The 48,649-nt window shown below is 69.2% G+C and carries 39 protein-coding genes and 1 pseudogene (1 of these 40 only partly in view); 18 read left to right on the plus strand and 22 right to left on the minus strand.

Translation table 11 applies throughout. The features are described from left to right. Positions 1 to 29, plus strand: the end of a protein-coding gene (gene msrA, locus AB0I29_RS05245; protein ID WP_285106442.1) for a peptide-methionine (S)-S-oxide reductase MsrA. The gene continues 487 nt to the left of window position 1, outside the view; only the last 29 of its 516 coding nucleotides appear in the window; its start codon lies off the left edge, out of view; it ends in the stop codon at positions 27 to 29. A 78-nt stretch (positions 30 to 107) separates the two neighbouring features. On the opposite strand, the pseudogene smpB reads toward msrA, so the two are convergent. Further along, positions 108 to 583 (minus strand): annotated as a pseudogene (gene smpB, locus AB0I29_RS05250) (SsrA-binding protein SmpB). 143 nt (positions 584 to 726) lie between these two features. Here smpB and AB0I29_RS05255 point away from each other — a divergent pair. Next, a complete protein-coding gene (locus tag AB0I29_RS05255) occupies positions 727 to 1,668 on the plus strand; it encodes an EamA family transporter (protein WP_357478859.1) in 942 nt (313 codons plus the stop codon). Here AB0I29_RS05255 and AB0I29_RS05260 read toward each other — a convergent pair. Further along, positions 1,628 to 2,191 (minus strand): helix-turn-helix domain-containing protein, encoded by a 564-nt coding sequence (locus AB0I29_RS05260; protein WP_357478862.1) that lies wholly within the window; start codon positions 2,189 to 2,191, stop codon positions 1,628 to 1,630. The two genes, AB0I29_RS05255 and AB0I29_RS05260, sit on opposite strands and share 41 nt — an antisense overlap. An 81-nt stretch (positions 2,192 to 2,272) precedes the next feature. On the opposite strand from AB0I29_RS05260, the gene AB0I29_RS05265 reads away from it, so the two are divergent. Next, the gene (locus tag AB0I29_RS05265) at positions 2,273 to 3,259 is read left to right on the plus strand and encodes an SDR family NAD(P)-dependent oxidoreductase (RefSeq protein WP_357478865.1); all 987 of its coding nucleotides are present in this window, start codon (positions 2,273 to 2,275) and stop codon (positions 3,257 to 3,259) included. A gap of 306 nt (positions 3,260 to 3,565) precedes the next feature. On the opposite strand, the gene AB0I29_RS05270 is transcribed toward AB0I29_RS05265, so the two are convergent. Both AB0I29_RS05270 and AB0I29_RS05275 read right to left on the minus strand, forming a co-directional pair. Continuing rightward, positions 3,566 to 4,558 carry an NAD(P)H-quinone oxidoreductase gene (locus tag AB0I29_RS05270; protein WP_357478868.1) on the minus strand — a complete coding sequence of 331 codons (993 nt, stop codon included), beginning with the start codon at positions 4,556 to 4,558 and terminating at the stop codon, positions 3,566 to 3,568. A gap of 101 nt (positions 4,559 to 4,659) precedes the next feature. Further along, complete coding sequence (locus tag AB0I29_RS05275) at positions 4,660 to 5,226, minus strand: hypothetical protein (protein WP_357478871.1); 567 nt, start codon at positions 5,224 to 5,226, stop codon at positions 4,660 to 4,662. A 214-nt stretch (positions 5,227 to 5,440) separates the two neighbouring features. Here AB0I29_RS05275 and AB0I29_RS05280 point away from each other — a divergent pair, with 214 nt between their 5' ends. Then, positions 5,441 to 8,314 (plus strand): AAA family ATPase, encoded by a 2,874-nt coding sequence (locus AB0I29_RS05280; protein WP_357478874.1) that lies wholly within the window; start codon positions 5,441 to 5,443, stop codon positions 8,312 to 8,314. Positions 8,315 to 8,790: 476 nt separating this feature from the next. On the opposite strand, the gene AB0I29_RS05285 is transcribed toward AB0I29_RS05280, so the two are convergent. Next, on the minus strand, positions 8,791 to 10,119 hold the full coding sequence (locus AB0I29_RS05285) for a hypothetical protein (RefSeq protein WP_357478876.1): 1,329 nt from the start codon (positions 10,117 to 10,119) through the stop codon (positions 8,791 to 8,793). A 227-nt stretch (positions 10,120 to 10,346) separates the two neighbouring features. Here AB0I29_RS05285 and AB0I29_RS05290 point away from each other — a divergent pair, with 227 nt between their 5' ends. Both AB0I29_RS05290 and AB0I29_RS05295 read left to right on the plus strand, forming a co-directional pair. Then, positions 10,347 to 10,850 (plus strand): recombinase family protein, encoded by a 504-nt coding sequence (locus AB0I29_RS05290; RefSeq protein ID WP_357478879.1) that lies wholly within the window; start codon positions 10,347 to 10,349, stop codon positions 10,848 to 10,850. Positions 10,851 to 11,202: 352 nt separating this feature from the next. Further along, positions 11,203 to 11,832: a TetR/AcrR family transcriptional regulator gene (locus AB0I29_RS05295; protein WP_357478882.1), complete on the plus strand. Its 630-nt coding sequence runs from the start codon at positions 11,203 to 11,205 to the stop codon at positions 11,830 to 11,832. Between the two features lie 65 nt (positions 11,833 to 11,897). On the opposite strand, the gene AB0I29_RS05300 is transcribed toward AB0I29_RS05295, so the two are convergent. Continuing rightward, positions 11,898 to 13,520 carry a DUF5597 domain-containing protein gene (locus AB0I29_RS05300; protein ID WP_357478885.1) on the minus strand — a complete coding sequence of 541 codons (1,623 nt, stop codon included), beginning with the start codon at positions 13,518 to 13,520 and terminating at the stop codon, positions 11,898 to 11,900. A gap of 103 nt (positions 13,521 to 13,623) precedes the next feature. Here AB0I29_RS05300 and AB0I29_RS05305 point away from each other — a divergent pair, with 103 nt between their 5' ends. Continuing rightward, the gene (locus AB0I29_RS05305; RefSeq protein WP_357478888.1) at positions 13,624 to 14,883 is read left to right on the plus strand and encodes an MFS transporter; all 1,260 of its coding nucleotides are present in this window, start codon (positions 13,624 to 13,626) and stop codon (positions 14,881 to 14,883) included. A 386-nt stretch (positions 14,884 to 15,269) separates the two neighbouring features. On the opposite strand, the gene AB0I29_RS05310 is transcribed toward AB0I29_RS05305, so the two are convergent. From AB0I29_RS05310 to AB0I29_RS05330, 5 genes are all read right to left on the minus strand, one after another. Continuing rightward, the gene (locus tag AB0I29_RS05310; protein WP_357478891.1) at positions 15,270 to 16,088 is read right to left on the minus strand and encodes an NAD(P)H-binding protein; all 819 of its coding nucleotides are present in this window, start codon (positions 16,086 to 16,088) and stop codon (positions 15,270 to 15,272) included. 443 nt (positions 16,089 to 16,531) lie between these two features. Beyond that, positions 16,532 to 17,002, minus strand: a complete 471-nt coding sequence (locus AB0I29_RS05315) for a nuclear transport factor 2 family protein (protein ID WP_285106425.1) — start codon at positions 17,000 to 17,002, stop codon at positions 16,532 to 16,534. 78 nt (positions 17,003 to 17,080) lie between these two features. Then, a complete protein-coding gene (locus tag AB0I29_RS05320) occupies positions 17,081 to 17,446 on the minus strand; it encodes a nuclear transport factor 2 family protein (protein ID WP_285106424.1) in 366 nt (121 codons plus the stop codon). Between the two features lie 232 nt (positions 17,447 to 17,678). Continuing rightward, positions 17,679 to 19,274, minus strand: coding sequence for a RecQ family ATP-dependent DNA helicase (locus AB0I29_RS05325; RefSeq protein WP_357478895.1), 1,596 nt, complete (start codon positions 19,272 to 19,274; stop codon positions 17,679 to 17,681). Between the two features lie 4 nt (positions 19,275 to 19,278). Next, positions 19,279 to 20,394, minus strand: coding sequence for a nucleotide pyrophosphatase/phosphodiesterase family protein (locus AB0I29_RS05330; RefSeq protein ID WP_357478898.1), 1,116 nt, complete (start codon positions 20,392 to 20,394; stop codon positions 19,279 to 19,281). A 505-nt stretch (positions 20,395 to 20,899) separates the two neighbouring features. On the opposite strand from AB0I29_RS05330, the gene AB0I29_RS05335 reads away from it, so the two are divergent. Beyond that, positions 20,900 to 21,685 (plus strand): oxidoreductase, encoded by a 786-nt coding sequence (locus tag AB0I29_RS05335; RefSeq protein ID WP_357478901.1) that lies wholly within the window; start codon positions 20,900 to 20,902, stop codon positions 21,683 to 21,685. 123 nt (positions 21,686 to 21,808) lie between these two features. On the opposite strand, the gene AB0I29_RS05340 is transcribed toward AB0I29_RS05335, so the two are convergent. Beyond that, positions 21,809 to 22,411 (minus strand): hypothetical protein, encoded by a 603-nt coding sequence (locus AB0I29_RS05340; protein ID WP_357478904.1) that lies wholly within the window; start codon positions 22,409 to 22,411, stop codon positions 21,809 to 21,811. Between the two features lie 463 nt (positions 22,412 to 22,874). On the opposite strand from AB0I29_RS05340, the gene AB0I29_RS05345 reads away from it, so the two are divergent. Beyond that, on the plus strand, positions 22,875 to 23,600 hold the full coding sequence (locus tag AB0I29_RS05345; RefSeq protein ID WP_357478907.1) for an ABC transporter ATP-binding protein: 726 nt from the start codon (positions 22,875 to 22,877) through the stop codon (positions 23,598 to 23,600). Then, positions 23,597 to 24,922, plus strand: coding sequence for an FtsX-like permease family protein (locus tag AB0I29_RS05350; protein WP_357478910.1), 1,326 nt, complete (start codon positions 23,597 to 23,599; stop codon positions 24,920 to 24,922). Before AB0I29_RS05345 ends, AB0I29_RS05350 begins: the two co-directional genes overlap by 4 nt. A gap of 177 nt (positions 24,923 to 25,099) precedes the next feature. Here AB0I29_RS05350 and AB0I29_RS05355 read toward each other — a convergent pair whose 3' ends face one another. Both AB0I29_RS05355 and AB0I29_RS05360 read right to left on the minus strand, forming a co-directional pair. After that, on the minus strand, positions 25,100 to 25,783 hold the full coding sequence (locus AB0I29_RS05355; RefSeq protein WP_357478913.1) for a GntR family transcriptional regulator: 684 nt from the start codon (positions 25,781 to 25,783) through the stop codon (positions 25,100 to 25,102). A 34-nt stretch (positions 25,784 to 25,817) separates the two neighbouring features. Continuing rightward, positions 25,818 to 28,571: a LuxR family transcriptional regulator gene (locus tag AB0I29_RS05360; RefSeq protein ID WP_285106414.1), complete on the minus strand. Its 2,754-nt coding sequence runs from the start codon at positions 28,569 to 28,571 to the stop codon at positions 25,818 to 25,820. A 154-nt stretch (positions 28,572 to 28,725) separates the two neighbouring features. Between AB0I29_RS05360 and AB0I29_RS05365 the strand changes: the two genes are divergently transcribed. Beyond that, positions 28,726 to 29,685 (plus strand): alpha/beta hydrolase, encoded by a 960-nt coding sequence (locus tag AB0I29_RS05365; protein WP_357478917.1) that lies wholly within the window; start codon positions 28,726 to 28,728, stop codon positions 29,683 to 29,685. Between the two features lie 161 nt (positions 29,686 to 29,846). On the opposite strand, the gene AB0I29_RS05370 is transcribed toward AB0I29_RS05365, so the two are convergent. The 3 genes from AB0I29_RS05370 to AB0I29_RS05380 form a co-directional block, all read right to left on the minus strand. Further along, positions 29,847 to 30,797 carry an SDR family NAD(P)-dependent oxidoreductase gene (locus tag AB0I29_RS05370; RefSeq protein ID WP_357478920.1) on the minus strand — a complete coding sequence of 317 codons (951 nt, stop codon included), beginning with the start codon at positions 30,795 to 30,797 and terminating at the stop codon, positions 29,847 to 29,849. Then, entirely contained in the window at positions 30,790 to 31,392 is a 603-nt protein-coding gene (locus AB0I29_RS05375; protein WP_357478923.1) for a type 1 glutamine amidotransferase domain-containing protein, read from the minus strand. Before AB0I29_RS05375 ends, AB0I29_RS05370 begins: the two co-directional genes overlap by 8 nt. Before the next feature lie 108 nt (positions 31,393 to 31,500). Next, a complete protein-coding gene (locus tag AB0I29_RS05380; RefSeq protein WP_357478926.1) occupies positions 31,501 to 32,568 on the minus strand; it encodes a DNA topoisomerase IB in 1,068 nt (355 codons plus the stop codon). A 380-nt stretch (positions 32,569 to 32,948) separates the two neighbouring features. Here AB0I29_RS05380 and AB0I29_RS05385 point away from each other — a divergent pair, with 380 nt between their 5' ends. Then, complete coding sequence (locus tag AB0I29_RS05385; protein ID WP_357478929.1) at positions 32,949 to 33,533, plus strand: helix-turn-helix domain-containing protein; 585 nt, start codon at positions 32,949 to 32,951, stop codon at positions 33,531 to 33,533. After that, complete coding sequence (locus tag AB0I29_RS05390) at positions 33,530 to 34,762, plus strand: MFS transporter (protein ID WP_357478932.1); 1,233 nt, start codon at positions 33,530 to 33,532, stop codon at positions 34,760 to 34,762. Before AB0I29_RS05385 ends, AB0I29_RS05390 begins: the two co-directional genes overlap by 4 nt. 507 nt (positions 34,763 to 35,269) lie before the next feature. Here AB0I29_RS05390 and AB0I29_RS05395 read toward each other — a convergent pair. Continuing rightward, complete coding sequence (locus tag AB0I29_RS05395; RefSeq protein WP_357478935.1) at positions 35,270 to 36,451, minus strand: mandelate racemase/muconate lactonizing enzyme family protein; 1,182 nt, start codon at positions 36,449 to 36,451, stop codon at positions 35,270 to 35,272. Positions 36,452 to 36,462: 11 nt separating this feature from the next. Beyond that, complete coding sequence (locus AB0I29_RS05400; protein WP_357478938.1) at positions 36,463 to 37,263, minus strand: IclR family transcriptional regulator; 801 nt, start codon at positions 37,261 to 37,263, stop codon at positions 36,463 to 36,465. Positions 37,264 to 37,565: 302 nt separating this feature from the next. On the opposite strand from AB0I29_RS05400, the gene AB0I29_RS05405 reads away from it, so the two are divergent. The 4 genes from AB0I29_RS05405 (at position 37,566) to AB0I29_RS05420 (ending at position 43,374) form a co-directional block, all read left to right on the plus strand. Continuing rightward, entirely contained in the window at positions 37,566 to 38,399 is an 834-nt protein-coding gene (locus tag AB0I29_RS05405; protein ID WP_285106386.1) for a sugar ABC transporter permease, read from the plus strand. Next, positions 38,396 to 39,253, plus strand: a complete 858-nt coding sequence (locus AB0I29_RS05410; protein ID WP_357478942.1) for a carbohydrate ABC transporter permease — start codon at positions 38,396 to 38,398, stop codon at positions 39,251 to 39,253. The genes AB0I29_RS05405 and AB0I29_RS05410 overlap by 4 nt, the downstream gene beginning before the upstream one ends. Before the next feature lie 49 nt (positions 39,254 to 39,302). Continuing rightward, on the plus strand, positions 39,303 to 40,607 hold the full coding sequence (locus tag AB0I29_RS05415) for an extracellular solute-binding protein (protein WP_357478945.1): 1,305 nt from the start codon (positions 39,303 to 39,305) through the stop codon (positions 40,605 to 40,607). A gap of 85 nt (positions 40,608 to 40,692) precedes the next feature. After that, complete coding sequence (locus tag AB0I29_RS05420; protein ID WP_357478947.1) at positions 40,693 to 43,374, plus strand: family 16 glycosylhydrolase; 2,682 nt, start codon at positions 40,693 to 40,695, stop codon at positions 43,372 to 43,374. A 97-nt stretch (positions 43,375 to 43,471) separates the two neighbouring features. On the opposite strand, the gene AB0I29_RS05425 is transcribed toward AB0I29_RS05420, so the two are convergent. Together AB0I29_RS05425 and AB0I29_RS05430 are read right to left on the minus strand one after the other, a co-directional pair. Beyond that, positions 43,472 to 44,200 carry an SDR family oxidoreductase gene (locus AB0I29_RS05425; RefSeq protein WP_285106379.1) on the minus strand — a complete coding sequence of 243 codons (729 nt, stop codon included), beginning with the start codon at positions 44,198 to 44,200 and terminating at the stop codon, positions 43,472 to 43,474. Further along, positions 44,197 to 45,165, minus strand: a complete 969-nt coding sequence (locus AB0I29_RS05430; RefSeq protein WP_285106377.1) for a dihydrodipicolinate synthase family protein — start codon at positions 45,163 to 45,165, stop codon at positions 44,197 to 44,199. Before AB0I29_RS05430 ends, AB0I29_RS05425 begins: the two co-directional genes overlap by 4 nt. 141 nt (positions 45,166 to 45,306) lie before the next feature. Here AB0I29_RS05430 and AB0I29_RS05435 point away from each other — a divergent pair, with 141 nt between their 5' ends. After that, positions 45,307 to 46,212: an SMP-30/gluconolactonase/LRE family protein gene (locus AB0I29_RS05435; protein ID WP_357478951.1), complete on the plus strand. Its 906-nt coding sequence runs from the start codon at positions 45,307 to 45,309 to the stop codon at positions 46,210 to 46,212. An 865-nt stretch (positions 46,213 to 47,077) separates the two neighbouring features. Here the strand turns inward: AB0I29_RS05435 and AB0I29_RS05440 are convergent. Then, a complete protein-coding gene (locus AB0I29_RS05440; protein ID WP_357478954.1) occupies positions 47,078 to 48,214 on the minus strand; it encodes a site-specific integrase in 1,137 nt (378 codons plus the stop codon). Positions 48,215 to 48,649 lie beyond the last annotated feature (435 nt).

The raw sequence follows: 48,649 nt of genomic DNA on the forward strand, positions 1-48,649 counted from the left end.
CGGAGAGGCCGGACGCTGCGGCCGCCTGACCGCAGAACGAGGAAGCCTGCCAGCGGCTACGGTCACTGGCAGGCTTCCTGTGTCAACGCTCGGAATCACGGCGTGGATCAGCGTGCGGCGCGGCGGTGAGCCGTCAGAGCCCGTTGCGCTTCACGGGCGTCTTCGCGCTCCCGATCGGCCTGCCGCTGTCGAACTCTCGCCGGCCCTTCGCGACGGCGAGCTCCACCTTCGCCCGCCCGTCACTGAAGTAGACCGAGAGCGGGATCAGGGCGTACCCGCGCCGGCTGATCTGAGCATCGATCTTCAGGATCTGCTTCTTGTGCAGGAGCAGCTTCCGCGGTCGGCGTGGGGAGTGGTTGCTCCATGCGCCCTCGGTGTACTCGGGAATGTGCACCGCATCCAGCCAGGCCTCTGCTGCGCTGATGAATCCGTGCGCGTTCGACAGCGAGATCCGGCCCTGCCGCAGCGACTTCACCTCCGTGCCGGTCAGCACCAGCCCTGCCTCATAGGTGGACTCGATCAGGTAGTCGTGCCGTGCGCGCCGGTTGGTCGCCACGACCTTCCGCCCTCGTTCTCCCGGCACAACCAACTCCTATCTGTTGTCGCAGTTCCCACGCAACATTAGTAGCGTCGATGCCGCCAGTACATGCACATTGTTAAGTCTGAGTGCTCTTGCACTTGTCATAGTGTGTTCACGACGGGGGGTGGCGTCGTTATCGTCGCAGCATGGTCCTGAACACTCGCAGCCTTGCCCGCTCCGACCGGCGATCGAAGCCCCCCGGCTGGCTGCTCTTCGTCGTGGTGTCGGTGCTGTGGGGGATTCCCTACCTGTTCAACGACATCGCGCTGCGGGAGATCGGCCCGCTCTGGATCGCGGCGGGCCGCACGATCATCGCCGGCCTCGTCCTGGGGCCCGTGCTGCTTCGAGGCGGACGCTGGCGCCTCCTCATCACACGGTGGAGGGCATTGCTTCTCGTCGCGATCGTCGAGGTCGTGCTGCCGGTCAGCCTGATCACATTCGGCCAGGAAGACGTGCCATCCGGGACGGCCGGGGTCCTGATCGCCCTCGAGCCGATCTTCGTCGCCGTGATCACTCTGATCCTCGTGCGCGACCACGGCCTGCCTCTCACGGGCTGGTTGGGACTGGTGATCGGAATCACGGGCGTGGGCGTCCTCCTCGGCATTGAACTCACAGGCCCGTCTGCGCTGCTGATCGTCGGCGCCGCCCTCAGCTACGCCGTCGGCGCCGTCCTGATCTCCCGCCTCTTCGCCGATGCCGACTCGCTCACGACTACCGCGGCGATGATCCTCATCGCTGCACCGATCCTGGTGGCTCTCGCCCTCGTCGCGGAGCCCGTTACCGTGCCCACGCCGACGACCTGGGTCGCCCTGCTGGTGCTCGGATCGGCGTGCAGTGCGGCCGGGTTCACCACGTTCTTCGCGCTCATCAGGCGTTCCGGTCCGACCATCGCGTCGTTGACCACCTACGCATCCCCGATCATCGCGCTGCTGGCCGGCTTCCTCGTCCTCGGCGAGAGCATCACCCTGCTGCAGGCTCTCAGCAGCGCCCTGATCCTTCTCGGCGCCGCCCTCGTCCTGCGCAAGAAGAGGCCGACTGCGGCGCCCGCTAGAGACGGGTCGCGACGAGCCCATCGATCAGAAGGGTGATGAGCCGGGAGGCGAGCTCGCGCTGGTGCTCATGTCCGCTGATCAATGTGATCCCTCCCAAACCCATGAGCGTGTCGCTGGCGTCTGCATCAGCCCGAATCGCGCCGGCGCTGACCCCCGCGTTCAGGAGCTCGGCGACGGCGCGGACGAGGGCGTCGCGGCTGTGCGCACGCAGCCCCTCCTGCGACGCGAGGATCGCCGGCAGCGCGTCGGCCATGCCCTGCTTGGTGAGCATGTAATCCACGAACTGCTCCATCCACGCCCGCAGCGCCGGCACCGGCTGAAGCTGTGCGAGAAGAGCGCCCGCGGAGGTGTGCAAGCGGTCGGTCTCCTGCCGGTACGTGGCCTCGATCAGATCGTCACGAGTGGGGAAACGGCGGTACAGGGTGCCGATGCCGACGCCGGCCTCGGCGGCGATCGCCTTGAGCGACGTGTCCGCCCCGTCACGCGCAAAGCTGCGGGCGGCGACCTCCAGAATGCGCTCGTAGTTGGCCTGGGCATCGGCGCGAAGTGTGCGAGCCATCGGTTCCTCCCTTGCATCCGGACGCGGCTCCGCTTACGATCGATGCATAAGCGGACGCGGCTCCGCTTCAGCATATCGCGAGTGCCACACGGTTCGGCACACTCTCCGCCGCAGGAAGAACAGAACACCATGTCAGAGCGCATCACGACGCCATACGGCGCCACGTCCACCGCCGCCGAGGTCATCGCCGGCGTCGACCTGACCGGCAAGCGTGCCCTCGTCACCGGTGCGGCCGGGGGCCTCGGGTACGAGACCGCCCGGGCCCTCTCCTCGGCAGGCGCCGAGGTCACCATCGCCGCGCGCAACCTCGATGCGGCCACCCGTGCTGCGCAGGAGATCCAGACCGGCACCGGAACGCCGGTGCACGCTGCACGACTCGATCTCGCCGACCTCGACTCGGTACGCGAGTTCGTCGCCGGTTGGAGCGGACCTCTGCACATCCTTGTGAACAACGCCGGCGTGATGGCCACCCCCGAGCAGCGCACGGTCGACGGCCACGAGCTTCAGTTCGCCACCAACCACCTCGGCCACTTCGCACTCGCCGTCGGACTGCACGGGGCGCTGGCCGCCGCCGGCGGCGCCCGTGTGGTCGTCCTCAGCTCGGTCGGGCACGTCAACGGCCCGGTCCGCTTCGACGACTACGACTTCACCACCGGCCCGTACGATCCGTGGCTCGCCTATGCGCAGTCCAAGACCGCGAACATCCTCTTCGCCATCGAGGCCGCCAAGCGGTGGGCCGAGGACGGGATCACCGTGAACGCGTTGAACCCTGGCCGGATCTGGGGCACCAACCTCGGCCGCCACATCGACACGCCCCCGCAGAGCTTTGATCCGAAGGGCTCGACCGGTGTGTCCGAGAAGAACGTCGAGCAAGGCGCCGCAACCTCTGTCCTGCTGGCTGCCTCGCCGGTCGTCGAAGGGGTCACCGGTAGGTACTTCGAGGACTGCCAAGAGGCGGAACCATTCACGCCAGGGGTCCGTCGTGGCGTCGCCGAGTACGCGCTCGACGCCCACAACGCCCGTCGCCTCTGGGACCTGTCCATCGAGCTGACCAGAGCGGGCGATTGACCGCCTGACCGGAGGGCGCGCGCGTTCATCGCCGGTGGTGAGTCCGGCTCGGGCCGGTCCGCCGCCCCTCGCCGGTCGTCAGGTCGTTCCCGGCGCCGTCGGACGCGGGCGCGCCGGCCATGGTCTCGCGTTTCAGCGTGGGGGAGGGCGAAGGCTGCAGCTCGCCAGTACCCTGGATCCGCGCCGGGTGCCCACCTCGTGCAGTGGCGAACACACTTCCATCCGGAGACTCGCCGCTCCCGCTGGCTCGGCCGGTGGCCAGGACAAGCCGACGGCGGACGCGGCACCCTTCCCGGCACGGGCTCCTCATCGCGGCCGATGGCCGCTGGGCTCGAGGATGACCTTGCCGACCGTCCGTCCGGACTCGAGCAGCTCGTGGGCGCGGTTGGCCTGTTCCATCGGGAAGACGGTGTCGACGACGGCGCGGATGGCACCGGCTTCGACGAGCGGGATGACATCGCGGGTCACACCGGCGACGATGGCGGCCTTCTGGTGCGCGGGGCGGCCTCGCAGGAGCGTCGCTGAGATGCTGGCGCGTCGCGCCATGAGCTCCCACAGGTCGAAGGCGACCGGTCCGGACCCGGAGATGACGACCAGGTGCCCGTCCGGCGCGAGGCACTCCACGTTGCGCCGCAGGTAGGTCGCGCCGACGATGTCGAGGATGGCGTCGACTCCTTCGCCTCCCGTCGCGTCGAGCGCCGCGGTGACGAAGTCGTCGGTGCGGTAGTTGACCGCCTCGACGGCCCCGAGCGCGATCGCAGCCCGGGTCTTTTCTGTGCTCCCTGCTGTGGTGATGACGCGAGCGCCGATCGCCGTCGCCCATTGGATCGCGAACGAGCCGACACCGCCGCTGGCTCCGTGGATCAGGACCGTCTGACCGGCGGTGAGGCCGACGGTCATGGCGAGGTTGGAGTAGACGGTGCAGGCGGCCTCGGGCAGTGCTGCTGCTTCGATCAGGGTGAGGCCTCGGGGGACCGGCATCACCTGCGCGGCGGGTGCGATCACCTCTTCCGCGTAGGCGCCTCCCGCGACCAGTGCGCAGACCTGATCACCCGGCTGCCAGGTGGTCACGTCGCGCCCGACGGCCGTGATGGTCCCCGCGCACTCGAGGCCGAGTCCGGGAGGAGCACCAGGGGGTACCTGGAACTGGCCTCGGCGTTCGAGGAGGTCGGCGTTGTTCACGCCCGCTGCCGCGACCTCGATCCGTACCTCGGCCGGCCCGGGTTCTGGTTGTTCCACCTGCACCATGCGCAGAACGTCCGGGCCTCCGGGGCGATCGAACCGTATGGCTGAAGACATCTATGCGCTTCCTTCCACAGGCGTCGGTGACCGGAGGGGCTTGTGGCTCCCCTCCGGTCACCTGGCTACCTGGTGCTCGTCAGGGGGTCTTGCGGCGTGGCTCAGGCCTCGCTCGGGGCTTCGGCAGCGCGCGCCTTCGCGAAGTTCGCGATGCTCTGCGCATAGTGCGGGGTCTCGAGCAGGCAGTGCTCACCGGAAGCGTGCTGACGAGCAGCGGCAGCGTCCTCGAACGTCTGACCGTTCTGGATGATGAACTTCAGGAAGTCCTCGGTCGGGTGCGACGTGACGGTGTTCACGTACCGGAGCTGGTCGCCCTCGAGCTGCTCGATCCTGAGCTCCCAGATGACCTGCGTCGTGGTCCAGCCAGCCGCCGAGTACACGTCGGACAGCGACACCATCTTGCAGTAGTGCGGTCCCGCCACCTCGTAGCGGTACTGCTGGATGACCAGCCCGGTGCCGATCATCTCGACGTTGATCGACATCGGGGTGCCGTCGTCGTCCACCGTGTAGCCGGCGGCCTTGTGGTCGCCGGGCGCACAACGCTGGTACTCGTGGGTCGGCAGGGTCTTCAGCCACTGCTCGATGTCGACGTGCTCGAACGGGGCGGTCACATCAGCGGTGACCACGGCGTGGGACAGCACGAGGTCTTCGCGGACAACAACACTCATCGGACTCTTCCTTCCAGTTGTGCCGGATCTCCGGCGCGGATGCGTGACCGAGGCCACGTCATCGGGTGTGAGACCCGCATGAGGAAAGTAGTTTCGCGACGACGGCTCCCACATCCCCCGTCCTGAGAGCTCACCTCGCATGCCCGGCGCGGATGGTGCGAGCGATGTCACCGGCGGGGCACTCGCACGCGTGCCGTGCCGTATCTTTGACAGGGTGCTGGCTGACGGCGGACGGGCGCGCCGAATCGGCCACGACGCGTTATCTGGGAACTGGGCCGGCCGGTACCGTGTGCCCATCCGCGGCCGACGGCACGAGGCCGACGGGATCGAGCACGGGTTCGAGGCAGCCGTTTCGGGCAAGCGCGCTGTCACCGTGCTCTCCGGGGACCCAGGCATCGGCAAGACCCGCCTGCTCCAGCATGCCCTCGAGCTCGCGGACGGCCGCGGCTGGCCGACTGTGGTCGTCGCACCGGACATCGACTCCGCCATGACGCCGCTCGGCGCCCTCATCGAGGCCGTGTCCCGCACCGATCCGCCACTCGTGGCGACGAGCGACCTGGCATCCGTCATGCAGGGCGTCGCCCCCCAGTACTGGCTGACACGAATGATCGCCGAGAAACTGGAAGTGGCCGCCAGTCGGTCGGGAGTGCTCGTCGTCGTCGACGATCTGCAGTGGCTCGACGCGGGCTCGCTCGGAGCTCTCGCGGCCCTCATCCGTGACCTCCAGGGCGTTCCGATCTGCTGGCTGCTGGCTACCCGTACCGGGGTCTACAGCACCGCCCATCAACGCTTCATGTCCCAGATCGCCGACGTGGGCTCGATCGTCGAGCTGCAACCCCTCGACCCGGCGGCCGTGGACGCGATGGCGCGCGATGCCCTCGGCCGGGCACCGGGGCCTGGGGTGGAGAACGCGATGAAGCGAGCGGCAGGATTCCCGCTGCTTGTCCTCGAGCTCCTGCAGGGGCTGCAGGAGGAAGGGCTGCTGCGGTCAGGGCGCGGCATGGTCGATGTTGACGACGAGACGATCCCTGCTCGCTTCGGAACCTCGATCCGCGACCGCCTGCGCCACCTGAGCCACGACGCTCTGCGGGTAGCCCAGGTGGGGTCTCTCTACGGGCGAGACTTCCCGCTCAGCGGCGTACTGGAGATCCTCGGCCGGACCGCGACCGAGGCGGCACCTGCTGTTCAAGAACTTCTTGACCTCGGCTTCATCGTCGACCGCGGCAGCTCGTTCGCGTTCCGCCACGACACCGTGCAGTCGGCAGCCAGGGACAGCCTTTCCCCCACACTGCGCCGCGCGATGGCACGGGAGGTGCTGCACAGTCGCCTCCGTGCGGGAGAGGGTGTCGCCACCCTCGCGACAACGATCGTGTCAGTGGTCGAGGCCGGCGACGACGATTCCATCGACCTGCTCTTCGCCGCGGCGAGACAGCTCTCCAGCACCGACATGCGCGGCGCGGCCGACCTCGTCATTCTCGGTGCGCGGCTGACCAGCGGGAACCGGAGCCACGCCGAGCAGGTCGCAAACCTGCTGCCACTCGTCCTTGCCGGCGGTCTCGTCGAGGACGCCATGGAGATCATCCGCACGCTGCGGCCGCTCCTGAGCGCGGACGCACGTGCTCGCGTCGGCCTGGCTCTGGCACGCCAGCTCACCGAGTCGAGCTTCGAACAGGCGATCGTTGAGACCTCGGCCGCCTTGGAGATCCCGGGCCTCTCCGATGAGACAAAGGTCCAGCTGCTCGCTGTCCGTGCCCTCAACTTCGCCAACAAGGCCGACTGCGGCGGGACCCGCACCAGTCTGGAACAGGGGCGAGCGGTCGCCGACGACGACCGGGACGGGCTCGCGCTGGCCACGATCGACGCGACCGAGTCAGTCCTGGTCTTCTACGAGAACCACTTCGACCGGGCCGAGAAGCTGCAGCGGCACGCTCTCGCACGGATAGCGCGAACAGGTACTCTCGCAGGTCTATGGCTGCCGGAGGGTCTGTGGCTCCCGTTCATGCGGAACAGCACCGGTCACTGCGAGGAGGCTCTTCGCCTGACCGAGGACGGCCTGGCCGAGACGCGGACGGCGAAGAACGTGATCGCCGAGGCGTACTGGATGATGCTTCGCACACGCATCCTCCACGATCTTGGCCGGCTCGAAGAGGCTCGCACACAAGCAGAGACAGTTGTGGACCTCGCAGCGAGACTCGGGCTCGGCGACTTCACCAACGCGACCGCCGGCGTCGTGCTCCACCGAATCTCCCTGCGGACCGGCGACGTCGAGCTCCGGGACACCATCCGTCCACTCATCCAGCAGCTCGCTGACGGGGCGGGGCTCACCAAGACCGGCCGATGGAGCCTGGCTCTGGAAGCCATGGACCGGGGGCGGCCACACGACGCCTACCAACACGCTGGCCTGGCGCTGGCGTCGCTACGCGAGGCAAGCCCGTCGATGACGACCCCGGCAGACTTCGCGGACGACATCATGCTGGCCCTCATCTGTCATCGGGTGGATGAGCGTCCCTCGCTGGATCTCGTGGCAGCCGTGGCCCAGGAACGAGCCGATCTCAACCCCGAGAGCTCTCTGGTTCGCGCCGTGGCTACCGCGACGCGTGGCATCCGGGACCGTTCGTCTGCCGACCTCAGGGCCGCAGCTGACTTGCTCGGCACCGTGCGCCGCCCACTCGTGACAGCTCAGGTGCTGGAGGCCGCCGGGATGTTCTCCCTCGACCGAGAGGCCGCCACGAACGCGCTCACAGAAGCCATGCGACTTTTCGACGACCACGGCGCGACCCGCGACGCAAGCAGGATCCTGCACTCCCTGCGCAGTCGAGGAGTCCACAGGCGGCTGAGATCCACGAGCAGGGACGCTTCGGGGTTGTCATCTCGTGAACACCAGGTCGCGCAGCGTATCTACGCCGGGCTCACGACCCAGCAGATAGCCGACGATCTGTTGTTGTCGCCACACACAGTCGTCACGTACATCCGCCATATCTACGCCAAATGGGGCGTGAACTCTCGACGCGAGGTCGCCGAGCACTTTCTCCGGCTCTCGGATCGTTCCGTCCCCGGCCGAGATCCGGGTAGTCAGTCCTTGGGCTGACGCCGCCGCGAGGATCGACTCGCCCCCGACGACGTGTGCGAAGCATTCGGTGCGTCCAGCCGTGCAGACAGGCGCGCGTGAGGCTCTCACGGTTCACCTTGTAGAACTTCGCCGCCAGAACCTTGAGTCCCCAGTGCGCGACAAGAAACCTGCGCAGTACGTGCGGGGTATCGAAGGTGCGGGAGGCGAGGCTCCGGCGGGGTGACTGTTGGCTCAGGCCAGCGCTTCGGGGGTCGGTCCCAGTCGCGGGTGTGATGTCGGGCCGGCGGTCCTCGTAGTCGCTCGACAGCAGCGAAGACGAGCTGATCATGTCGGCGGTAGCCACGTTGCAGACCATGGGCACGTTCCACACGGCACTGTGACATCCCGCCGTGGTTCGATTGCATCCTCTCGGCGGGGGAGCGGTACGCCGCCCTGATTCCCCCGCAGCGCTCGGCCGAAGGGCGAACTAGCAGGTCAGGGCAACAATGCGCAGTTCAACGTCTGAAGTCGAGTACGTCATCGGCGACCGCAAGGACCGGCCAGACGTTGCCGTCGGCGTCCCGGAGCTCGTAGGCCGGGAGCAGCAGCACCGCGCCGTCCGGCATGGACTGCTGCGCCACACCGAGACGGCCCGACGTGATCGTCACGTCAGTCACCGGCCAGGCGATCTGGGCGCCCGGGGTCGGGGTGGGGGGCACCGTCGGGTTCGGGGCGGGCATCATGTCGCTGCTGGCCGTGTCACCCTCCTGTGCGGTGCGGGCGTCCGCCGCCTGCGCGATCATGCCGCCCGAGGCGCCGAACCGCGGGTCACCCAGGCGCTCCACGGCCTCGGTCTCGCTCACCACCGGGTACTGGCCGAGCGAGATCGTCTCGGCGAGGAAGCCGTACAGGTTCGCGATGCCGGACGCCGACACCGACGCGCTCCATGACAGCCCCGTGCGCTGCCCCTCGACCACCTGCCACGCCGTGACGTAGCGCCACGGGTCGCCTTCATTCGACTCGCCCGCCTCCAGCTCGAAGCCCGCAGGGTCGACGCCGAGGCGGTCCATCACGTCCCGCAGCGCGGCGACGGCGTCGCCCATCGCCGGGGCCGCGTCGGGCGTCACGGTCGGGCAGTCCGGGGCCGGGAGGATCTCCGGGCTGTCGGTGTCTGCCTCGCCGGTCGTACCCGGCTCGGCCGTGCCCAGGGAGACCGGGCAGGACCACGGGTCGCGCGCCGGGTCGTAGAAGTCGAAGCTCCCCGAGCCGTCCGCGTAGACGTGGACCGTCGGGCCGTTGCCGTCGGCCGGGCCGACCACCCAGGAACCACCCTCCTGGCGCGGCTCCCCGGAGGCACCGAGCGTGTCGCCCACACGGCGCGCCGTCTCGGCCGACAGGACTCCGGCGGGGTCGAGGCCGAACGCCTCGGCCTCCGAGCCCGACGTCGACAGGCCGTCACCCGCGTGGAACACGGTGCGGCCCCAGAAGCCGTACGGGTACGACGACTTCTGGTCGGCACTCTCGGCCGCCATACCCGTGTCCGTTGCTGCCATCGGTCCGGGCGCTGGCTCGGCGCCGCGCGAGTCCGCCGCACCGACCGGGGCGTTCAGCATGATCGGCGCCTCGGCCGTGCTCTCGCTCACGCCGTCGGGGCCACCGGCCCCCACGGCGCCCGCCAGGTACCCGCCGCCCCCGACGGCGACGAGGGCCACCGCGGCGGCCGCACCGAGCCATCCGGTCCGACGCCGGGCGCGCCACGCGGCGGCAGGCAGCTCGAACGCCTCGTCCTGGCCTGGTACGTCCTTGCCCTGTACGCCGGGGTCGCCGTTCTCGTTGGTGTTCATCGTGGTCCTCCGTGCTGAACGTGTGGGCCGGGGCGGTCCCACACCCGTCATGTGTGCCGTGCGGGCCTGCTCTTGCGGGTTCCCGCGGTTGCGGGCGGCCCGTCCTCCGGCCGCGCGAGACGCCCAGCACCTGCGCGAGCTCGCGGTGGAGGAATGCGGCCCTGGCGGTTGCGCGCTGGGTGTGGTCCTGGCCTGAGCCGCATCCCGGGGAGGAAGTGGCTCAGTTGGTGTCGGCGGCGGCGTATGTGCGGATCTCGCAGGACCGTTCGGGTCTGCAGGCAGGGGTGCTGCGGCGGCAAGAGGACTGCCTGGACCTGGCGGCGCAGCTCAGCCTTCATGACCCCGCAATACTGGTCGATAACGACATCTCGGCCTGCGACGGTGGCAGGCGTCCCGGGTACGAGCTGCTGGTGGAGCAGATCCGTGCCGGGGTGAGGACCGTGGTCGAGCGGCATCCGGTCCGGATCGAGGTGGTCCGTGGTGGGGGCCTGGACCTGAACACGGTCGAAGGGCGGTTGATGGCGCGGCAATTGGTCGCTGTGGCGGCGTACGAGCCGGGCCACAAGTCCGACAGGATCAAGCGCGCAGCCCGCCGCGAGGCCGAGCAGGGCGCCTGGCACGGGCCGGCCCGGTACGGGTACTACGGGCCAGGTGGTGTCCTGATCCCCGAGGAGGCGGCCGTGGTCCGGCAGCACTCGCCTGTGCGGGCCGGATACTTCTGTCCCTTCTGACATGTTCTAAACCCTGCAGTTCCGGCACATTGATCCGCGAGCGGGCAGTCGAGGGTTGTTGAACGCGCGGTATCGAAGCTCCGGGAGGCGAGGCTCCGGCGGGGTGGGAGTCGGCTCAGACCAGCGCTTCGGGGATCAGGTCCCAGTCGCGGGGTGTGAGGTCGGGCCGGCGGTTCTCGTAGTCGCGGGACAGGAACCGGTGCACGGGAAGGCCGAGCTCGTACTCGAGCATCGTCCCGGTGGTTGGGGGGTATGGCGGTGTTGCTCACCAGCTTGGCGATTCAATGACGTCCTGTTCCGTCTCCTGCCACCGCTCCCGTCGCCGTGCTCGTGGTGCCGATAGGTTGTGGGGATGGTCAGCGAAGTACGCCCGTCCCGAGCCGCCGGGCCCCGGGGTGTGTACGCGAAGACTCCTCAGCGGCGGCGCGAGATCGTCGAGGCCGCCGCGGCGGTGTTCGCCGAGCGCGGCTACTCGGGCGGGTCACTTCGTCAGATCGCCAAGGACATCGGTGTGAGCGTCACCAGCGTGATGCACCACTTCCCGTCCAAGGAGCTGCTGCTGGAAGCGGTCCTGGACCATGCGGACGCCGAGGGGATCCGGGAGATCGACCTCGACCCGGCGCGCGACGGGGTACGGACGACGATCGTGCGGCTCGCGGAGAACGGACAGGGGCACCCCCACCTGCTGCGGCTGCTCGCGGTGCTGAGCTCCGAGGCGTCCGCGGCCGAGCACCCGGCCCACGAGTGGTTCGTCGCGCGGTACCAGCGCGTTGTGGATGGCATGACCGACTGGATCGCGGTGGACGAGAGTCTCGACTTGGCCCCGGGCACCGCCCGGGTGCTGGCGCGGCGGATCGTCGCCCTGTGGGACGGCCTGCAGCTGCAGTGGTTGTTGCGGCCGGACTTCGACCTGGTCGCCGAGCTGGACGGCGGGGTTGCGGCGCTGGCCGATCAGGCGCGCCGGTCCGAGCCGCCGCACTGAGCGTGCGGCGACCCGGTCGTGTCGTGGCCCGGTCGCCGCTGTCGCCCGGTTGCGCTGCAGGCCGGTCAGTCGAGCCAGTAAACCTCGCAGGTCGACACTCCACTGTGCTGTAGGGACATCGGGATCGGGAAGACCTCGGACTGCTGCTGCGCGAGCGCCGGGTGGAACCACGCGGTCCCGCCTGCCGTCTCGTCCCCGTTGAGACGGCGCAGCACCGGCCGCTCGCCGTCGTCGTGTGAAGGTGAGCGCGGGTGCTCGAGCACCGACAGCAGCCCGATCTGACGCACGCCGGCCGGGTCGTGGAACGTGAGAGTGAATCCGCGACCGGCGGCCAGGAACCGTGTCGCGCTCAGGCGGATCACGACGCCGAACGCGCCCTGGGCGGGAGCTGCGACCTCGCCGAAGGGGACGAGTCGTGTCGCCCGCAGCCGGACGCCACCGAAGTGGAGGTCGACGTGCGCGTCGGAGTCGGTTGACGGCGGGATGTGGAACCCACGGCGCTCGTGCCCTGGGTGGAGGTCGGGGTCGACGGCGGCGAGCAGTTCGAATCCGTCGCGCAGGTGGGTGGCCTCCGGTTCCGTGATCGAGTCGATGCCGAACGGCGAGACGCCGATCGCCCCGTGCTGCCCGACCGCGACGAACGCGTCGCCCACACCCTGGCCGTCCCGGCGCATCTCGGGGATGAACAGCCCGTCGGACGCGGCACCGTAGGTCACGCAGATCTCCGAGAAGTCCCCGAAGTAGATGTCCGGCACGATCAGGTCCAGGTGCGGAGCCAGCGCCCGCCAGAGCGGCAGCATGCCCGCGACCGGTCCGCCGCTGGGGTAGGTGCCGGGGCGCTGCCCACCGGCGAGCGCGGAACCGGGCAGGTCGATCTCGCTGTCGAGCCAGGTGTTCGTGAAGAACGGCAGGGTGGTGTGGGCGCGGCCGGCCCGCGCGACCGCGTCGATGTAGGTGGCGAAGCCCCACGTCATGAAGTGCTCGTCCGCGTCGAGCCCGTCGCCGAACGCAGAGGTCCAGTCGGGCTGCGGTCCGGTGATCCCGGCCGCCTCCAGCACGTCCGCCGGAGGCGCCGCGGTGAACAGTTCCTCGGCGTGCGGGTCGTGGTCACGCGAGTGGCCCAGCAGCCCGGGCTCGTTCTCCACCTGGACCATCAGCACCGTCCTGTGCTGCGCGTCGATCTCCTCGACGCGCAGGACCATCGCGGCGAAGGCGTGGGCGTCCGCCTCCCGCGTGGCCGCGCTGAACGGTGAGAGGGTGCCGGTTTGCGCTCCCTTCTTGTCGAGGCACCGTGGGAATCGATCGGGGTCGGTCTTGACCCACGCGGGCGCATACGACGACGCGCCGTTCTTGTATGCCCCGAACCACAGCAGGATCAGCCGCAACCCGGCCTCGCGGGCCGCGGCCACGAGCACGTCCACGACCGCCGGCTCGAATTGCCCCTCGACCGGTTCGAAGGCGTCCCACGGCACGGGCGCGAGAACCGTGTTCACGCCGACCGCTGCTGCCGCCGCGAAGGACGACCTGGCCGCCTCGGGTGTCGAGGCGGCGGAGTTGTGCACCTCTCCTCCACGGACCAGATAGGGCTGCCCGTCCACGACGAGCTGGGCGACGCCGGCGTCGTACCTCAGGGACGGGCCGGTGGCTGTGCGGCTCGTGGCCTCGACTGCGACGGGCACTGCGGGCATCTTTGCGCCTTCCTCTCGCGAATGTTCTCGAAAATGTAGCAGGTGTACGGGTTTGTGTTCTACGCTGCGACGGCAAGCCCCGGTCAATGCAAAGGAGCACCCTGTGACCACCCAACCCGACACCGTGCTGTCCGCGACGACGCCTTCCGCCGGACCGACACTGCCCCGCAAGCTCGGGCGCCTGGGCCCCCTGCTCTTCCTGGCCCACGCCGGCTGGATGCTTCCGTTCGCAGCGGCCGGCACCCTCGTCCAGGCCCTGATGACCGACCTGGACCCCGTGCGCAAGGTCGCGCTCTACGCGACGCTCGCCGCGGCCGGATCGCTGACGAGCATGATTGCCACGATCGTGTTCGGCACGCTCTCCGACCGCAGCCGGTCTCGGTTCGGCAGACGCAACCCCTGGATCGCCACGGGGGCTTTCCTGCTCGCGATCGCCTCGACGCTCATGTCGCTGACCAGCAGCTTCCCGGTCCTCGTCATCCTGTGGATGGTCGTGCAGATCGGCCTGGCGGTCGTCCTGGCGCCGCTCTTCGCGGTACTGCCCGACCGGGTGGCACAGCACAACCTCGGCAAGGCCTCGGCCCTGATCGGTGCCGGTCAGCTCGTCGCTCAGAGCCTCGGCGGCGTCGTCGCGGGCGCACTCGTGACCGCCCCGCGCGAGGGCCTGCGCTGGCTGCCCTGGCTGGTCGTCGTGGTCATGATCGTATTCGTCGTACTGTCTCCCGAGCGCGACAACCGCGACGAGCCGCGCGCCCCGCTGTCCGTGCGGGCCCTGCTGCGCTCGTTCGTCCCGCCGAGGGACCGCGACTTCCTGCTGGCCCTGGCGGGTCGCTTCCTCCTGCTGCTGTCGTTCATGATGATCCTGCTGTACCAGCTCTACCTGCTCACCGACTACATCGGCCTGAGCGTGGAACGTGCCGGCACCGTGATCGCCACCGGTGGCGTGATCATGGCTATCGCGTCCGGCGCGGCGACCCTGCTGTCCGGCCCGTTGTCCGACCGCCTCGGCCGGCGCAAGGCCATCGTCATGACCGCCTCCGTCATCTTCGCCCTCGCCGCACTCCCGCTCGCCCTGTCGGCTCAGCTCAGCTCGTTCTACGCCTTCCTGGCCATCGGCGGCTTCGCCTACGGCATCTACATCGCCGTCGACCAGGCGCTGCTCGCCGAGGTACTGCCCAGCGCGGAGGAGCACGCCAAGGACCTCGGCATCCTCAATATCGCGAACACGCTGCCCCAGGTGCTCGCACCCGTCATCGCGGGCGTCCTCGTCTCCAGCCTCGGCTACCAGCCCGTCTTCATCATCGCGATCATCCTCGCGCTCGTCTCCGCCGTCGTCCTCAAGCCGATCCAGCGCGCACGCTGAACACCCGGCGAGGTAGAACCTGCGTGCGTGCGGCGACCTCACCCACAAATGGCAGCCGACCCAGGCCGCCAGTCCCGAACGGGACTGGCGCGCCCTGGTTCGACGTGACAGCTGTCCCGGAGACCCGGCGGGACACGACCGCCCTGTTCGCTCCGTCAGCGCGCCCGACCGGTCGCCGTCGCGAGCCCGTTGCCGTCGGTGTCCGGGCTCGCGCCTCAGCGCGGTGGTGACGGGGTGTGCGTGCTCAGCGGTGGGTGCCTGACCAGGACGATGACCACGACCACAGGATCGCGGCGGTCAGGCTGACCGGGATGGGGATCACCGGGTCGCACAGGACCAGGACCGCGGCCACCGGGACGACGGTGTCGACGAGCCGGTCCGCGTGGTCACGCTGGGTCGAGCGCGTACGCGACGGCCTGCTCCAGGCTCGTCGGCGGGCGGCCGAGCACATGGCGCAGATCATCGGTCTGCCGTTCCAGAGCGCCGCCTCGCGCCAACGCCATCAGGAAACCCATCGGGCCTGAGGTGTCATCCGCGTCGTGATGCGCCACCGGTCTGCCTGTGGCGGCCGTGAGTGCTTCGGCGAGCTGTGGGTAGGTCCACAACGGCCCGGCCAGGTCGTAGGCGCGGCCGACGTGGGCGTCGTCGGTCAGAGCTATGGCCGCGGCGGCGGCCAGATCCGCCCGGGAGGCGGTGTTCAGTCCCCGCCCTCCCGACGCACTCACGAGCGTTCCGGATGCCACGGCCGTGCGCAGCCCGGCGTTGATGAAGGCGTCGGAGTAGAACGGGTGACGCAGGATCGTGTAGTCGAGCCCGCTCTCCACGACCGCTTGCTCGGTGCTGTGGTGGGCGGCGTTCATGCCGTCGCCACTGCGGTCCGCCCCGAGGAAGCTGGTGTACGCGATCGTGCGGACCCCCGCGGCGGTGGCTGCGTCGATCGCGGCCAGGTGCTGCGCCGTCCGCCGGTCGGTGTCCAGCGCGGGGGAGGAGATCAGCAGGAGCCGGTCCGCGCCGCGGAAGGCGGTGCGCAGGCTTTCGGGTTGGTCGTAGTCACCACGACGTACCTCGATGCCACGTGCGGCGAGGTCCGCGACCGTGCCCGGGTCGCGGACGGCGGCCACCAGCTGCCCGGCGGGGACACGGGTGAGCAGTTCGGACAGGACCAGCCGTCCGAAGGCGCCGGACGCTGCGGAGACAACGATCATTTCGATTACCCCATGATCAGGACGACGCGGCTCGTCAGTGGTCGGTGACGCCAGACAACACCGTGACGAGCACACCAGGCCACGGAATTTCGAAGTACCGGGACCTGCCCTGGGTCCTCCCACTCCCGGCGCCAGGCTCCGCGCCAGTCGTAGAGCGGTGCGGTGGTCTGGTACTCGCGCGGGTTGGGGATCCGGTCGTCCTTGCTGCCGGTAACAGTGGCACCGCCGAAGGTGCTCCGTGTGCCGTCCCACTGCTGGAGGGATGTTCACCGTGCCCGCGGCGGTAGCGGTGCGGTCCTTCCGGATGGGAGCACCTGGAGGTTAGATCTCTGACGCACCCCGATCCAGAGATGAGGGAGGGCCCGTCGTGCGCCAGGTTTGCGATGAGCCGGACATGGCGGGTGGTGTCATGTTTGAGCCCTCGCGGCGAGTGCTTCACGATGTCAGGTGATCGATGGCTTCGAAGGCCTCGTGTCGGTCCAGTCGAAGATGAGTCGCCGTGTCGCGATTCTCCACCCGTCGCTCGTTCGCACGAAGCGGTCGAGATAGCGGATCGACATGGTCACCAGGAACGTTTCGCCCTGATCATTGAGGATGTGGAACGCGATGCAGTACGTCTCGCCGTCAGCTTCGTCGTCGCCGACGAAGCTGACGGTTGATTGGCCGTTGAGGTACGTCGTCGCCTCATACTGCCTGATGAGGCTGGCGAACGTCTCCGCCAGACGATCGCGCCCTTCAATCTCGTCCAGCGGGTCGTTGTGGGCTGGGTCGCCGTTAAAGAGGATGACACGGCCGTCGTCCACGAACACGGACGCTTCCAAGCGGGCGTCACGGCGGTCGGCCCCACGAGCATACGTGTCGACGAGCTCGCGGATGGCGATGCGGTCCTGAAGCCGCTGGACGGTGTCGATCACAGACTTCCCTTCTCGTGGGGCGCGCCGCGCACGACGCGGTTCGTTCACGGCCGCTGCTGCATCGGTGGCGGAGTGCCGTTACGGCTGCTCGCCCTCGCCGAAGAACGTCGCAACGGTCTGGATGACGCCGTCCCGCACCGTGATCACGTCGACCCCGTGGATGACCGGGGCGCCCTCTGGCCCGAAGGCCCATGGCAACGCCCCGATCCCGTCGCCTACGTACTTGCGGCCGTCGGCCGCGAAAACGAACGCTTCCGGAGCCTGCTGCAGGATTTCCGCCGCCTTGGCCTCCAGCGCATCCCAGCCATGGACGACTTCCTCCGGGTCGGTGAAGCTGACCTCCGTGGCGTAAGTGCGCTCGATCGCAGCTCGCCGGCTGGCCGCATCGCGATTGCCGAACACCTGGAAGAGGTTCGCCTCGAGAAGTTCAGACACAGTTGCCATGGTGGTGACCTGCTTTCGACTGGAACGGATTCACGGGAAGAGTCGCACCCACGCCGCACGGGGGCAATGCAGCGGCTCGAAGATCAGTCAACTGACGTATGCCCACAGTTCTGTGTCAGTCCTGCCGCGGCGCGCTGACTGGTCCTGCAGGCGACGAACGCCGGTAGACGGGCCTCGTGCGATCAGGCGTGTCGGACTCTGTGCGTGACATGGCACGGCACCTTCTCGGCGATCATCCTTCGGGTTCGAGCAGATGGTTGTGCGTCATGAGCGCGGTCCGCAGCTCCTTGTAGCCGACCCGGTCGAACAGGACCGTCACGGTCGTCCCGTCGTACCGCTCGACCACGCCGGGGCCGAAGGTACGGTGCTTGACGCGGCTGCCGACTGGGAACGGCTGATCGGCGACCGGCACGGCCGTCCGGCCGGACAGGTCGTTGTCGCAGTTGCCGCACGGACCCTCGTACCGTTCACCGAAGTAGCTGAGCAGGAACTCGCGCCGGCAGCCGCCGTGCTCGGCATACGCCGCGACCATCTCCACCCGGGAGCGGGCGACTTCTCGCCGGTCGTGCTCGACCGCCGACGCCGCCGCGACCGCCTTGTCGACATCGGTACGCGCGGTGAGCTGGAAGCGGTGCGTGGCGGTGACTGCCCGTGCGTCGGTCAGCCGGCCCAGCGCGCGTTCGACGGTGGCCGGGCTGAGCAGGCTGACCGCGGCGAGCTCGGCGACGTCCGCGGGGTGGTGCTCGTCGATCGCGCTGGCGACCGCGTGGAGGTCCTCGTCGCGGACCCCGCCCGAGGCGAAGAACCGGTTGATCCCGAGATTGGCGTGACGGTAGAACAGCTCGATGTGGGCCGGTTCGCCGTCGCGTCCTGCGCGGCCGATCTCCTGGTAGTAGGCGTCGACGGAGCCCGGCGCTTCGGCGTGACTGACCCAGCGGATGCCGGGCTTGTCGATCCCCATGCCGAAGGCAACGGTCGCCACGACGACGCGGTGCCGGTCGGCGAGGAAGCCGTCCTGGACCTCGCGGCGCTCCTTTGCTGAAAGGCCCGCGTGGTAGGCCTGTGCAGATACCTCGGCGAGCCGGAGCTCTGCGGCCAGTTCCTCCGCGTGACGGTGGGTCGCCACGTAGACGACACCCGGTCCGCGCGATGACCGGACGTGGCTCAGCAGGCGCCGGTTCTTGGTCTCCTCGTCGGCGAAGGTGTGCACCGCGAGATTGAGGTTGGGCCGGTCGAACCCACCGACCACGACGGCGGGTGATCGCATCTGCAGGCGGTGGACGATTTCGTCGCGGACCGGCGGCGCAGCTGTAGCGGTCAGCGCGAGGAGCGGCGGCCGGCCCATCGCCTGGATCGCGGCTGGCAGCCGCAGGTAGTCGGGCCGGAAGTCTTGTCCCCATTCGCTGACCAGGTGAGCCTCGCCGACCGCCACGAGGTGCGGCCGGGAGTCGGCGAGCAGTTCGAGTACGTCCGCATGGGTGAGCTGCTCCGGTGACATCAGGACAAATCCTGGACGGCGTTCCACCAGCATCTCGCGCGCCTGGTGCTGTCCGGCGCGGTCGCCAGAGTTCAGCTCCGTGGCCTCAAGGCCACCCGTGGACAGCACCCGCACCTGATCCCGCTGTAGGGCGACCAGGGGACTGACCACAACGGTCAGGCCGCCCAAGGCCAGCCCGGCAAGCTGGTAGATCGCGGTCTTGCCCGTCCCTGTGGCCAGCACCGCCAGCGTGTCCTGCCCGTCGAGCACCGCCCCGACCGCTTCAGCCTGCCCGGGCCGCAACGCGTCGTACCCCAATCGCTCGCGCGCGAGCGCCGCGATGTCCTGCATCGTGTCAGCTCCCGTTCGCCGCGACCAGCAGAGGGACGAGCCGTTCCGCGTCACTCAGCGAACCGTGATGACCGACGAACCGGCTCAGCCGCGCCTCGGCCTTCGACCGGACCACGACCGACGATCCCTGCGCCGCCACCACGACGTCGCCGATGCGGGGCAACACCCGGTCGGCGACGCGCGGCCCGAACCAGCCCTGGTCGATCGCCTGCTGCCGCCGCAGCACCTGGGCCCGGTCGCCGAGCACTCCACGCCAGTTGTCGACGACCTCGTCCACCGCTCCGGCCTCGACGTACAGGTAGCGCACGCGGCCCTCGCCGCCGAGCATCCGCACGCCGTCCCGGAGGTCGGGCTCGGTGTCGAAGTCGATCCGATCCTGCTCGCCCGCGGTGACCATCCCGTGATCGGCGGTGATGACCAGCATCGCGTCGCGCGGAAGCCCGTTCGCGATCGTCGCCGCGACGTGGTCGATCACGCTCAGCTGGTAACACCACGCGTCGCTGCCCGGGCCGTAGCCGTGACCGAGGCCGTCGAGATCCGCGTGGTAGGCGTAGCAAAGGATCCGGTCGTGCTCCCGCAGCGCATGCAGCACCTGGCTGATCAGGTTACCCAGTGCGTGCACCCCTCGCACCTCACCACCTCGCAGTACGGCGCGGGTCAGGCCGCTCGCCTCGATCTCCCGTGGCGCTACCAGCTGCACCGGCACCCCGGCCTCGACGGCCTGCTCGAACACGGTCCGCTCCGGCTGCACCTTCTCAGGTACGAGGCGGTCCCGAAGGTCCAGCCCTTCTCCCTGCCTGTGCCATCCCAACGCGTTGAGCAGTTCGCCGTCGACAGCGAACGTGTACCCGACCACGCCGTGCTCTCCCGACAGCCGCCCGGTCCCGAGCGACGCGAGACTCGTCGCAGTCGTCGAGGGAAACCCCGAGGCGATCGGCGCCTGCATCAAGGACGCCAGGAACGGCGCGTCCCGAGTATGTGCCCGCAGCAGTTCCCACCCCAGCCCGTCCACCACCAGCAGGCACACCTTCCGTGCTCCCGGCAGCCCGAGCCCGTTGGCGCCCCCAGGAACCCCCATCCCCGCCAGCACAGCCGGTCCCACCTCAGCCAGTGTGTGCACGCGACGTCCCTTCTCCTCACCACCAGTCTGAAGCAAACTGATCCCAAGGCGCCTGACCAGTGCGTCGTCCCAGCATCAGCCATCCAGTACTCGTCGACGGTGTGCGGGTGATTCTCGCCGTCCTGCCGCCAGACCTTGCGGGCGGCGGCCCCACGCCGGTCCGCTGTCCAGAGAATGCTCGTGGTTCTTGGATCGCTCCCCAGCGATGCGGCCCGGCTCCTGATGAATCGAGCCTGAAGGACTACAAGCCCCGGGCTGCGGGTCGGCCTATGCTCAGCACGAGCAGGAGGCGCAGGCACAAACGATGGCCCGGACACGGGGTAGGTGCCCGGCACTGGGCAATGGGGTTTCCCGGACACGAGCACGAGCCGGCGCCTGGTCTGGTTGACGGAATCAGAGAAGTTCCTGTTACCAAACCCCACACCGGACGCGTCCGTGAACTCCCAGGTCGTCAGGTCCCGGTTCTTTCGGGGCAAGTGCGTGCACGAACGAGAGGAATGACGCCATGGACCTCGGGTTGAACGACAAGGTTGCCATCGTCACGGGTGCCAGCCGGGGAATCGGGCTGGCCATCGTGGACGGTCTCGCGCGGGAGGGCGCGAAGATCGTTGCGGTCGCCCGGACCCTGACCCCCGAGCTGGAAGCGCTGGCTGCGACGGGCGTGACGCCCTTCCTGGTCGATGTCACGGCAGAGGACGGTCCGACGGCGATGGTGGAGGCGGCCGTAGAACGGTTCGGTCAGCTCGACATCCTGGTCAACAACGTCGGCGGGGTGCGGCCTCGAACCAGTGGTTTCCTGGAGGTCAGCGACGCCGACTGGAACTGGGCGCTGAGCCTCAACCTGATGTCCGCAGTCCGTGGTACCCGTGCGGCCCTGCCTGAGCTCATGAAGCGTCCGGCATCGAGCATCGTGACGATCAGCTCGGTCAACGCGGTCCTGCCAGACCCTTCGGTGATCGACTACAGCGCGGCCAAGGCGGCACTGTCGAACTTCTCCAAGTCGATCTCCAAGGAGTTCGGACCCCGCGGTGTGCGCGCGAACACCATCAGCCCAGGGCCGGTGGAAACCGGTCTGTGGCTGGGGCACGACGGCGTGGCCGAGACCGTCGCGCAGGCGACCGGCAAGGACCCCGCCGCAGTCGCGGCCGACGCTGTTGCCGGGATCCCGACCGGAAGGTTCACCACCCCACGCGAGGTGGCGGACTTAGCGGTGCTGCTGGCCAGTCCCCGGACCGCCAACGTCACGGGCAGCAACTACGCGGTCGACGGCGGCCTGCCCGAGACGCTCTGACCCAGCCAGGAACCAGACGTGAGTTCGTGACCTAACTGGACAGGTGCGGAGGTCGCGCCCGGCGCGTGAGCCGGGGTACGGGTGCCAGACCGCTGGGGGAGAGCCGAGGTTCGGGAGCGCGCCTCACAAGCGAGGGGCTTGTTCCGCCAGCTGCCAGAGGTATAAGCACGCGAGCGTCCGGTATGGCCGCCACGCCTCGGCGATGCGTGTGAGCTCGGCGGGGGTAGGCGCTTTCGGCAGGCCGTAGACCTTGGCGACGACCCGGCGTAGTTCCAGGTCACCCACGGGCAGCACGTCCGGGCGGCGGAGATGGAAGACCAGGAACATGTCGGCGGTCCAGATGCCGATGCCCTTGACCACGTCGAGCTTCGCGATGACCTCGTCGTCGGGCAGCTCCTGCAGCCGGTCGAGGTCGAGAGCACCGGAGAGCATGCACTCGGCGAGCGAGCGCAGCGACGTCATCTTCCCGTGGGACAGGCCAGCTCCCGTGCGCAGTTCCTCGGGATCCTCCGTGAGCAGCTCCTGCGGCGTCGGCAGGCGATCACCGTGCCGCTCCTTCAGCTTGCGGAAGATCGACCGCGACGCGTAGCCCGAGATGTTCTGGCTCACGATCGCGCGGACAAGTACGCCATAGCCGTCCTTGGGGATGTCCGGATCGCGCAAGGACTCCGGATCAGGCGGCAGCCCGGGCGGCGCGCCGGCGCCACCGCGGGCGATCTCGTCCATGACCTGTCCGAGAATCGGGTCGACCTGCCGCAAGTGTTCCTCCGGAGTCATACCCGAGACGGCACGCGGGGTCGGGACGAGTCAGCGAGATGATCGGCGGTGCCTGAGGTGCTCCTCTGGGGTCCGGCGGCATCTGATGTCCGGAGATCGCCGGCGTCAGACGGTGAGGAAGAGATCGCGGTCGATCACGATGTCCAAACTTCCTCCTGAGGATGCAAAGCAGGAGACTCCGGTGAGCGCCACAGCAGAACGAATCCGGGGGAAATCGCGCAACCGAAGGTCGTTACTGCCCGCCATCAGCCGGCGCCGGGCAGACGTGACGTCCTGCAACGCGGTGCTCCCTCGTCAACGAGGGTGCTCGATACCCACACTGACCGCGTCAGATACGTCATCGGACGGATGGCTGCCCGTCGCAGATCCGGAATCCTCGTGGACCATGGCGAAAGAACGACTGGATTCCGACATGCACGCCGTCCTGACAGCGAGCGACGTCCGAAAGACGTTCCCCGCGGCGTCCCAGGGTGGGGAAGTCGAGATTCTCCACGGCGTGTCGGTCAGTGTCCATGCCGGCGAGATGGTGAGCATCGTCGGGCCCAGCGGATCAGGCAAGTCAACGCTGCTCTACTGTCTCGCCGGACTCGAACGACCCTCTTCCGGCGTGGTCACGATCGATGGCGTCGACATTGGTGCTCTGTCTCCGCGCCGGCTGGCCGTTCTGCGGCGCAGGCGCGTCGGCTTCATCTTCCAGTCGTACAACCTCATCCCGTCGCTGACTGCCGCGCAGAACGTGGCACTGCCGGCGCGGCTCGCGGGCCGTCACCCGGCCAGGCAGGAGATCACCGGGGCGCTGCGGTCAGTCGAGCTCGAGGCACTCGCCGACTCCCGGCCGGGCTCAATGTCCGGCGGTCAGCAGCAGCGCGTGGCGATCGCCCGGACGTTGCTGGTCAAGCCAGCTATCGTCTTCGCCGACGAACCAACCGGGGCGTTGGACGCCGCCTCGGGGCGCCGAGTCCTGGACCTGTTGCGTTCGGTCAGCGATGCGGGCAGCGCCGTGCTGATGGTGACCCATGACCTGGAGTCGGCCGCCCGATCGGACCGAGGCATCGTGCTCCGCGACGGCACGGTCCACCAAGAGCTGGCCGAACCGACTCCGGAGCAACTCCTCGACGCCGTCGCGGCGGCGGCATGATGGTCGCACTCCTTTGGTCGGACCTTGTCGAGGACCGCCGCGTATGGACCGGCACTTTCGGCGTCCTTGTCGCGGCAGGACTGGCAGCGGGCATCCCCGCGACCCTGATTGAGACGGCATGGCGCTTGCAGGCCACCGAAAGGCTCGCGCTGCTGGCAATCACCGGCACCGTCATCGTCCTGACACTCGTCAGCGTGCTGGCTGTTCTGGCGTCGGCGGTACGCACCGTGATCGAGCTGCGCCGGCAGAGGTTTGCGCTCTGGGCGCTCGTGGGGATGGTGCCTGCCCAGACGGCCCGTCTGCTCCTCGTCGAGGTTGCCATCGTGGCGGTGCTGGCCACCGCGGTCGGGACGGCCGCAGCCGTAGCAGTGTGTCCTGCTGTCGTGCGGTTTCTGCTGCACGGTTCGAGCGGCCTCGACACCACTCGGCCCACCTTGTCCTGGGTATCGGCTGCCCTCGCTGCGGCGTGCGCGGTACTTGTCGCCGTCGTCGCAGCGGTCCCGCTGGTCCGGCGGGCGTCGCAGACCGCGCCGCTCGCGCTGCTGCGACGCTCGCGCCGAAACGATGTCCGCACCTGGAGCCGCGTCGCGGTCGGGGTATCTCTGACCGCGGTTGCCGTTTCGATGATGCTCGCTATTCCGCGGTCCCTCGCAACCGGTGCCGCGCAGGCCGTGCTGATCGGTCCGGTGCTGGTCGCCGCCACGAGCGTGACCTCTGCTCTCTTCGCGCCGGGCTTCGTCCGGTCGTGGACCCGGCTGGTACCGGACCGGCTCTCGCTCTCGTGGGCGCTCGCTCGTGCGGCAGTCGTCGACGACCCCTACCGCAGCAGCGCCGCGATCACCGCCTTCCTCGTCGCGATCGGACTGCCTTGGACCTTCCTGGCCGCGCAGCAGACGGTCGCAGCCGCGACCGGCGGCGGGTCCGGGGACCCTCGACCGCTCGCGCTCCTGCTCGGCGGCCCCACCGTGCTGGCGGTCACGGGCGCCGCTGCCGGGCTCCTGATGGCGAGCCGCGTGCGTGAACGGGACCGTGCGCTGCTCACCGTCGCGGGAGCGGGACGGGCCTTTTCCACCCGCGTCGCGCTGTTCGAGACACTGATCCTGGTCGTCTCCGCCGCGCTGCTCGCCACGGTGATCGCGACCGTCGTCAGCGGCGGCACGAGCCTGCTGCTCGCGGGCGCAGGTGTGCGTGTGGCGCCCGAGTTGGCCTGGGGCGTTGCGGGGCTCCTCGTCGGGGTTTGCCTCGTGCTGGCTTTGGCCACGACAGTGGCGACCATCACGCGGCGGTCGGACCGGACCCTGGCGGTGATCCTGGCAGGCTGACCAGACGGCCAGGCCCGCCAGGCGCCGTACTGGTTCGCTGCGCGGCGTGCGCTGAACCACCGTTTCAGCCCACCAGGTGTTGCTCAGTGACTACCCGCAAGCAGTTCCGCACGTTGCAGGAGCGGCGGCGGAGCTGTTCGCCTGGTCCAGGCCAGTGATCTTCCTTGAGCGCGTGGGTCATCTTGCCGTGGCCCGAAGGCTGGCAAGCTGTTCGCGGCGATCACCGAGGATATGCGCTTCCCAGGCAGTGATCGCTGGCCGGGGGTCTCGGGTGCGTTGAGCTTCGAGGAGGAGCTCGGTGAGCTCGACGTGCCGTTGCAACTGGGTGGAGACGATGAGCTCGGGAGGGTCGGTGCTGTTGAGCCACGTGCGCACCTGGTCGAAGATGTCATCGATCCGACTGATGAGGCGCGGAAGGCCAGTGAGCGCGACCACCTCCCGGTGAAACGCAAGGTCGGCCTGCGCGATCTGCGCCCACCGTCCCGACTCCGACGCATGATCGATGGCCTCGAGTCTGTCCTGCAGCGGCGAGAGATCACTGTGGTTCGCCACGAGAAAGTAGATGGCCGCGGACTCGTCGGCGAACCGCAGGAGCTGCAGCTCGGACAGCGACTCACGGTCGATGCTCACGACTCGACAGGGCTTGTTCGGCAGCTTGATGACCAGTCCGCTCAGCGCCAGCCGATCGAGTGCTTGACGAACCGGCGCACGACTTACACCGAGCTCCGTGGCGAGAACCGAGTCCTTCACCGGCGCCCCGCCCGCCAGCTGCCCGGACAGGATGCGCTCGCGGATGATCGTGTGCACCTGATCGGCGATCGGTCTGCTGTCGATGACCCCATCGTTGGCGCTGCCTGCCATGACTTGGGCTTCTCCTGTTCTGGTGTGCGATGTCCTAGATCGTATGGCCGGCGTTGGTCAATGCGTCACGGAGCTGCGCACGGCTGGCGATTCCGAGCTTGGGAAAGGCCTTGTAGAGGTGAGTGCTGACGGTGCGGTGCGAGAGGTAGATCCGGTCGGCGATCTCCTTGTTGGTCATCCCGCGCGCTGCCAACAGTGCGACCTGTAGCTCTTGCGGTGTCAGGACGGTAACCGCCGGCCACGAACCCTGGTCGGGTCGGGGGAGCACTTCGCCAGCAGCTCGCGCCTCTGACGCCGCGCGGTCGGCGAGCATCTTGGCCCCGACCGCGTCGAACACGGTCAGTGCGTTCTTCAGGTGAGGGCGTGCGTCGACCGGGCGTCGCTCTCGCCGAAGCCACTCCCCGAAGAGCAGGTGGGTGCGCGCCAGCTCGAACGGCGACTCGCTGAGCTCGCCGGCGCGGACTGCGCCGCGGAAGTGCTCCTCGACGGCCACCGCGTCGCCGTCGGCCTCGGCGATCAGTGCTTTGCTCCGCCCGACGAGCGAGGTGAGGAAGGCAGAGCGGTAGGCGCGCGAGGCCTGGTCGGCGGCGGTCACGTTCTCCCGTATGGTGTCGACCCGGTCTGCTCGAACCGCGGCCTCTGTGCGGTCGGCGATGGCCCACAGGGCTCGGGTGGGGTGCACGCTCATGTGGGTGAACTCGATGAGTGCGTCGCGGTAGTGGTTGTGGGCGAGCGCTACGATTCCGGTCGCCCACCGGGATTCCGCGTTGGCCATGGCGAGTGGGTTGGCGGTTGCGATCTCGCGCAGGCGTGCCAGCGCGTCGTTCATGGCGGCGGGCTCGCCCAGGATGGCATAGGCACGCGCCACGGTTGCCACGCACATGGTCTCGATGAGCGGCTGGGTCGTGTCGCGTGCCATGCGGCCAGCGAACTCGGCGTCGGCCAGACCCTCGCGGATCCGGCCGCGGAGCAGGAGGAGCGACGCCCGGCCGCGCAGCGCCTGCGCCTCGTCTGCCGGGGCTCCTCGTTCGTGGAACAGCTCACGGCTCAGGCCCCAGCACGTCAGGGCCGTCTCGAGGTCCTGCAACGACTCGGCGGCGATCGCGAGCGAGACCATACCGAGCGGGAAGTGCCGCAGTTCGGAGACCAACCGGGGCAGCTGAGCCCGGATGTCCTCTTCGACCTGACCGAGGGGCGCCAGGAGGGCGAGCGCGACCGGCTTGAGCGGGCTGTCGGTGTCGACTGCCCGGATCTGCGCTTCCAGCCGGCGCCAGTCCTCCGGGGGGAGGTTGCGTCCTCGAGCGTTCAGAGCTGCGCCCCACAGGATCTGGACTCGCCGGGCAGCGTTTTCCGCGCCCGGTAGTCGAGAAGTGATCGCCGTCCAATCGGCACGAGGATGACCGCCCAGTCCCGTGGTCAGGCTGAGCGCGATGCGTGTGGTGGCGAGTTCGGCGAGCGTCTGCGGCTCCGTGGCGATCTGGTCCGCCTCGTTCAGGATCTCCAGAGCTTCCTCACCCATACCTGCCGCCCGGGCCGCATCAGCGGCGCAAGACAGGCGTCTTGCACGATCTGCCACCTGCCCCGAGAGGGCCGCAGCCCGCTGATAGCCGGCAGCAGACTCGCTCAGCGCACCCTTCGAACGAGCACGGCGAGCGGCGTCCTCCATCGCCTCGGCCACTGTGTCGTCTCGTTCGAAGGTGGCAGCTGCCTGGTGCCAGACCGCCCGGGCCGGGTCACGGATCGAATGGGCGAGTGCGGCGTGCATGCCCTGCAGGCTCGCCGTCGATGCGGACCCCAGGACCGAAGCCCGCAGCAGCGGATGCCGGAACTGCGGCCGGCCGTCAACAACGCGGAGCAGCCCACGGTCTTCCAACGGGGCGAGGTCGTCGAGCCCCAGGCCGACGGCCTTCGCCGCCTCAAGGATGTCCACCATGGGTGCGTCGTCCGCCGCCGCGGCGAGCAGCAGCAGACGGCGACTGCTCGGGTTGAGTCCGGCGGCCTGGGCAAGAAACGCGCGCTCCAGCGCGCTGGTGGTCGGCAGCGCCGAACCCAGCTCTGCCTGATTTGTTTGCGCGAGCAGAGCAGCGGACAGCTCGCTCAGCGCGAGGGGATTACCGGCTGCTTCTCGCAGTATGCGTCTGCGCGCAGCGGCAGGGAGGCCGGCTGCGTTCCGAGCCAGGAGTTCTGCCGCTGGACCTTCATCCAGTGGCGCCACCCACATCGTCTCGACCGGCATCACGAGTTCGGGCGCAGCTCCCCACGACGGGCGGCTCGTCGCGACCATCAACACCGGGGCTCCCTCCAGCCGCAGGCTGACGAAGGCGAGGGTGTGCGCGGTGGCGTCATCGATCCAGTGCAGATCTTCCACGGCGAGGAACAGGGGCTGCCGCACGGCGGCCTCCTCGAGCAGCCCCAGCGTGGCTACTCCCACAAGGAGCCGGTCTGGCGCCGGGCCGTCGGCCAGCGAGAACACGGTGGCGATCGCCTCTCGCTGGCGGGCCGGCAGTGCGGGCAGGTGATCGGTGAGCAGCGGGTGCAACAGCTCGTGGAGCGCGCCAAACCCAACCGGGGACGCGTCCTGCAGCCCGGTGCAACGCAGCACCCGATAACCAGATCGCCCTGCTTCTGCAACCGCGGCTCGCAGAAGCGCGGACTTGCCGATCCCGGCGTCCCCCTGGATGAGCAGGGACGTCCCGGCTTCATCTGACCTATCGACCAAACTGCTCAGCCGACTCAGTTCGTTCGTTCGCCCGACCATGTCGTGGGCGAGTGTGGGCCGTTCTGACACGCCGCCAGACTAAGCGCCCCGCAGGCAAAGTGTCGACACTAGACACTTCGCCCCCCGATCTACGTCACGCCACGGATGCCCTGCGCCCAGCGTCTCGATCACAGTGTGAGGACTGGCAAGGAGCCAGGGAAGTCACGAGTTTGGAGACTTGAACATGCCTGGAAACCCCAAGGGCGTCGCTCTCGAGCCGGCCGCTCAGGCCTTCGTCGACGCTACGTCGGCCCCGCCGTTCCTGTACGAGCTCCCGCCGGAGGAGGGCCGCAAGGTCGTCGACTCGGTGCAGGACACCCCGATCGAGAAGCCGGACGTCGACGAAGAGTGGGTCGAGATCACCGGCGGGCCGACCGGCAGCGTGCGACTTCGCATCGTCAAGCCCATCGGCGCCGACGGCGACCTGCCGGTGATCCTGTACGTCCACGGCGCCGGCTGGGTGTTCGGCAACGCTCACACGCACGACCGCCTCGTGCGTGACCTCGCGATCGGGTCCCACGCTGCGGTCGTGTTTCCGGAGTACGACCGGTCGCCGGAGGCGGCGTACCCCATCGCGATCGAGCAGTCGTACGCGGCTGCCCAGTGGGTGACGAGCGCTGGCGGCGACAAGGGCCTGGACACCACCAGGATCGCGGTGTCAGGTGACTCCGTGGGCGGCAACATGGCGATCGCGCTGGGCCTTCTTGCGAAGTCGCGCGGCGATGTCCGGTTCCTGAAGCAGGTGCTGTTCTACCCGGTGACGAACGCGGCGTTCGACACCGAGTCCTACGAGGAGTTCGAGGTCGGCTACTTCCTCAGCCGCGAGGGTATGAAGTGGTTCTGGGACCAGTACACGACCGACGAGTCGCAGCGCGCCGAGAGCACCGCATCACCGCTGCGGGCGAGCCTTGAGGAACTGGCCGGACTTCCCGACACGCTGATCATCACCGCGGGCGCCGACGTCCTGCGCGACGAGGGCGAGGCGTTCGCTGCGCGACTGCGGGAAGCCGGCGTCAAGGCCGCGAACGCGCGTTTCGGCGGGATCGTGCACGACTTCGCGATGGTGAACTCGTTGCACGACACCGAGTCGGCCAAGCACGCCATCTGGCTGGCCACCGCATCCCTGCGCGACGCCTTCCAGTAGTCGCAGGAACGCCCATCGTGCGTCGGTCCCTAGCGCGCAGGGGGCGTGAGCGGAGCCGCACCTTGCGCGATCAGGACTGTCGACGATGGTGCCAGTCGGCGGTCAGCGTGAAGAACGGAACGGCGTGGTGCGCCACCCGGCGCCCCGCGCCGTTCTCCATGTCATCGAGCAAGTGCGCTGGCGCCGAGCTCCCAGAGTCGGTCCGCATTCGCCGGGTCGATCGCATGGCGAGCAACACCAGTAGCGTGCCCCTCGCCCGTCTCGACGACAGGTGCCTCCTGGTTGTCCTCGAAGTACTTTCCGGTGACATCGGCTGTGAGCGGCGATGCAGCCAAGAGCACCGACGTAGCAGCGCCTTGGGCTGTGGACTTGAAGTAGGACTGGTCAATGCGGTTGCCCTCGTCGTCCATCGCTCCCATCGCCCGAAGCGTGTCATCGTCAAGGTGCCGCTGCAGCCGGGTGGTGATCCAACCTGGCATCAGAGCGTTGGCGGTGATGCCGTCACCGTCCCATCGGCGTGAGATGCCGACCGCCAGGAGCACGTCCGCGGACTTGGACTGGGAGTAGGCGTTCCATCGGTCGTAGTCACGCCGTTCGTACTGGGGGTCGGTGAAGTCGACGCCGGCGCGCAGGTGCGCCGCGGAACTCACCAGCACCACGCGACCGCCCGCTCGCGCCAGCGGGACGTGCAGGCCCAGCGCGGTCTTGAAGTGACCGAGATAGTTCGTGGCCAGCTGCATCTCCCAGCCTGCGCCACTGACCTGTCGCCGCGGAAGCGCCATGATGCCGGCGTTGCCGATCAACCCGTCCAGTGCACCGCTCCACCCGGCCGTGAACTGCTCGACACTGTTCAGATCGGCAAGGTCCAGGTAAGCGACGTCGATCTGACCAGCTACAGGTCCCACCGATGCCAGCCACGTCCGCGCCGCCCCAGGATCCCGCACGCCGATCGTGACCTCCCCTCCCCGGCGTGCCAGAGCGAGCGTGGTCTGCGCGCCGATTCCTGACGCGCCACCGGTGACGACGAAGCGCTTGCCAGCCAGGTCGACGTCGGTGAGTACGTCATCGGCAGTCGCGCTGGCACCGAATGGAGTCTGCAATAGCTCACTCATGGTGTGCTCCCGTGTCCTTCGCGTCCGCGAGACGCTCCAGGAACCTGGCCAGCTCGCGGGGCATGTCGCCAGGCTTGCGCGAGGTGATGTACTGGCCATCCTCGACGACGGGCTCGTCGAAATACTCCGCGCCCGCCTCCCGAACCTCAGGGGCCACGTCACGCCACGACGTCATGCGTCGACCGGTCGCCAGGCCTGCCGAGATCAGGATCTGCGGACCATGGCAGACGGCTCCGATCAGACGGCCCGTGTCAGCGAAGTCGTTGACGAATTTCAGCGCCTCCGGGATCTCTCGCACCTCGGACGGAGCGAGGCCACCCGGGATGAACAGTGCGTCGTAGTCGGAGGCGGTGGCGTCGTCGATCCGTGTGACGCCAGTCTTCAGGGCCAGGCCCTTGTACCCGTTCACCTCGTCACCAGCGGGCGTGAGCACGTCGACGTCGTACCCCTCCTCGGTGAAGCGGTAGTACGGGTAGAAGAACTCGATGTCTTCGACCCGGTCCGCGGTCAGGATCGCGATGCGCCCCTTGGGCTCGACCTCCGCACGGATCGCCGCGCGGTTGTCCGGGACGTGGATGTTGGTTGTGGTGGGCATCTCTCTTGTCTCCTTCTGAGGGCTGAGTCCCTCACCCCGGAATGAACGTTCGATGAGTATCGAACATTCCGGGGTGCGGTTCTTTGACGGAGCGGCAGGCTCGACAGCTCACGACAGGTTCGTGGACGGCGCAGCACGGTCCGCGAGCTGCCGGGTCATGGTGCGCACGACGTCGTCGACGTGCAGCAGCGCGCGGACGTCGCGGGTCGCGACGCGGGCCGACGCCACGTCGACCGCTGCGCGCACCTCGCCACTCGTGCCGGCGTGGAAGGCGGCGGGATGGACGTATGACCGACGGGCCACCGCGCGCGTATTTCCCAGCAGGTGCGCCGCGACGTCGATTGCGCCGAGATCGGGGCGGCGTGACTGGGGGGCGTCGTGCGCCGTCGCCCCACCGAGCATCGCCATCACGGCGGCGGTGCCACCCCAGGTGCGGAACGTCTTCGCGGTGGCGTGCTCGGCCACCACGCCGTGGATGTACGCGTTGACCACGGTGCTACTGATGGGGTGAAGCGCGCGCGCGGTCCGCGCCGCGAACACGCGGCCGTCCGGCGCGGGACGCTGCTCGAGCAGCTCCCGCACGACCTCTGTCACGGCGGCGTCCTCGATCTCGACACGCCAGGGCCGGTGCTCCTTGCCGACGAACGTGAACACCACGGCGGTACCGTCGACGGCGACCTGCTCGCGGGTCAGCGTGGTGAGCCCGTAGGTCTCGTTGTCTCGCGCGTAGCGCCCGTTCCCGACGCGGAACAGGCCACGGTCGAGCAGCCGCACCGCCGTCGCGGCGACACGCAGCACCTGCCGGCACTCGTCGTCGGAACTCGCAGAGGTGATGTCCCGCCCCACCCGGGCGCGGAGCTGCGGGAGTGCGCCGGCGAAGCCAAGCAGGTCGTGGAACTTTGCTCGTGCTGCATTCTCGGTCGCTCTCGCCGAGTACCTGTACTGCGTGCGGCCTCGCGCGTCGACGCCGGTCGCCTGGATCCGGGCGACCGGGTCGTTCGAGGCCCACACGTCCGTCCATCCGGGCGGGACGGACAGTGCACGGAGCCGCGCGAGTTCCGCGGCGTCCTGCACGGGAGCCCCGGCGTCGTCCACCCACACCTGGCGCCGCCCGGGGAGTCGGTGCAGGCCCGGGCCACGGCAGAGTCTCACCGCGGAGGTGCTCGCGTGCGTCATGAAATGAAGCTAGGCCGAGGGTGCAGGTACCAACCACCGTAACGTTACTGATTCTGGCTGCCGGGGATCGATCCGCCGGGAGGTGCGCCTGGACGCTCGGGGAGCTGTGGCCGGAGGGCTGTCGAGTCCTCCTTCCATGAAGCCGCCGCCCGCAGCGAGGGGCGCTCGCGACACGGTTGCGCAGCCCGAGCTTGGCCTGGATCGCGGCGACATGGCCTTTGACGCCGCGCTGAGCGAGATGAACAGCTCGGCCCCGATCTCCAGGTTGGTGGGCCCAAGGGGCGATGGACTCAGCGCCGCCGCCGAGAAACTCTGAAAGAGTCTTGCAGAACTCGAGGACAGGGAAGTAATCTGAAAGCTCCTTTCAGAAAGGGTGCCGGATGTCGACCTCCGAGAACCGCCAGACGATCACCGACCCTGCGGCGCTCGACGCGCTGGCGCACCCGGTCCGTCTCGATCTCCTCCGCTTCCTCATGTCCGACGGGCCGGCAACTGCGTCGGAGTGCGCGCGTGCCGTCAACGACTCGCCGTCGAACTGCAGCTACCACCTCCGCGTGCTCGCGAAGCACGGCCTGGTCGAAGGCGCGGCATCGACCGACGGTCGGGAGCGGCCGTGGCGCGCGACCATCACCGGTCTGAGCCTGGATCTCGACTCCGACGATCCGTCGACCGTCGCGGGAGCCACCGCAGCCCTCGAGGCTTCCCTCCAGCTCGACTATCAGCTCGCCCGCGAGCATCTTCGCCACCGCGACCGGCTGCAGGGCCCGTGGCGCGACGTCGACGCGCATGCTCAGTACGGGCTGCGAGTCACCCCCGAAGAGCTCAGGTCGATCGTCGAGCGCATCGACGCCATCGTCCGCCCGTACATCGGCGCGACGCGAGACGACGCCCCTGCAGAAGCCGCAGTGGCAAACCTGTCACTGCTCGCGTTCCCGCGACCGAGCTTTGGTGGCGAGCCGACGTGACCTCGCGCACTGCTTTCGCGATCCCTGCGTTCCGGCGCCTGTGGGGCGCGGGCCTGATCTCCGACATGGGCGACTGGCTGCTGTTCATCGCGCTGCCGCTCGTCGTCTTCCAGCTCACCGGGTCGGCCCTAGGAACGGCTGTCGCCTTCCTGCTCGAGCTCGTGCCCGCCGTGGCGCTCGCGCCGCTGGCCGCGCGTCTCGTCGGTCGGTTCGACCGACGCTGGATGATGGTCGCGGTCAACATCGGCCAGGCCCTGGTGCTCCTGCCGCTCCTGTGGGTGCACAACGCCGCCGACCTCCCGATCGCCTACACCGTCATCGTCGTGCACGCATCGCTCAGCACGCTGTTCGAACCGGCAAAGAACACCCTGCTGCCGGATCTGGTGGATTCCGAGCGCCTGGTCTCCGCCAACGCCCTGATCGGCCTCAACCAGAACCTTGGTCGCCTCATCGGCGGCCCGCTTGGCGGGATCCTGCTGGCTGTCGGCGACCTCGCCCTGATCGTGGTCGTAGATGTAGCGACCTATCTGCTCTCGGCCGTGCTGATCGCCACGCTTCCTGCCGTCGGTGCCTCCCAGCACCCGGGTCCCGACCGGCGGACGGGAAGTCTCTGGGAGGCGCTCCGCATCCGCCGCCTGACGGGCGCATACGCGGTCATCTTGATCACGAGCATGTCCCAGGGCATGTTCCTGCTGCTGTTCGTGCTGTTCGTGCTCGGCCCCCTGGGTGGCTCCGACGCGGATGTCGGGTTGCTCCGTGGCATCCAGGCGGTCGGGGCGATCGCGGCTGGTCTGGTGCTGGGATTCCTGGTGCGGGGCTCCTCACCGCGCGCGCTGACGGCTGCGAGCGTGCTGGCTTTCGGCGTGATGTCGCTCGTGACCTGGAACCTGCCGGCGCTGACGACGGACATCGGGTGGTACGTCGGGCTGTTTTCGGCGGTCGGTGCGCCCGGTGTCGTCATGCTCGCAGGCCTCCTGAGCGTGTTCCAGCAGGAGTCCGAACCTCGCCAGCGCGGTGCCGTCTTCGCCGCCGTCGGCCTGGTCAGCGCAGCCGGGCAGGGCGTCGGTATCCTTCTCGGCGCCCTGTCCGACACCATGATCGGCCTGCTGCCGCTGTTGCAGGTGCAGGGATGCCTCTATCTGGCGGGCGGTCTGGTCGCATTGCTCTGGCTCCCACGCACTCTCCACTCGTCACATGCCCCAGCGGCAGACACCGCGACTCGCAACTGACCGCTGGGGGACTGCTGGACGGACAGGTGACACCGCACGTGTGGATCCGCGTGTCGTCGATGTGGTGGTGTGCTCCTGTCCGGTGTCGGTCGCGGCACGCTCTGGCCTGCGGTTGTGCGTGGGCGACGCTAGGCTCGGCGACGATCCAGCAGGGTGTGCTTTCTGTGGGTGCTGAGGCTCGCGAGATCGGAATAACATCTGCTCTGGCGTATTCCCCGGCCCGACTTGCCCGTCGGCCACGCTCCCCAGCAAACGGTATGCCGCGCCGAAGACGGCGGGCCGGTGAGCCGCCCACTCATGGTTGAGCCGGTCCTGTCCTGAAACGCTTGCCGTCACGCGGATAGTTCCCCTCGCTCGGGCTCAGCATAGTTCGGCGACCCGGCCGTGAATCGCGATCGGTCAGGATCCTGAGCGTTGCCGCCAAGGGCATGAAAAGTACCTGGGCGGGGCTCTTCCTGCTCTTCGCCGCCTGAGGACGCTCAGGGACGGTACTCATCTGGTGACACGTCAGAGTCGGGGGTGCCGCACGAACTCCCGGACCACGTCCTCGTCAACCTCGACGCCGAGTCCCGGCTGTCGCGGCACCACGAACGAGCCGTCCGGGGTGACCTCCAGGGGCGTGGTCAGGATGCGGTTCGCCACCGGCAGTGTCACGGGCTGGTACTCGAACGCGAGGAGTGCCGGGGACGCCGCGGCGACGTGCACGCCGGCCGCCATGGCGACGCCGAACGCAGCCGAGTGGTGCGGCGCGACGGGTGCGTGGAAGGCGTTGCCGAGCGCCGCGATCGCGAGCCCCTCGGTGATGCCGGTACGGCCGATGTCGGGCTGGATCACGCCGGCAGCGCGGCGCTGGAGCCAGTCGGCGAACTCGAAGCGGCTCCGCATCGCCTCCCCGACCGCGACAGGTGTGCTGATGGCGGCGGCGATGTCGCGGTGGCCCTCGACGTCCTCGGGGGCCAGTGGCGCCTCGAAGAACCAGGCACGCCGTTCGTCGAGCTCCCGCCCGAGGGCGCGGGCCTCACCGAGCCGGTACGTCCAGTGGGCGTCGAGCGCCAGGTGGAGGTCGGGGTGCGCGGCGCGGACGGCGTCGAACGTCGCGAGGTCCGTGGCGATGTCGGTGCCGAGGTGCAGCTTGATGCGACGCACCCCGGCGTCGGCGAGCTTGACGGCTCCCTCGGCCCGTTCGCCGTCGTCCGTGCCGCGGATGCCTGAGACGTAAGCCGGCAGTGTCTCGGCGAACCGCCCGCCGGCCAGCTCCGAGACCGACAGGCCGGTGGCCCGGCCCCAGAGGTCCCAGAGCGCGATGTCGACGGCGGCCATGGCGTCGGCCTGGTGGCCCTGGAGATGCCCGCGTTCTCTCATGGACTCGGTCATGCGGTGCCAGAGCACACGCACGGCCCGCGGGTCCTCGCCGATAATCAGCGGAGTGAGCAGGTGGTCGACGATCGCCGCCACGACTTCGGGCGCGACCGGGGCGAGCGCCTCACCCCAGCCCATGAGCCCGTCGTCGGTCTCGACCTTGACCAGGAGCGTCTCGTAGCCGGGGGAGTAGAGGCTGCGCCACGGAGGTTTGATCATGTAGCCGCGGTGCGCGATCGCGGAGTCGCCCGCATAGGAGTTGTCCGCTTCCTCCTTGCTCAGGAACAACGGGAACGTCTGGACGCGGGCGATCCGCACGGGTGTCTCCATCGACGAAGGGGTCAGGGGGTGACGAAGGCCGCGGCGTTGTGGGAGGGGCTGTAACCCAGCGCCACCGAGATCTCGTCCGCGGCCTCGATGGCGCGCAGGGCCAGCTCCTGCGGGGCGTCGAGGTCGAGCACCGACAGCGGGCCGCTCACCGACAGCGCGGCGACGATCTCGCCGGCCCGGCTGCGGATCGGAGCGGCGATGCAGGCCCGGCCGAACGCGAGCTCCTCGACCTCTGTCGCGTAGCCGCGGCTCCTGACCTCGTCGAGCGCGGCGCCCATGGCGTCCCGGTCCACGATGGTGTGCGGGGTGAACCGCTGCCGGGGGGTCGCGAAGTACTCGTCCACCCGCTCTGGCGGCATCCCGGAGAGCAGCGCCTTGCCCAGACCGGTCGCGTGCAGCGGGCCGGAACGGCCCGCCATCGAGAAGGTCTTGGGCGCCCGCTCACCCTCGAAGTTGCAGAGGTAGTAGAGCGAGAAGCCGTCGAGCTCGGCGACGTTCGCCCCCAGCCCCACCGCGTGGGCCAGGTTCTGGGTGATCTGCCGGGCCGCCTTGAACACCGGGGACCCGTTGAGCGCGATCGTGCCGAGCGACACCGCCGCCGGGCCGAGCCTGTAGAGGCCCGTGCGCTCGTCCTGGACGACGAACCGCATGCGGTCGAGCGACGACATCATCCGGGACACCGTGGACTGGCCCAGCCCCGTCATCGCGCAGAGCTCCGACACGCGCAGCTCCCCGCTCTCCTCGGTGAAGCAGGCGAGCAACGACATGGCCCGCTCGACGGTCTGGGTGCCTCCCACCGACTCCGATGTCATCGTGCTCCTTCTTGTGGCTGGGTCCGCTGCATGCGCTGTCTTGCCGCCATCGTAGCCACGGGCCTGGGACCCAGCAATCGAATTATGGGTTCGTCATGCAATTTGTAGATTTCCAATCCGCAATATGGTTCACTGGCGGCATGCTAGGGCACGCACCGCTACAACGACGTACGGAGACCCTCCGGGAGCCCGGGGGGTCACGACCGAGCCACCCACCGGCGGCGGGCACTCCCGCGCCCGGGACGACGGGCGGCACCACGAGGCGGACGACACTCAGCGCCAGGGACAGCCTCTTCGGGTTCATGATCGCGCTGCCCGCCGTGCTGGTCTTCCTCGTGATCGCCATCTACCCGCTCCTGTCCAGCCTGGGCACGAGCCTCTACGACCAGTCCCTGCTGCGGCCCGAGCGCAACTTCGTCGGCGTCGGCAACTATGCGACGGTGTGGGGCGAGTTCGTGGAGCACGTCGGCACGACGCTCACCTTCGCCGCGCTGGCCACGATCTTCCCCGTGATCCTCGGCGTCACCCTCGCGATGCTGCTCAACTCGCGCATCCGGGGCCGGAACGTGCTGCGCGGCCTCCTCATGCTGCCGTGGCTGCTCCCCGGCGTGGTCGTGTCCTTCCTCTGGGCCTGGATCTTCAACGACAGCTACGGCGTCGTCGACCACGTGCTGTCGCTGCTCGGGCTCCCGGGGCTCAGCCTGCTGGGCGACCCCGTCGGCGCGATGGCGGCAGTAGTGATCGCCAAGACCTGGAACTCCTTCCCCTGGATCATGGTCGTGGCGCTCGCGGTGCTCCAGACGCTGCCGGGCGAGCAGCTCGAGGCGGCGACCATCGACGGCGCCACCCGGTTCCAGCGCTTCCGCTTCGTCTCGCTGCCGCACCTGCTCGGCCCGGTGACCCTCGTGGCGGTGCTGGAGTTCATCTACAACTTCGGCAACTTCGACACCGTCTTCGTCATGACGGGCGGCGGCCCCGGCGACTCGACGACGACGCTCGCCGTGAGCCTCTATCAGCTCGCCTTCGGCAGCTACGAGCTCGGGCAGGCGTCCGCCATGGGCGTCCTCTGGCTCGTGCTCCTCGCGTTCGTCACCGGCGGCTACCTGCTGCTCAACCGTCGATTGGAGAGGTCATGAGCGGCGCACGCGACATCGGCGAGGGGATCGTCAACCCTAGCCTGTCGATCCCTGGTCGTTTCCTGCTGTTCGTGCTCGTCCTGTTCGGGCTCCTGCCGATCTACTGGCTCACGGCGACCGCCCTGATGAAGCGCGAGGACGTCTTCGCCCCGGACCGGCCGCTCTTCCCCGTCGATCCCACGCTCGACAACCTGGTCGGGTTCTTCCGCAACGACGCGCTGCTTGACAGCCTGCTCAACAGCATCGTCGTGTCGACGGGCACCGCCGTGGTGTCGGTGCTGGTTGGTGGGCTGATGGCGTACTCGCTGTCGAAGTTCCGCTACCGCGGGCGCAACGCGATCATGTTCATGTTCCTCGTGGGGCAGCTCATCCCCGGGGCGCTCCTGCTGATCTCCCTGTACCTGATGCTGAGCTCGACCGGCCTGCTCTACACCTACACGGCGCTGATCGTCGCGTTCACGACGTTCACCCTTCCCCTCACGGTGTTCCTGCTCAAGGGGATCATGGACGCCCTCCCGGACGAGATCCTCGAGGCGGCGAAGGTCGACGGGCTGTCCCGGACGGCGACGGTGTTCCGGATCGTCTTCCCTCTGGTGGTCCCCGGCCTCATCACGGCGGCCATGTTCGCGTTCATGCGCGGCTGGAGCGACCTGCTCTTCGCGCTCACGCTGGCGGGGCCCGACAAGCAGACGCTTCCGGCCGGGCTCACCCAGGCGTTCATCCACGAGGGCACCGCCGACTGGCCATCGCTCATGGCGGCGTCCCTGATCACGTCGCTGCCGCTCGCGGTCATCTTCATCCTCCTCCAGCGGTACTTCGTGTCCGGCCTCGCTTCCGGGGCCGTCAAGGGTTAGCCCACCTCCCATCAATTCCATCCCCGCATCCCCCACGAAGGAGCAGTTCATGGCAATCACGTCCGCGACCATCTCGCGTCGCGTATTCCTCGGCGGCAGCACCGCGGCGGCCGCCTTCGGCATGCTCGCCCTGGCCGGCTGCGCCCCGACGACGCCGGCCCCGGCGGCGTCGGCGAAGGGCGCGACGGCGGCCAAGACGATCAACTTCTACGGGAACTCCCTGGGGGAGGACGCGCAGAAGGAGGCGTGGCAGTCCGTCGTCGACGGCTTCGCGGGGGAGGCCGGCGTCACGATCGAGCCGGTCGTCTACCCGTACGACCAGGCCGCCACCCAGCTCGCCCTGACGGGCAGCTCGGGCAAGCTCATGGGGGTGGGGCAGGCGGGTCCATGGCAGGTGCTCTCCCCGATGGGGGTGCTGGCCGACCTCACCGACCTCGCGGAGGGGCTCGGCATCCCGCAGGGCGTGCTCGACTCCTACACCCTCGACGGCAAGCTCTACGTGCTGCCGCTCACGGCGTCGGGCGTCGGCATCGTCGCCAATGGCGAGATCGCCCGCGACGCCGGCATCGCGTCCGGGATGTCCGTCGAGGACTTCGCCACGGCGCTCGAGGGCATCAAGGCGCAGGACAAGAGCGTGATCCCGTACGCGGCGGTGACCAAGAACCCCGACCTCAAGGACATCGTGCACTGGATGTGGGGGTTCGGCAGCGAGGTGGTCACCGACGGCCTCGAGTGCACCATCGGCGACGCCGAGAGCGTCGCGGCGGTCACCTGGTTCGTGTCGCTGCTGGATGCCGGGCTGATCCAGCCGAACGTGGCCCGGACCGACGCGCGCATCTTGTTCGCCACCGGCCGGGCCGCGCTGTACGACGACGCCCCGCTCGCCGCGACCTTCGTCACGACGAACGGCGGCACCCAGGACATCGTCGACAACATCGCGGCGATCGCGCGCCCGACGACCGGCGGCAACGAGTCGTACAACCGCGGCTGGGGCGGCGGTCTGTTCGCGACCGCCGGCGAGGGCGAGCTCACCAGCCGCGAGTTCATCAAGTACGCGGCGACGAACGTCGCCGCGGGGACCGCGCTCTACGAGGGGTCGGCCGTGGCGCCCGCGGCGCAGTCGGTGGCGGACCAGATCCCGGCGCTGGCCAAGGACCGGTTCCAGACCGAGTTCCGGACCGAGATCTCCGAGCACGCGCGCGGTGCCGCCTGGGACAAGGTCGCGGTCACCGCTCAGGTGGACACGGCGATCGGCGCCGGCATCGCGCGGATCCTCGCCGGCCAGACCGAGGTGCAGGCCGGGCTGAACGACCTGAAGCAGGAAGTGCAGGACCTGCTCGACGCCAACGCGTAGCAGCCGCGGCACAACGCCCGGCGGCCGCTCTCCCGGCCGCTGGACGGAACCATCGACATCCGGACCCCTGCAAGGAGGCAGACCCGTGACGACGAACTGGCTCGTACCCCGCCCCCGACCGGCACTCGTGGCCGTCGTGGCCGTGCTCACCCTCACCTCGCTCGGCCTGGCCGGCCCGGCCGCCGGCCGGCCCGGGCAGCCGGCCCTAGCGGCGTCTCCGGTCCAGGCGGCCGCCGAGCGCGCCCCCTCTCTGGTGCCTCCGGGCTACGAGCCTGCCTGGGCGGACGAGTTCGACGGGGTCACCCCGGAGGGCACCGGCCTCGACGAGAGCGAATGGTTCTACCGGGAGGGCGACAAGGCCATCTGCACGAACCAGCCGGAGAACGTCACCGTCGACGACGGGCTGCTGCACATCGCCTTCGACGAGCTCGACGAGCCGTACGGTGACATCGTCACGAGCTGCGGCGGCGTCGTCTCGAAGCGCTGGTTCGGGTACGGGTACTACGAGGTGCGCGCGAAGCTGTGGGGCGAGCGGGGGTTCCACTCGGCGTTCTGGACCACGGGGCTCTCCGCCTACATCCCCGACGTGCCGGGCTACACGGGGCCGCACAACCGGATCAACGAGATCGACGGCTTCGAGGTCGACTCGCACGCCCCCGACAAGCTCGCTTACCACTCGCACTGGTTCATGCCGGGCCACGTCGGCAACCAGGGCAACCTGGTGACCCAGGCCGACAGCTCGGCCGCGTATCACACGTACGGCTTCGAGTGGACGCCCACGGAGGTGCGCTTCTACACGGATGGCGTGCTGAAGTACACGCTGGACAAGGCCGGCCCGCACGGCATCCAGAACGTGTGGCTCACGACGCTCGGCTACACCGACGGCGTCGAGACCGGCAACCTGCCGGCCGAGACCACGTGGGACCATTTCCGCTACTTCGCCCCGGTGGAGAACGGGAACGACCGGTCGGCGGCATCGGCGATGGTGGACAACGGCGACGCGGGGTACGCCGAGACCGGCACGTGGAGCTACGAGGTCACCGACGGGCGCCAGGTCGCGTTCGGGGCGCAGGACAAGGTGGTGCGGGCGAGCAGCGCGAGCGGGGCGACGGCGAGCTGGACGCCGACCCTCCCGGCCGCTGGCAGCTACGAGGTCTACGCGTGGAACCCCAACCTGCTCGACACGGGCCACACGGCGGCGCGCTACACCGTGCAGCACGACGGCGGAAGCACCGCGGTGACAGTGGACCAGACGACCGCGGGCCAGCAGTGGGTGAGCCTGGGGGCCTACTCGATGACGCCGGGCGCCGGGCAGCGGGTCTCCGTCACGGGTGACGCCGCGGGGGCGGGCATCCTGCGGGCCGACGCCGTGAAGTTCGTCCCGTCGACCGTCGTGGATCACGGCTCGCCGGGCTACTCGGAGGTGGGTACCTGGGCCACGTCCACGGCGGTCACCGGCTGGCGGGGGTCCACCACGCGCTACGCGAGCCCGTCGACCGCCAAGGCGCGCTGGGCGCCCACGCTCACGGCGGGACGCTACGACGTCTATGCCTGGGTCCCGCCTCGTGACGCGAACATGCCGGAGACGTCGGCCTTCTCGGTCACGCACGCCGGCGGCACGGCGAGCGTCGAGGTCACGGACACGACACCGGCGGCCGGTTGGCTGCGGCTGGGCAACTTCGCCTTCAACGCCGGGTCGGGCGGCTCGGTGGAGTACGGGCAGACCGGCACACCCGGGCAGATGCGCGTCGACGCCGTCAAGTTCGTGCCCGCACCGCAGGAGGCGGGTGCGCCGACGACGCCGGGCGGCCTCGCCGTCGACGTCACGACGACGCCGGCGAACGGCGACGCGTGGTTCACCGCGACCTGGACCCCGGTGACCGGGGCGGACGTCGTGGGCTACCACGTCTACCTCGACGGGCAGCGGCTGACCTGGCAGCCGGTGCGCCGGAACCTGTTCCGGCTCCACGAGCTGCTCGCCGGCCAGACCTACGACATCACGGTGACCGCCGTCGACCGGCTCGGTAACGAGTCCTCGCCGTCCGCCGCGAAGCCGGCCGTGGCCCCCGCCGACAACCTGGCGCCCGCGCCGGCGTCGGGCCTGGTCGCGGAGGCCGCGAACGGCCGGGCGGTGCTCTACTGGGACCAGAACACCGAGCTCGACCTCGGTGGCTACAACGTCTACGTCGACGGGGAGCTCCAGAACGGTAGCCTGCCGGTCGGGAACATCAATGACGAGACGAACCGGCCGCTCGGCTACGAGGTCAAGGACCTGGCGAACGACGTGGCGCACACGATCGAGGTGCGGACGCTCGACCTGGTCGGCAACGAGTCGGCACCGGCCACGACGACCGTGACCCCGCTGTCGATGAGCATCATCGGGGTCGCGGACACCGGGTACACCGAGACCGGGACGTGGACGCCGTCGAGCGTCCCGGGGTGGCTGGCCACGCCGACCCGGACCAGCAGCGCCGGGACCGCGTCCGCGCAGTGGCGGCCCCAGCTCGACCAGGCGGGGGAGTACGAGGTCTACGCCTGGATGCCGACCAACACGAACGGGACACCGGTGGCCCGGTACGCGGTGACGTCGGCGGACGGGACCGCAACGACGGAGTACGACCAGACCGCCGGTGGCTCTCGATGGGTCTCCCTGGGTACCCACACGTTCGCGTCCGGGACCGGCGGGTTCGTCACCCTGACCAACCCGGCGGCGACGGGGAAGAACTTCCTGCGCACGAACGTGGTCAAGTTCGTGCCGGTGGGCTGACCCGTGCTGGTGTGCTGAGAGGTGCGGCCGCCCGGGGCATGATGCCCCGGGCGGCCGCGGTTCTCCCGGCGGCCGCGTATCTCCCGGCGGCCGCGGTTCAGAGCCAGCGCTCGCGCAGCGCCGGCTTGAGCCAGGCCGCCGGGGACGACATCGAGAGCCCGCCGTCGACAGGGATCGTGGCGCCAGTCACGAAGGACGCGCCGTCCGAGGCCAGGAACGTGACGACCGAGGCGACCTCGTGCGGGCGGCCGATGCGGCCCAACGGGTACCCCTCGCTCTCGCCCGTGTCGTGGGACGCGATCGAGCCCGGCTCCACGGTGTTGACGCGGATGCCACGCGGCCCGTACTCGAGCGCGAGCTGCCGGACGAGGCCCTCGACCCCGGCCTTCGCGGCCGCGTACGCGGGCAGGCCGGGGGCCGCGAGGGCGGCGTTGACGGAGGTGATGGCGACGATCGACGAGCCGGCACCGAGCCGGGGCAGCGCGGCGCGCGCGACGAAGAAGGCCGAGTCCAGCGTGGCCCCGAGCGCGCCACGCCACTGCAGGTCGCTCGTGTCGACGGCCGAGGCGACCGGCATCTGCGCGGCGGCGAGCACGACCACGTCGAGCCGGCCCAGGATCTCGGCGGCGTCCGCGACGGCCCGCTCGGCCTGCGCGGGGTCGGCGCAGTCCGCCACCAGGAACCCGCGGTAGACGTCGCCCCCGTCGGGTTCCCACGGCGCGAGACCGACGCCGACGACGGCGTCCCCCTGGTCCGCGAACTGCTCGGCGACCGCTACGGCGATCTCGGAGTTGCCACCGACCAGGAGCACGCCCCGGCCGCTCATGCGCTCGCCTCGACGGCGTCGGCCGCCTTGAAGGCGTCGGCCGCCTCGACGGCGTCGACAGGGGCAGCCTGTCCGGTCAGCCGCAGCTCGTCGAGCACGACTCGCAACGCGGCCCGGCTCGTCGCGTCGAGCGGAGCGGCCGGGTAGCGGACGGTGGCCCGCTCGATGATGCCGCGCGCGACGAGGACTTCCTTGTGCACAGCCCAGGCGATCCCGGGCTGGAGGCCGAGGAGCACGAGCGGGAGGATCTGGCGGAACTCCGCCCGAGCACGCTCGACCTCTCCGGCGCCGAAACGGCGGAGCACCGGGCCGAGCAGGTCGGGGAACTCGCACGCCGGCATGGTCCCCACCGCGCCGGCGGCGTGCTCCTCGAGGCAGAACTGGGCGTTCTGGCCGCCGAGCACCGCGAACTCGGTGTTCGCGACGGCGTCGACGACCTGGCCGACCTTGGGCGTGGTGGGCGGCGACTCGATCTTGACGGCGTGCACGTGCTCCACGCGGCTGAGCTCGGCGATCAGGGCGGGCGACATCGCCACCCCGGTGACTCCCGGCGCGTCCTGGATCATCACGGGGAGGCCGGTGGACGCCCCGATGTTCCCGTAGAAGTCCACGAGGGTCGAGGCGGGCGGGCGGACCATGAAGGGGGGCAGGACCATGAGCGCGTCGGCACCGCCCGCCTCCGCCTCGCGGGCCTGCTCGACGGCGTTGACCGTCGAGGTGCCGTTGACGCCCGCGACGACCGGCACCTGCCCGGCGACCAGCTCGACCACGTCGCCCAGGACGACCCGCCGTTCCGCGGCGGTCAGTGCGAACCCCTCGCTGGCCATGCCGAAGACGGCAAGGCCGTCGACGTCCGCCGCGAGCTCGAACTCGACCAGACGGCGCAACCCGGCCCGGTCGAGGCTCCCGGACTCGTCGAACGGCGTGGCCAGGATGGGCATCAGGCCGTGGAGGCGCGGGGCCATGGGTCCTCTTTTCGACGTCTGTCACTCGTGGCATGCGGCATGCATATTATGAGTTAGGGTGCCATATATTGGGTTCCATTACCACCGAACAGGCGGGCGTGCAGTGAGGGGTGCGGTCATGGAGCGGTCAGGAGCGGGAACGTGAGCCGCCGGGAGGTCGAGATCCTGTGCGCCGAGCGTTACGTCCAGGGAGAGTCGCCACGGTGGGACGCGCACGCCGGCGAGCTGATCTGGGTCGACATGGCCACAGGCCGACTGCACCGCGGGGAGCTCGGACGGGCGGGGCTCGTCCCGGGTCCCTCGGTAGTGGTCGGGTCCCGGATCGGCTGCGCCGCCCCGGTGGCACCCGCCAGGTCCGAGGCGCCCCCGGGGAAGACCCAGGGGCCGTCGTCCGGCTGGGTCGTTGCGGCCGACCAGGGTTTCTGGCGGGTGGCCCGGGACGGCACCGTCACGGCGGTCGACGCGACGGCCGCGCCCGGCTGGGCGTTCATGAACGACGGCGGTTGTGACCCCGGCGGCCGGTTCTGGGCCGGTACCCAGTCCCTGTCGCGGACGCCGCGGTGCGGTCTCTACAGCCTGGAGGCCGATGGTCGAGTGGTTGAGCGGCTCGCCGGGGTGACGGTCTCGAACGGCCTCGCGTTCTCCGCGGACGGTCGCACGCTGTACTACATCGACACCCTGCCGAACCGCAGCGTGGAAGCGTTCGACGTCGCCCAGGACGGGAGGCTCGGCGGACGGCGGCACGTCGTCACGGTCCCGGACGGCAACCCGGACGGCATGGCGATCGACGACGAGGGCGCGCTCTGGGTCGCCGTCTGGGACGGGGCGCGGGTGGACCGCTACTCGGCGCAGGGCCGCCTGATCGAGAGCGTGCCGCTCCCCGCACGCCGGCCCACCGCACTCGCCCTTGCGGCGGGAATGCTCGTGGTCACGACGGCGAGCGTGGGACTTCCCGACCCGGGAGAGGTCGACGGTGCGGTCCTCGGCATCGACGTCGGCCTGGACGGACCGGCGGCGTTGTCGTGGCGGCCAGACGGGATGGAATGAGCCGGACGTGGTCCCCGAGCTCGTCGCTCGCGTCGCGTGGACTCCCGATGTATCCGCCAGGGTTGACCACCATGACGCGGTCGGCGAGGTCGATCGCCTCCGCGAGATGCAGGGTACCGAGCGCTGCCTCTTGCTCGTCCTCGCGGGCATCAGTGCGACGGCGATCCTTCCGGCGAGCCGCCTACCGCGCTACCGCCCGGGAGAGATCCCTGACCCGTCACCCGAAGAGAGAGAGTGACGGTCGCGGTCAGTCTGCGGCCGTAGAACCGGTGCCATTCGACCTCAGCGGGACTGCTGCGCAGATAGGTGACACCGGTGCGTCGATAGGAGTGTCGTCGATCGGTGGCGTGCTCCTGCCTGGCACCGGCCGTGGCATGGTCTGACCTGCGGTTCCGCGTGCGCGACGCTAGCATGAGTGACGATCCAGCAGGGTGTGCTTTCCATTGGGTGCTGAGTCGAGGAGCAAGAGCCCACCCGTGGCTCGGGCGAGTTCGCCGAATCCTGAACGTGCAGACGGCACCCGCTGCGCGCGTTGGCAGCGGGCTCCCGTCCGTGGCCATGTCCGCTCTCGCTGGCCTCAGTCGGCGGCTAGGGGCACGCGCCCTAGATGTGAAGCACCCGTGCGAGCCGCGGCGAGTCCGGTGTCGCACGCGAGCTGGAGGCCACACGAAAGGCCGTCTCCCTGACGAGGAGAGGGCCTTTCGGAGGCAGCAACCCGGAAAATCATTCGGCACGGTCGTGCCTACTGCCCGGAACTAACCATAAATGGTCGACCGGCATCTCTATCCGCACCGCGCTCCAATGGTGTCACCGCGGTGAGAGGCGGAACTCGATCTTCGAGGCGCCGCGCTGCTGACAGGTCTGGCTATGTTCTGATTGCGTCGCCTGAGATCTTGGCGGTGGATGGTGTGCCCGAAGCTTGCGATGCCGGGGCGGTGGGTGTGAGTGTTTCGAGGATGGTGGCGGTGCGGGTGTCGATGCTCGTGTTGGGTTCGATGTAGTGCTTGACCGTGATCTCCGAGCTGGTGTGGCCGAGGAGTTGGGCTGCGAGGTCGGCGCCGGCGGCGCGTTCGATCGTGGTCGCGACGGTGCGCCGGAACGAGTGCGGCGTCACCCCGGTGATGCCCGCGGTGGCCAGGACGTCGCGCAGGCGGCGGCGGATGTTGTTCGTCGTCAACGGTGTCCCGTTCCTGGTCCGGAACACGAGCGTCCCGGGCTCGTGGCCGGCGAGGTCGACCATGTGGTCCCTGAGGGCGGTGGCGGTGTAGGACGGGATCGCGATCCGCCGCACCGACGTACGAGTCTTGGGGTGGGGTTGCCAGTAGGTCGGCTTGCCTCTCGGGGACACGATCGTGCCCGCCACCCGCAGGGTTGCGGGGGTGGTGGTCAGGTCGATATCGCACTTACGCAGCGCGAGGACCTCCCCGATCCGCAGGGAGGAGCCGAGCATGACCTCGATGATGACCTCCAGCTGCCCGTCCGGCTTAGGGCCAGGCACCTTCGCGTCTCCGCGGCGCCAGGTCCGGGCCGCGATCCGGATGGCCTGGATTTGCTCCAGGGTCAGGGCGGTGGCCTGGGTGGCTGGCCGCTTGAGGCGTTTCGTGCCGGTCACGGGATTCTTCTCGATCGCCTCGTACCGGTGCGCCATACCCAGGGCGAGGTTCAGGACGACCTTGGCATGCTTGGCCCGGGCGTAGGACTGTTTCGCGAGGGTGCGCAGGAACCGGTCGACCTTGCTGATCGTGATCTCCCGCAGCACGAAATGCTCGAACACCGGCAACACCAGGGTGCGCATGTCCCGTTCGTACAGGTCCTTGGTGCCCTGGGCGAGGTCCGGGTCCAGGTCGAGGTCTTCCAGCCAGACGCGGACCAGGTCGGGGAACGGGCTGTGGGGGTGCAGCTCACCGACACCAGCCATCCGCGTGCGGTGGGCGAGCTTGACCTTCAACGCCTGCTCCGCCGCCCTCGCGGTCGGACCACTGGCCTCCACGAGACGCAGCATGCCGTCCTGGTCCCGAAACCGGGTCCTGGAGCGCCACGAGGACGGGCTGGTCTGGGCGACGTAGACGTCACCGAACGTCCCCGCAGGAATCCGCGCCCTCATCGCACCTCACCGCCCCGCGTGGCGGTGACTGCGTACCGCAGATCACCAGAAGCACGGATCCCGTGTCGAGACAGCACCCTGCTCAACCCGACGGGACCCGATTCAACCCGTAGCAACCGAGGCACGGGGGAGGACTCACCTGCGCCGGAGCACTCAAAGTGATGGGAAAGTGATGGATGGATCAAGTCTCAGAAACCCTTCAGGCCCGGGATTCCGTTGGAATCCCGGGCCTGATGCGGTCGGGCTGACAGGATTTGAACCTGCGACCCCTTGACCCCCAGGTGGATTGACGAGTCCTCGCCCCCGGTTCTCTGCGGTTGCTGTGAGCTAGGG

Source organism: Promicromonospora sp. NPDC050262 (assembly GCF_040655935.1).
Lineage (GTDB): Bacteria > Actinomycetota > Actinomycetes > Actinomycetales > Cellulomonadaceae > Promicromonospora.

Bases quoted from the DNA above. Each gene is read 5' to 3' on its own strand.
- AB0I29_RS05255 (WP_357478859.1), top strand. From the start codon at position 727: ATGGTCCTGAACACTCGCAGCCTTGCCCGCTCCGACCGGCGATCGAAG.
- AB0I29_RS05260 (WP_357478862.1), bottom strand. From the start codon at position 2,191: ATGGCTCGCACACTTCGCGCCGATGCCCAGGCCAACTACGAGCGCATT.
- AB0I29_RS05270 (WP_357478868.1), bottom strand. From the start codon at position 4,558: ATGTCTTCAGCCATACGGTTCGATCGCCCCGGAGGCCCGGACGTTCTG.
- AB0I29_RS05275 (WP_357478871.1), bottom strand. From the start codon at position 5,226: ATGAGTGTTGTTGTCCGCGAAGACCTCGTGCTGTCCCACGCCGTGGTC.
- AB0I29_RS05285 (WP_357478876.1), bottom strand. From the start codon at position 10,119: ATGAACACCAACGAGAACGGCGACCCCGGCGTACAGGGCAAGGACGTA.
- AB0I29_RS05295 (WP_357478882.1), top strand. From the start codon at position 11,203: ATGGTCAGCGAAGTACGCCCGTCCCGAGCCGCCGGGCCCCGGGGTGTG.
- AB0I29_RS05300 (WP_357478885.1), bottom strand. From the start codon at position 13,520: ATGCCCGCAGTGCCCGTCGCAGTCGAGGCCACGAGCCGCACAGCCACC.
- AB0I29_RS05310 (WP_357478891.1), bottom strand. From the start codon at position 16,088: ATGATCGTTGTCTCCGCAGCGTCCGGCGCCTTCGGACGGCTGGTCCTG.
- AB0I29_RS05320 (WP_285106424.1), bottom strand. From the start codon at position 17,446: ATGGCAACTGTGTCTGAACTTCTCGAGGCGAACCTCTTCCAGGTGTTC.
- AB0I29_RS05325 (WP_357478895.1), bottom strand. From the start codon at position 19,274: ATGCAGGACATCGCGGCGCTCGCGCGCGAGCGATTGGGGTACGACGCG.
- AB0I29_RS05335 (WP_357478901.1), top strand. From the start codon at position 20,900: ATGGACCTCGGGTTGAACGACAAGGTTGCCATCGTCACGGGTGCCAGC.
- AB0I29_RS05340 (WP_357478904.1), bottom strand. From the start codon at position 22,411: ATGGACGAGATCGCCCGCGGTGGCGCCGGCGCGCCGCCCGGGCTGCCG.
- AB0I29_RS05345 (WP_357478907.1), top strand. From the start codon at position 22,875: ATGCACGCCGTCCTGACAGCGAGCGACGTCCGAAAGACGTTCCCCGCG.
- AB0I29_RS05350 (WP_357478910.1), top strand. From the start codon at position 23,597: ATGATGGTCGCACTCCTTTGGTCGGACCTTGTCGAGGACCGCCGCGTA.
- AB0I29_RS05355 (WP_357478913.1), bottom strand. From the start codon at position 25,783: ATGGCAGGCAGCGCCAACGATGGGGTCATCGACAGCAGACCGATCGCC.
- AB0I29_RS05365 (WP_357478917.1), top strand. From the start codon at position 28,726: ATGCCTGGAAACCCCAAGGGCGTCGCTCTCGAGCCGGCCGCTCAGGCC.
- AB0I29_RS05370 (WP_357478920.1), bottom strand. From the start codon at position 30,797: ATGAGTGAGCTATTGCAGACTCCATTCGGTGCCAGCGCGACTGCCGAT.
- AB0I29_RS05375 (WP_357478923.1), bottom strand. From the start codon at position 31,392: ATGCCCACCACAACCAACATCCACGTCCCGGACAACCGCGCGGCGATC.
- AB0I29_RS05380 (WP_357478926.1), bottom strand. From the start codon at position 32,568: ATGACGCACGCGAGCACCTCCGCGGTGAGACTCTGCCGTGGCCCGGGC.
- AB0I29_RS05385 (WP_357478929.1), top strand. From the start codon at position 32,949: ATGTCGACCTCCGAGAACCGCCAGACGATCACCGACCCTGCGGCGCTC.
- AB0I29_RS05395 (WP_357478935.1), bottom strand. From the start codon at position 36,451: ATGGAGACACCCGTGCGGATCGCCCGCGTCCAGACGTTCCCGTTGTTC.
- AB0I29_RS05400 (WP_357478938.1), bottom strand. From the start codon at position 37,263: ATGACATCGGAGTCGGTGGGAGGCACCCAGACCGTCGAGCGGGCCATG.
- AB0I29_RS05405 (WP_285106386.1), top strand. From the start codon at position 37,566: ATGATCGCGCTGCCCGCCGTGCTGGTCTTCCTCGTGATCGCCATCTAC.
- AB0I29_RS05410 (WP_357478942.1), top strand. From the start codon at position 38,396: ATGAGCGGCGCACGCGACATCGGCGAGGGGATCGTCAACCCTAGCCTG.
- AB0I29_RS05415 (WP_357478945.1), top strand. From the start codon at position 39,303: ATGGCAATCACGTCCGCGACCATCTCGCGTCGCGTATTCCTCGGCGGC.
- AB0I29_RS05425 (WP_285106379.1), bottom strand. From the start codon at position 44,200: ATGAGCGGCCGGGGCGTGCTCCTGGTCGGTGGCAACTCCGAGATCGCC.
- AB0I29_RS05430 (WP_285106377.1), bottom strand. From the start codon at position 45,165: ATGGCCCCGCGCCTCCACGGCCTGATGCCCATCCTGGCCACGCCGTTC.
- AB0I29_RS05440 (WP_357478954.1), bottom strand. From the start codon at position 48,214: ATGCTGCGTCTCGTGGAGGCCAGTGGTCCGACCGCGAGGGCGGCGGAG.